The following is a 46079-nucleotide window of genomic DNA, read 5'->3' as shown; positions in this document are numbered from 1 at the left end:
TAAATTGCATTTCGCTAAATATCTTTTCTTGTACCCTTTTTTATCTGGTTTCTACAGTTATTTTAACACTTTTACCTCATTATCTGGTTCTTTTTTTATTTTGCTTTCCTCTGTTTCCCCTTTTACTCTGCCCCGTAACTCATTTTCCTCTTCACCTACACTTACTCTTACTATTGACCAATAATTTCAAATACCATAATATAAATTTTTACTTTCTTGTCTAATCCGGATCATTCCTTTTTTTGCCAGAACTTTTGACCCCCAATTAGATACTTTTTGCCAATTGCATCCAACTGCATCTGATATTTGACGAGCATTTTCCGCATGTTCATAATCTAACTCTGATATGTAACCTAAGATTTTTATCTCAACTTCCACATAATTTCCTTTTGTAACAGGAATATCTTTATGGATTATTTCAGTTAAAACTGTGTCGTCATCAAAGCATCTCTTTACTCTAGCTTGACTCACTTCATTTTCTTCATAAATTCTTCCACAAGTTTCACATTTATAGCTTTTTAATTTGTCTTTTATAAAATAACCATCATACTCGCTTAAAACAGAATCATAGATAAATCTGACTGATGTATACTCATCCTTATCAGATGCAAACTTGATTGAATTTTCTTGACATATATCATAATCAATACAATATAACGAGTAATTACCACCATATTTAGATGAACGTCCTTCTTCTAAATAATGAGTCAAAAAATATTCACAAAAAATATTCATATAATCCTTACGAACTGGATCAATTAAAATATGACTTGCAGGTCTACTTGAATTTTTTTGTTTTTCAGCTAGTGCTTTTTGTAGTATATCACTCCACATATCCATGTAAAATCCTGAAAGTAATTGAGTTTTTATTGCGCCAGAAAATTGTTTGAAATAAGTTTTCCTGGTTGCTCGAATTCCATAATTTAATTCCTGCATCCCTATTTTCTTGATATTCTTTGATGCTGTCGTTTGAATCCAAGCATTCTGAAGTATTAACCCAATACTCCTTGGAACTCCCATAGCCTCTGTTGATATCCTCTCAGTAACTGAATCTTTTGACCCTTCAAATACATCATTAAATGATAAGCCTTGACAAAAAAGAGACAGCCTTTTTTCAATCAACTGTTCCATATATAATTGCATACGTTTTAGCGTTGGTGTCAATCCACCAAATCGTTCAACAAATTCATTCAGATCTAAAGGTATCGGATATATATCTCGTCCAATTCTTATTTTATCACCAAAAGAAAATCTGTCAGTAATAACACCAATTTTAAAAAACATATTGACCTTAGAACCTAAGAACTTTTTAATTAGTACAGATAATATTCTTTGTTCTGTATCATTCAAGTCCGAAAACTCATCTAAAAAAACATATATATCATCAATACCTGCTTTGTTACGTATTTCATTTATTTTATTCAAGAAACTTTGTATATCTAGACCTCTTATTTGTTTGTAAGTCATAGAACTTGAATTTTCGATTTCATTCGAACTATTTGCATTAATTTCAGCCCCAGATAGATTTAATTTACCTTGAAAATTTTCACCTACTTTATTCTTATATTCATCATTAATATCCAATTTCCTTGAATTTTGAATAGCTAATCCATTTAATAAGGCATCTTCAATGAACGTAAGATCATCAAACGCTTGGTTTTCTTTTCTAAATTTATTGAGAAATTTCTCATCAAACATTAACCTTAATTGCGCCTTTAAAGATTGAATTATTTGACGTACCATGTGAATTTCAATAGACACTAATTCTGAATTATCACTAAATATCTCATTGCAATTACTAAGATCAATATATATTGGTAATATTTTTTTATCAACGAAATACTCACTCTCCCCTTTCACCTTAGAGGATATTGTTTTTAAACATTCGTAGTATCCCCTCAATAATAACGCAGTTTTCCCCGTTCCTCTCCTTCCTACAGCATAATTATCTTGGCGTTGCAATAACAAACTAAGATTTCCAAACATATCAATATAATAACTATCCAAATCTTTCAATTGGGTGATTTCATTAATATTGATATAGTCTGCTCTCAGAATACTTTCAAATGCTGATCTTACATTTCCGATTTGATTATTTGTTAACATCATCTTTTTCTCCATAACTGTACATTTTCTTTAATTTACATTTGAATATAAAAATCCAACTTCCAAGTCTTTTGCTAAAACGTTCATTTCCTTTACCCCACCACGGTAACCGAAAACATATTTCATCTTAACCAACCACAAAAGCACATCCACATATCCGCCTCCAATCCCCGAAACCCTTTGTTTTACAGCCTTTCCTCTCCAACAAAGCCACAGTCTCCACATGCGTCGTCTGCGGAAACATATCCACCGGCTGCACAACCTCCACGCCATACCCCCGCTCATTCAACACCGCGCAATCCCGTGCCAAGGTCGCCGGATCGCACGAAACATACACAATCCGCTTCGGATTCATCCTGACCAACGAATCAATCGTCGCCCCGTCCAGTCCCTTGCGCGGCGGGTCTACGATCGCCACATCCGGCTGAATCCTCCGCTCCAACAACTGCGCCGTGCACACTCCCGCATCGCCGCAGATAAACTCCGCGTTGGCGATCCCGTTGCGGACCGCGTTCCTCTTCGCATCCTCCACCGCCGAAGGAACAATCTCGATGCCGATCACCCGCTTCGCCTTCCGGGCCGCACTCAATCCAATCGTGCCTGTGCCGCAATACACGTCGATCACCGTTTCCTCCCCGGTTAAACCAGCCAGCTCGATCGCCTTCGTATACAACACTTCCGTCTGGACCGGATTAATCTGATAAAACGACTTCGCCGAAATCTGGAATCGCAGCCCCAACAACTCTTCCTCAATCGAAGCCGATCCCCACAACACGATCTCCCGATCCCCCAGAATCACATTATCCTCACGCTCGTTCACATTCAGGATGATGCTGCGAATCTGCGGATACGCCACAGTCAAACGCTCTATCAGTTCGTCTTTCCCTTTCAGTCTTTCCGATTTCGCGATTAACACAACCATGACCTGCCCCGTCTTAAACGCATGTTTGATCAACAAATGCCGCAACTGCGCCGGATCGCCCGCTTCCTCAATCCAGGACCGCAGCGATCTCAAAATCTGATTCTCCAGTTCGCTGTGCAGGCAGCATTCGTCAAAATCCACAATATCATGCGAATGACTCCGGTAATAGCCGCAGATCACTTTTCCATCCCGATTGACCCCCACCGGCACCTGCACCTTATTCCGATAGTTCCAGGGAAATTCCATCGACAACACCGGCTGAACCTCCACGTCCAGATGTCCGATCCGCTGGAAACAATCCGCAACCCGATGGCGCTTAAACTCCGCCTGCAGCTCAGCCCCCATTATCTGCAGCTGACAGCCTCCGCACTGACGCGCAACGGGGCAGCGCGGCTCGACACGCTGCGGACTCTCTGATAAACGCCGGATCACCCGGCCATAACCCACGTTCTTCTTCATGGCCGTCACACCGATCTCCGCACTTTCCCCCTTCAATAAATCCTTCACGAAGAAACACAATCCTTCATGACGAACTACCCCCAGTCCATCAAACGTATAGTCGACAGCTACTCCTGTAAACACATCATTCTTCTTTAACGCCATTCTCCGTTCCCCTTTCTGAATCATAATTTCAGCTCATCGCAACGATGAAACAACCAAACCTCAAGCCCTAAATCCGATCCAAAAACGAAAAAGGGCTTCCGCCCTTTATTCCTTCGTGTCGTCCTGCGCTTCCGTATCCTCGCCGCCAACGACCTCGTCATCGTCATCCTTCGCCACCTGAGGATTCCGCTTTTCCGCCAGTTCCTCGCGCAGCTGCTGGGCCAGATCGGCATCCAGCGGTTTTGATACGATCTGCGTCGCAGCCTGTTCCATACTGGAGTTTTTCGCGCGGATCACATACACATAATCCTCGGACCCCGATTTATCAACATTGTTGTAGACATGCACTTCCAGGTCATACATCTTCTTGCCATTCGACGCCGTAAAGTAAGTTCCTTCATTCAGCACCGCCGTCACATCATTGTACGCCGTTTCCGACAAAGCACTCGCTTCCTCGTCGCTGATCGAATCCACGGTATCAACATACACCCGCAGCGTCGCCGTCGTCAGTTCCACCGTGACCTTCTCCACCTGGTTTTCACCCTTGATCCGACTTTCGATTTCCGACAGCTGATCCTTGGTGATCGCCGGATCCAGATCGCCCTTGAACCGATCGCCGTTGATCGGCTTCCCCGTATCCATGGACGCGCTGATCAAAATCCATCCCAGAATCGCGCATGGAATCGCGATCAGTACCAAGCCCACAATCAAAATCATTGTGGATTTATCATTCTTCTTCGTTTTATGTTTCTTTGCCGGCGCCGCGGCCGGTTTCTTCTTCACTGTTTTCTTTTGTTCAGACAAAGTCCTTCACTCCTTATCTTTTACTATTTTACAGGAAAAGAAGGGATTTGACCAGTCATTTCCTGAACCCTGCGTTTTTTGTAAGAAAAAGGACACCGAAAGCGTCAGTAACGCCTGGATGTCCCCCTTCAATCAGATTCTTTTCTTCAATTCCTCGACGATCAGCTTGTTGGTCATCGCCGGATTGGCCTGGCCTTTGGACTTTTTCATGACCTGACCGACCAGGAAGCCGACGGCGCGGTCCTTCCCGTTTTTATAGTCTGTGATCGACTGCGGCTGTTCATCCAAAACCTGATTGATCAGCGCGATCAGCGCGGAGGAATCGGACAGCTGTTTCATGCCTTTTTCCTGAGCGACCTGCTTCGGATCCTTCCCCTGAAGCACTTCCTCAAAGACGATCTTCGCCTGCTTGCCGGAGATTTCTCCGCCGACGATCATGTTGACCAGCTCAGCCATCGCCTGCGGCGCAACTGGGTTTTCAGCCAGCTTCGTGTTCAGCTTCGTCAATCCGGCCGGCAGCTCGACGATCACCCAGTTGGCAGCGATCTTGGCGTGCTGCGTGTGCTTCATGACCTGATCGTAATAATCGGCCAACTCCTTATTTGCGACTAACAGCGCGATATCATTTTCCGGCAGCCCCAGCTCGGCATACCGGGCCTGGCGAACTTCCGGCATTTCCGGCATCGCGGCCTGCAGCTGACGAATCCACTCCGGATCGAGCTGGATCGGGAAAATATTCGGTTCCGGGAAATATTTGTAATCCACAGCACCTTCCTTTTTCCGCATTGAGATCGTCGTGCGCGACGCCTCGTCGAAACGGCGGGTTTCCTGAACGACCTGACCGCCTTCGTTTAAGATCTGTGTCTGACGTTCAATTTCATACTCGACCGCTTTCTGGACGTTGCTGATGGAATTGAGGTTTTTAATTTCCGTCTTAACGCCGAATTTCTCAGTTCCGACCGGACGCAGCGAGATGTTGACGTCGCAGCGCATCGAGCCTTCTTCCATCTTGACGTCGGAAACGCCCAGATAATACAGTGTCTGTCTGAGCTTTTCGACATATGCCATCGCTTCTCTGCCGCTGCGGATATCCGGTTCCGATACGATTTCCACCAGCGGTGTACCGGCGCGGTTGAAATCGATCAGTGTACCGGCGTCATAGTGGAACTGCTTCGCTGTATCTTCTTCCATGTGCAGCCGTTCAATCCGGATGATCTTCGGCCCGTTTTCCGTTTCAATCTCGACATGGCCGCGACGGCCGATCGGGTAGAACTGCTGGGTGATCTGGAAGCCTTTCGGCAGGTCGGTATAGTAATAGTTTTTCCGGTCGAACCGCACCAGCGGATCGATCTCCATGTTCAGCGCCGTACAGGCCTGCACCGCCATCGCGACGGCCTGCTTGTTCAGACACGGCATCGTGCCGGGATGGCCTAAATCAATCTCGTTAACGCAGGTGTTGGCCGGAGCGCCGAACAATACCGGAGCGCCGGAGAACATCTTGGTTTTGGTCTTTAACTCACAATGTATTTCAATTCCGATAATGACTTCGTATTCCATTATTCAATTTCCTCCGCTGTGGCGTCCTTCAGGCCGGTGATGTCTTCCATCGCCGCCGCAAAGTCGAACAGGCTCTGTTCATCCCAGGCCTTCGCCGTCATGTTTAAGCCGACCGGCAGTCCCTCGATCAAGCCCATCGGCACCGTACAGCTTGGATAACCGGTAAAGTTGCCGATGACCATGTGATTCTCCGCGATCAGATAACCGTCGGACAATTCGTCCCGGGAGTGGTCGTCCAGCTTCGGCGCGACATCGCTGCTGGCGGGGGCGATCAGAATATCATAATCCTTCATGACCTCCGCGACATTCTCGACGATCAGGCGGCGTACCCGCTGCGCCTGGCGGAACAGCTTTTCCTGATTTTCGACAAACAGACCGTAGCTGCCGATGACAAACCGCTTGCGAATCAAGGAGCCAAAGCCCTTGGTGCGCGACTGAATCATGATTTCTTCCATGCTGCTGCCCGGCTGCTGAACGCCGAACCGGATGCCGTCCAGGTTGGAGTGATTGGCCGTCGCTTCGCAGTTGGCGATTAAGTAGTAGGCCGGCAGGATCGCTTTCAACAGATCCTCGCGCAGACTGACTTCTTCCACTACCGCGCCCTTCGCTTTTAAAGCTTCGACGGTCTTTTCAAACAGGGCTTTCACTTCCGGATTAGCCAGCGCGTCGATCACGTTTTTAAATACCGCGACGCGGCGCCCCTTAATCTCGCTGTTCAGCGCTGCCGCGTAGTCCGGCACCGGTCTGTCAGCCGAGGTCATGTCGCGATCATCCCGGCCGGCCAGCACTTTTAAGGCCTCGGCCGCATCCAGCGCGCTGCGCGTGAAATAGCCGACGTGATCGAGCGAAGAGGAATAAGGAATGATGCCGTAGCGGGAAATCCGGCCATAGGTCGGCTTCATGCCCAGAACACCGCAGAACGACGCAGGCTTGCGCACAGAATCCCCAGTATCGGAGCCGACCGCAAACGGAACGACACCCGCCGCGACTAACGCTGCGCTGCCGCCGGAGGAGCCGCCCGCCATGCGGGTACGGTCATATGGATTATACACCGGGCCGGTCGCCGCCGTTAAATTAGTGCCGCCCATCGCCAGCTCGTCCATCGACGCTTTGGCGATCACCACAGCGCCGGCTGCCTTCAGCTTGTCGACGATGTGCGCGTTATACACCGGAACATAGTTATCCAGAATCTTGCTGGAAGCGGTCGTGCGGACGCCGCGGGTACAGACGTTATCCTTTAAGACCACCGGCATGCCGTAAAACGGTCCGTCCGGAATTGTATTCAGCGCCGCCAGCTGATCTTCAACGTCGACAAACGTCACCACCGCATTGAGCCGCGGCTGGGAAGCCTGTGCTTTGGCCACAGCCGCTTCCACCCGTTCGCGGGCGGTCGTCGTCGCTTTTAATTCACTCATCGTTGCCATTTTACTTCACCACCTTCGGAACCACAATGTGGCATTCTCTGACTTTCGGCGCGTTGGCCAGCGCGTCTTCACGACTGATCACATGATCGACGACATCCTCGCGCAGATAACTCGTCGGTGTTTCAAACGGGTAGACCATCGGTTCCACCCCCGTCGTGTCGATGCTCTCCAGCAGTCTCAGCTGTTTATTCAGCGTTTCGAATTCGGCCGCGATATCGGCGGCTTCCGCGTCGCTGAGATCGAACATCAACCGGTGCGCTAATTCTTTAAAATAAGCGGGATCTTTGATTTCTTCCATCCTTCTTCTCCTTCTTTGCTTCTTCTTTTAGTTGTTTCTTCTTTTCAAGTGCTTCTTCTTCTCAAGTGCTTCTTCTTTTAGTTGCTTCTTCTTTTCCGTTGTTTCTTCTTTTCAAGTACTTCTTTTCTTGCGATCAGGACGTTCCGGCTTTGCTTTCCCTAAGCTGGCTTGTCAATGGCTGCACTCTCAAAGCGGTGGTCAGCTAATATCCAGCACCGTGGTTTTCATCGTGCCTTTTTCGCGGTGCAGAATCATCACGGTTTCTTCCAGCTGCTTGATCTCGATGATCAGCTCCATATCCGTGCTGGAGAAATTGGCCGACAGCTCGTTAAGCAGCTGCATCAGCGAGTAGATCTCCGTGTAGCTCTTGGCCTGAACGGTCACGGTGATCTTGAGATAGTCCGCCGTGTCGTTGGTGTAGCGGGCCTTACCGATGATATTGACATTTTCCGGCATGAAATCCTTGACGCCGGCCTTGACCGTGCTGAATTGGGACGACAACACGCCGTCCAGCGCTGTCGCCTGATCGCTCGGGATCAGCACCCATTGTTCCTCAATCGGCGTGAACTGGCCGCTGCGGCTGGTAAACAGCCCCTGACCGATGAATGCTCCCGGGACGCTGGAACTGGTTGAATTTGAACTGTAAAACGTGATATAGATCGGCAGATCAGCGTCGACTTCGGCTTTGTTGCGGAAGTAGCGTTCCAGTTTGCGGCCGATCGTGCTGGCGTAGGTATACAGCTTGTCCTGCGGGATTTCCACGGTGCTGTCGCCGCTGGTCACAGAGCTGTTCATCAGAATACCGACCGAAATACCGTTGAGCGTTTTCTGGTCTTCCTTCGCGATGAAATCAATCTCAACGATGCCATAAACGATGTAGGGGCGTTCCAGAATAATCGCATCGCTGATCTCAAAGTTGCCGCTGGGATTGAGTCCATAGGAGTGATCGCTGCTTTCGTAGCGCTGCAGCTCCTGGATATCCTCATATTTCAAGATCTGTCCGGCCTGCAGATAATTGTCCTTGACCGGAAAGTGCTGCTTGCTTAATTCGATCAGCTCTTTCGGCATCTGCATCAAATCAAAGCGGCTGTTCGTGTTGCCCCGCCAATACCGGCCTTCGGACAGTTCGTGAGGCAGCAGCGTCTGGTAATCGTCCGAGGAATAGCTGCTGATCACCGTGCCGTCGCCGGTTTCCTCCGGCGCTTTCGGGGAGCAGCCGGCCAGGCTCAGCGTCAGGCAGAGAACCAGCGGAATCAGGCCCCAGCGGTTATTCCGCATGGCGGTTGACCTCTTCCATGAATTCGCTTTCCGTCATCGTCGCGACCCCCAGGCTCTGGGCTTTCGTCAGCTTGGAGCCGGCGTTTTCACCATAGATCACAAAATCAGTGCGCTTGGAAACGCTGCCGGACACCGTAGCTCCCAGATGCTCGAGCAGCGCCTGAGCTTCCGGCCGGGTCATCGTCGCCAGGGTGCCGGTCAGTACGACCGTCTTGCCAGTGAAGATCGTTTCCACCTGTTCCTCTTTCAGACAAATCATATTCAAACCGTGGCCGATCAGTGCTTCGATCAAATGCTGGTTGGCTTCATCATGGAAGAAGTCCAGCACAGTCTGAGCGGTGATCGCGCCGATGTCCTTGATTTCTTCCAGTTCTTCATAGGTTGCCTGCATCAGGGCCTGCATCGTTTCAAACCGGTAGGCCAGAATCTTCGCGGCCTTCTCGCCGATCTGGCGGATGCCTAAACCGTACAACAGCTTCTCCAGTGAATTCTGCTTCGAGTTCTCAATCGCCTCCAGCAGGTTATCGGCGCTCTTCTTCCCCATTTTCGGGGTTTCGAGAATTTCGTCGTAATGATCCTTCAGGTTGTAAATATCCTCGACGGTGTTCAGCCATCCCTGGGAATGAAACAGCTCCACGCGTTTGACGCCCAGTCCGTCGATATTCATCGCGTCGCGGCTGCAGAAGTGAGCGATCGACTCGACAACCCGCGCCGGACAGTCGTTGTTGATGCAGAAGTGATGGGCTTCGTCAGGATAACGGACAAGCGGCATCCCGCAGACCGGACAAACCTTTGGAAAAACATACGGCACTTGCGAGCCGTCGCGTTTTTCCGGCACGCTCGCGACAATTTCCGGGATAATATCGCCGGCCTTGTGGACAACAACGTAATCGCCGATCCGGATATCCTTATCCCTAATCATATCTTCGTCGTGCAGCTGCGCGAACCCAACACTTGTCCCTGCCAGACGCACCGGCGTCAGCTGTGCGTTCGGCGTGATCTTGCCAGTCCGGCCAACTGTGACGAAGATGTTTTCCAGCCGCGTCACCGCTTCCTCTGCCGGGAATTTATACGCGATCGCCCACTTTGGGGTTTTCGCCGTAAAGCCTAACTGCTGCTGCTTTTCATAATCGTTCACCTTGATGACGATGCCGTCGATCTCATACGGCAGATCGCTGCGCATTAACGTCAGATCCTCGACAAACTGCCACACTTCCTCCATATTGCGGCACAGCCGGTTCAGCGGATTGATCCGGAAGCCCAGGCTGTGGATGAAATCGAGCGATTGTGAGTGCTGATGATGTCCCAGCTGCGGCCCCTGCGGGACATGGTACCACAAAGCGTCCAGACCGCGGGAAGCCGCAACTTTTGAGTCCAGCTGCCGGATCGAGCCGGCTGCCGCGTTGCGTGGATTGGCAAATTCTTCCTCGCCGTTTTCCCGGCGCTTCTGGTTTAAGCGTTCAAAGCTGGCCTTCGGCATGTAAACCTCGCCGCGGACTTCCAGCTCGCCTTCATAATCAATTTCCATTGGAATCGACTTGATCGTGCGGACGTTATGTGTCACGTCCTCGCCCACGACCCCATCGCCGCGGGTCACGGCATACTGAAACCGGCCGCCCTGGTAATTCAGCGACATCGCCAGACCGTCGATTTTGCATTCGCAGCAATATTCCACCGGACCGACTTCGGCTTCCGCTTTGCGGGCAAATTCAAAAAGTTCTTCCTTGTTGAAGACGTCGCCTAACGAAAGCATCGGACGTTTATGCGTAATCTTATTAAATTCTTCCAACACCTGACCGCCGACACGCTGGGTTGGGGAGTTGGGATCGAACAGTTCGGGATGCTGCTGTTCAAGGGTAATCAGCTCCCGCATCAGTTGGTCGTACTCCGCATCGCTGACGGTCGGATGGTCCAGCACATGATATTCGTAGTTATATTGATTCAGCTGCCTGCGCAGCGCGAGAATGCGATCTTCGCTCATCACTGTACCTCCTGAAATATCCAGTTTATTATAGCATAAGAACAAATGTTTTCTTCATCATCTTTACCAAGTTTACGCAATCTAATCGTTCCCAGGCCGCTTCTTTTCACTTTCCTTTTACATCCCGCTTCCTCGCAGCGGGCTCCCGCGATCAAACCTGTAGGGCTTAACGAATTTGACTGATCAAATCTGCGACTGCGCGCTGCGCTCCTCAATGCCTGTTTCCCAGAGCCTCTGGTTCATGATAGAAGCTCAGAAAAAGCTTGGAGCCAAAGACCGCATGAAATACCCTCCGGTTTCCCTGATTCCGGGAGCGCGGAGGGTCTTCTGTTTTTTCTGCATTCAATCCGACTTTTGCGTTCAATCCGGCTTCTAACACGGCTTACGCCGCCTTGGAATATCCATGGAATTCTCGCTTTTCCCCGAATCTGCGACTCAGGCCTTCGCTCAGACTTCCGCATCGGTTTCTACCTCAGGCCTTCGCTCAGACTTCGCTTTGGTTCTGCCGCAGGCCTTACAGCTGCCGATTCAGCCTGACACGAGGAAAGGATTATTCAACTTCCTCAGCTTTCTGAATCGACGGATGAGTCGCCATGATCTTACGCACGCCGAATGGGAAGGCAAATGCGATTTTCAGCATGCCTTCGCTGTATTCCAGCACGACGCCCTCGCCGAAAGCGGCATGGCGGACGTGATCGCCCTTCTTCCACTTCGTCCGCGGCTTGGAGGCGATTCTTTCCTCAAACGGCGCTTCGTCCTCAAACAGCGCGGAGTGCAGCTTGATTTCCTTCGGCTTGCCGGTATCGAAGGTCGCGCCGATGTGTTCGATATATTGCGGATCGATTTCCTTGATAAACCGCGACGGCACTTTAATCCGGCTTAAAATGTAGCTGAAGCCTGAGCTTTCCGTCAGATACAGCTTGTTCTGGGCACGCGTGAAGGCGACGTACGCCAGCCGGCGTTCTTCCTCCAGCCCTTTCAGCTGGCTTTCCTGCATCGCGCGGTCGTTCGGGAAAATCCCTTCGCTCATCCCGTAGACAAAGACCGTATCGAATTCCAGTCCCTTCGCCGCGTGAACCGTCATCAGCTGGACGTGATCGCCGCCGTCCTCCGCGCCTTTATCGCCATACAGCGAAACCAGCTGCAGGTATTCTTCCAGCGAACTGTCCGGGTAATTGACCGTATAGCTTTCAATATCGGTGATCAGTTCCTTCAGGTTTTCCAGCCGCTCATTTTCCTTATCCGCTTCCAGCATCGAGCGGTAGCCGCTGTCCAGCAGGATCATTTCCAGCAGCCGGCTGATCGGTGTCGAAGGCGCCAGATTCTTCCACTTTTCCACCATTTTAACAAAGTTGTCGATGGTTGTCTGAGCCTTGCCGCTGACAACCTTTTCATCGCGGATAACCTCGTACATCGTCTTGCCCGTTTCCCGAGCCCGTTGCACGATCGTGTCCATCGTCTTGTTGCCCAGCCCCCGCCGCGGAACGTTGATGATCCGCATCAGCGCCAGATCGTCGCTGCCGCACACCATCCGCAGATAGCACAGGGCGTCCTTGATTTCCGCCCGTTCGTAGAACTTGATGCCGCCGTAGATCACATACGGAATCCGCTGTTCGATCATCGCTTTTTCAAGCGCGCGGGAGAGGTAGTTGGAACGGTAGAGAATCGCGCAGTCGCGGTAGCGCTGGCCTTGCTTGTGCAGCTCGTTGATCTTGCAGGCGATCCAGGTCGCTTCATATTCTTCCCCGGCACTGGAATAGTGCGTGATCGCGCCATTGTCCGGACGGCTTGTGAACAGATCCTTTTCCACACGGTTGCGGTTGTTGTGAATCAGCGCGTTGGCGCCGTTCAGGATGCTTGGGGTCGAACGGTAGTTTTCATTCAGAACGATGGTTTCGCATGGCTGGTAATCTTTTTCAAAATTCATGATGATGTTGACGTCCGCCCCGCGCCAGGTGTAAATCGTCTGATCCGGATCACCGACGACATAGACAGAGTTGTCGTTGCCGGCCAAGAGCTGGATCAGATCGTACTGGATCTTGTCGATATCCTGGAACTCGTCGACGTGGATATAATGGAAACGCTGCACCCACTTGGCCTGAATTTCCGCAAACTGGCGGAACATCCGCACGGTATACAGAAGCAGATCGTCGAAGTCCAGCGCGTAGATCGCCTGCTGACGGTTGACGTAATATTCATAAACCTTCGCTTTGTCGTTTTCCCCGCGCAGATCGCCGGCGAACACATAGGCCCGCTCCGGGCTGATCTCAGCGGCTTTGTTATTGGCGATGTAGTCCAGCAACGAACCGAAGGTATAGGTCTGCTTATCCAGACCGAATTCCTTGTAGGCTTCCTTCAGAATGCTGCGCTGATCGTCGGCGTCCATGACCGTAAAGTTGCGGGGCATGCCCATCGCCGGGATATCCTCGCGCAAAATCCGCACGCACAGCGAGTGAATGGTTGAAATGAACACGGCGTTGCCTTGTTCCGGAAGCATCTGCCGGATCCGCTCCTTCATTTCGTTGGCGGCCTTGTTGGTGAAGGTGATCGCCAGAATTTTATTCGGCCAGACATGACACTGCTCGATCAAATGCGCGATCCGCATCGTCAGCACGCGCGTCTTGCCGCTGCCGGCCCCCGCGATAATCCGGACATACTGGCTGGACGTCAGCACGGCCTTTTTCTGATTTTCATTCAGCATATCAATTAAAACCATTGTTCGCCACCTCTGCTTTTCTCTTCTTTAAGCTGATTTTCACGGACTTGGATCATGAAATCGTTCCTTATTTTAAGCCACGAGATTCAATTTTCCTCAAAGCCTCGATTCAACTCCCCGTAAAATCCCTGAATTTCAAATTGTTGATTCAGACTTTCTATATTATACATGAAACGCGAGTCATTTCTATCCCCGAGCTGCGGGTTTCAGAATTTTCATTTTCCCGGCGGAATGGGTTCCGGCTAAAAGGCGTCGCCTCTAAGGCTTTCCCAGATTGCCGCAACATTCTAAGCCTTCATCGCTTCGCCGGAAAGGAAAAGGAAGGTCAACGCGATCCTTCCTTCTGACGCAGCATCAATGTCCAGCGGCCGATCGGCACAAAGCCCAGCCGGCTGTAAATTCTTCCCGCTTCCTCGTTTTCGAAGAACAGGCATGGTTTTTTACCTTCACTTAGCAACTGTCCGCACAGCGCCGTCATCACCGCGCTGGCTAACCCCTGACGCCGCCAGTCCGCGCGTGTCGCCACGCCGCCAATCATCGCCGCTTCTGCGGTTTCCGCTGTGCTGTTGGCCTGGCAGATCACCTGGCCGCCCCGCTCAATCAGGAAATGGCGGCCTTCCCGCGTTTCAATCCGGTGTGCGATCATCGCCGCTTCGTTGTCCGTCTGGAACACCTCTTCCAGCAGCCCTTTTATCCGCTGGGCATCCTGCGGCTGGGCCTGGCGGATCTGCGGATCCGATACCGGTTCCGCTGTCAGCGCGTCCAATTCGCAAAACAAGCATTCCTCACGGCTGAAGGCATCCAGCGCCAGCCCATCCAGCACCTCTTTACGCCCTTGAATCGCCTGAATTTCATATTCTTGAACCAGCCGTTCGACAAACTGCGAGTCGACGCGATTTTCTTCGCTGGCGATCACCAGGTTATGATAATACACCAGATAAATGCCATGTACAAATTCATCTTTATCAATAAAAACAGTTTGAAACCCCTGATTGAATCCATAGTTCTCAATGTCCCCGATCAAAAACAAATTCAGCGACGGGCTTTGCCTCAGATAATCCAGACATTCCTGCCGATGTTTTTCACTGCAGCGAATCATCATCGCAATCACCTCGATGCTTTTTATTTTATCAAACTCTGACACGGAGGTGAACTATTTTTTCAACTTTCTTAATTTTTCCAGCATTCTCCGCGATTCCCTTCAAGCCATGCTATAATGTACAAATAAGGAGAATCAAAAGGATGAAACGAATTGCAAATCAATGGAAAGATTACGAATGCTGCGACGCGGGCGACGGTGAAAAGCTCGAGCGCTGGCAGAATATCATACTGCGCCGGCCAGATCCCCAAGCGGTCTGGAAGCGCACGGAGCACGCCGGATGGAATCGCGTGCATGCGCATTATCACCGTTCAAACCGGGGCGGAGGAAGCTGGGAATTCAAACAGGCCGTCCCGCAAACCTGGACGGTATCCTATAAAGAGCTGACCTTTAAGGTTTCCCCGACCGGCTTCAAGCATACCGGACTGTTCCCGGAACAGGCGGTCAACTGGGATTGGATGCAGAGTAAAATCCGCAAAGCCAAAGCCGCCGGCCGGCCGGTCCGGATCCTGAACCTGTTCGCCTACACCGGCGGAGCGACGATGGCGTGCGCCAGCGCCGGGGCCGATGAAGTCGTGCATGTCGATGCCAGCAAGGGCATGGTTCAATGGGCCAAGGAAAACATGGCGCTGTCCCATCTGGAAAACCGTACAATCCGCTTTATCGTTGACGACGTCCTGAAATTTGTCGCGCGCGAAAAGCGCCGCGGTCATACCTATCAGGGCATTCTGATGGATCCGCCGTCCTATGGCCGGGGGCCGAATGGCGAAGTGTGGAAGCTGGAGGATCAGATCAACGAATTAGTGAACGCCTGCCTGGAGATTCTGGACAACGACGCGCTGTTTCTGCTCGTCAATTCCTATACGACCGGTTTTTCCTCCATCGTTCTGGAAAATATTCTGCGCACAACCGTGCTGCGCTGTCATCCGAATGGTTATGTGTTCGCCGGGGAAGTCGGGCTGCCGATCACTCAGGATCACATGATCCTGCCGTGCGGAATTTACGGCGCGTGGAGCGACGAAGACGATGAAGTTCAAAATTCTTTATGAGGATAATCACCTGCTGGTCGTCGTCAAGCCCGTCAACATGGCAGTGCAGGCCGACGACAGCCGGGATCCGGATCTCTTAACGCTATTAAAGCAGGACTTAAAAGAGCGGTATCAGAAACCGGGCAACGTCTACCTCGGTTTAGTTCATCGGCTGGATCGCCCGGTCGGCGGGGTCATGGTGTTTGCCAAAACCTCCAAAGCTGCTTCGCGGCTCAGCGATCAGGTCCGCACCCGCGGCTTGAAGAAAACCTACCAAGCCGTTTTATGCGGGCGTCCTCACGCCGCTTCAGCGACGTTGAAAGACTGGCTGATTAAAAATGAAAAGACCAATACTGTGCGCACGGCCGCCCCCAACACGCCGAAAGCCAAAGAAGCGATTCTAAGCTATCAAATTCAGGGTGAAAAAGATGGACTGACGCTGGCTGAGATCCAGTTGGAAACCGGCCGGCCGCATCAGATCCGCGTGCAGTTTGCCAGCCGCCGCACCCCCTTGTGGGGCGATCAGCGCTACAATCCGCAGGCTCGTCCCGGGCAGCAGATCGCGCTGTGGGCGGTATCGCTGACGCTGCGTCATCCGGTAACACAGGAAACGATGACGTTTACCTGTCCTCCGCCAAACAGCGTTCCATGGAATTTATTTTATCCGTCCTGAAATGAATGAAAGGAGTTTTTGATCATGGCAACAAAACCACCCGTGAAAAAGCGCAGGGTTAAGCGCAGACGGCGCAGACGGATCCGCAAATCCGTACTTTACGGCTTGATCGGCATCGCCGCGGCGATCGTGCTGGTCTTCTCTCTCACGACCATTCCGAAAATTACAACCGATAACAAGCTGAAAAGCCTGGGCTATTCCAAAGAAAGCATCGCGATGATCAAGCGGCAGAAGCTGACCAAAACGATTCTCAATGATAAGCTGTATTCCGACAATCTCAACGCCGCGCTGGCATCTGAAAACTTTAACAAGGATTATCTGCGGCTGTATCTGGTGACCGATTCGCTGAGCGAGGACGACACGCGGCTTTACGACCGCCTACGGGCCCGGAATTATCCCGAGGACTCCTGTCTGAAATTGTTTGAGAAGTTGAATTTCTGGGAGATCACGCCGTTATTGGTGTTTGATTATGTCAGCGATGTCGACGCTTATATCCAGGACTGCACCGATCATCGCGACGTCAACAGCGAGAATCATTTTGAGCTGAGCGGCAATTACGTCCACTGGTATGACAGCACGTCGGCTTCCGACGCGAAGGATGTCAGCATGATCGTGAACAAGCGCTATTACCTCGGTGAAAACTACGCTCCGGATGATCTTGCGCCGTTAAGCCTGACCTATGCCGCGAAGGATTGTTACCTGCGCCAGGAAGCAGCGGACGCTCTGGCCGCGATGTGCGACGAGCTGAACGGCGGCGGCAAGCCGAAGATGTATGCCTCCTCCTCTTACCGCGATTACCAGTATCAGGTCGATCTGTACAACGGCTACGTCAATTCCAAAGGTCAGGAGTGGGCGGATTCAATTTCAGCCCGCCCGGGTTTCTCCGAGCATCAGACTGGATTGACCGTCGACATGGCTGCCACCGGCGCGCAGCTGTCCAAATTTGCCGATACCGAGGCGTTCCAATGGATGCAGCAGAACGCGCACCGCTTCGGCTGGATCCTGCGTTATCCGGAAGGAAAGGAAACGATCACCGGTTACAACTATGAAGCCTGGCATTATCGCTACCTGGGCGTCGAATTGGCGACCAAGGTGCATGATTCCGGTCTGACCTATGACGAATATTACGAATTGTATCTGCGTTAAACGCTTTCTAATCAACGATCCGGCTTTCTCTGCCGGATCTTTTTTGTATAACCTGTTCTGTTTGACCTGTTCTGTTTGACCTGTTCTGTTTGACCTGTCCTGTTTGACCTGTCCTGTTCCGCAGGACTGGGGTGCGCCTTCAGCCACTTAGCAGCTTCTTCCTAATTGAAAGAAGCTTATTTTCGGATTAATCCCGAAAAAAAGCCTGACATTCCATAATGTCAGGCCAATTCCCTTATTATAATTCAGTTTATACTTCTACAATCCCCAACGACGCCAGCACGATCGCCAGCACCAACACCGTGATAATCAGGCGGTTGGAATTCATCCATTTCTTTCCCAGCATCCAGTAGCACAATACTGCGAACAACGCCGGCATCAACCCCGGCATAATTGAATCCATGTATTTCTGAAGCGGGAATTCCTGCAGCAGCATTTCTCCGGTCTTCGGATCTGTGCCCAGACTGACCGTCAGCGTTTTCAGCGGAAATTTCACCATCGTGGCGATCATGCCGCCGACCACGGTCAACCCCAGCACCGACGCTGAAGCTGTGATCGTTTCTTTAATCCCGGAAAGCGTATTGACGATTTTAGCCCCCTGTTGATAACCGATGTCGTACAACTTGAACCGCAGCAGCAGGACGCCGATCAGCCAGATTTCCCAGATCATGATGCCGACGACGCTGCCTTCCTTGGCCATGGTCGCCGCGATCGAGCCGAACACCGCGCCCGGAATCATGCTGAAAATCGTATCCCCAACACCGGCGAACGGTCCCATCAGCGCAGTCTTCATCGAAGACGCGACGTCGATACCCGCGCCGTTTTCCTGCATTTCTTCCTCAATCGCAACGTTCATTCCGACGATGATATCCCCCATGGCCGGCGTGGTGTTGAAGAAGACAGAATGCGCCTGCAGCGCTTTTTTCTTCAGCGCCGGCTGGTCCCCATACAGCTTTTCAATCAGCGGAAGCATGGTTGTCAAATAGCCCAATCCTTGCATGCGTTCGTAGTTCCATCCAATCTGAGAATTCCAGATCCAGCGGAGATTGATGCGGCGAAGCTCTTGTTTGTTCAGGCGTTTCGTCTGTGTCATAGCTTTGAGTCCCCCTCTTCTTTATCCCTTATGTTGCTTTCATTATAGACCTATTCAACTTAATTTCCAATCAACGATTCATATTTTGTAGAATTTTCAGAATTTTTTATCCGATCTGATTCTCGTTTTCCGCTGCCTTTAAAGAATGAAAATTGAACCGCCGCTATAAAGAAAGATCCCCGCTGCAGGATCTTTCACTCCATTGAAATTTATTGTCCGTCATCAGGATGCGTCAGCTTGCCTAAAGCAGCTGGATCTGCGAGGTCTCCGGATTTTTCTTCACCTGCGCCGCATACGCCTTGGCCTGTTCGATCAAATTGTTAATGCCGGTGCTGCGGTAGACGCCTTTCTGAATCAGAATCACGTCGTAAATAACAAACGGATCGACCCAGTTCAGCTGCACCAGTCCCATCTGCCGCACTTTCGGCACGCAAACATAAGGAATCAGGCAGATCCGATTATCATCCTTGGCGGTGTTGATAACGGCATGGATACTGCCTAAAAATAACTCCGAGGCCGGGCGTGCGCCATTTTGGGTCAGACACCGGCGGAACTCGTCGGTGAAACAGCAGTCCTCATAGGTATAGGAGAAATTCTCCCGGTTCAAATCGCCAAGATGCACTTCCTCCTGCTGCGCCAGCCGGTGATTCGGCGACGTCATTAAACACAGCCGTTCCTGAAACAGCGGAACGATCTGCTGCCCTTCGCTTTCCTGAGTATTGAGCATCTGAACAAACCCGATGTCCACCTCGTTCTGATTCAGCCATTCCGGCACCCGTGCGCAGCAGATCGCGTTGACCTGCAGCGTCAGCTCCGGCTGCGTCTTTTCCACCGCCGCGAAGAAATCGCCGAATGCGAAACCGACCATCAGCTCGCCCCCTGCGACCCGGATCGTGCCGATCGCTGATTTCGTCTGATCAAATTCATACTGCAATTTGAAATACACACTGAGCATCTCATCAGCGTAGCGCATAAACCGCTTCCCATCATAGGTCAGCTCAATTTTTCCATTGCGGTATTCCACCAACTGAACCTGCAATTCATCCTCTAACGAACGAATGTGCTTGGCCAGGGTTGAGGGCGCATAGCTCAATTTCTCCGAGGTCTTCATGTAGTTTTTTTCCTGGGCTAAGGTCCGAAATGTGATCAGCTGTTTAATATCCATCGTTGCTCTCCTTCACTGCAAAAGCATCCATGGTCAAAATGGATGCTTTTTTTAATCATTGGTTATCTGGAGGACTACTTCGCGTCAGCGACGACCGTTTCGCCTGCCAGCTTACCGAAGACAACCGTATCAACAACCGCGTTGCCGCCTAAACGGTTAGCACCGTGGATGCCGCCGGTGATTTCGCCTGCTGCATACAGACCGGAAATCGGCTGGCCTGCTTCGTTCAGAACACGGGTTTCTGTGTCGATCGTCACGCCGCCCATCGTATGATGGACGCAAGCCTGACGAGCTGTCGCAACCCATGGTCCGTTCTCGAGCTTTGTGGAGTACAGCGTTCTGCCGAATTCGTCAGTTCCGCCATCCGCAGCCGCGTTGAAGCTGTCAACAGTCTCTTTTAACGTCGCGGCGTCAATGCCCATCTGAGAAGCCAGATCTTCCAATGTATCCGCAACTAAAATATACCCGTTTTCTTTCAAATAATCAAACGTAAATCCGTCGGCTGAACGCCAGTTCGGGTCGGTAATGTCAACATAGCCCGCACCGTCGCCGGATTCCAGCATGTAGAACATCGAATCGGTCTGCGCCATAACAGCCAGACAGATCTCGTCACGACGGCCGTCTTCACGAACGAAACGCTTGCCTTCTTTGTTGATGAAGATAATCTGATCGGTGCCGTTGACGTCACGCGGCGGATATTTCGTCAGCTGGCCATCTTTTACGTTGCCCAGGTACAGCAGCTGAATCTGTTCCATATCGGTTAAGGAAGCGCCGACTTCCAGAGCCATCGAGATGCCGTCGCCCTGCGAGCAGCTGAAACGGTTGGTCGTCATGACCTTGCTCAAATCGTTCCACTTGCCGGAGGTGTTGTATTCCTGAACCATCTTGCTGTTGGCTGCGAAACCGCCGGTTGCCAGAACGACGCCCATGTTCGCGCTGACGGTGAATTCATTGCCCGCTTTGTCCTTGCAGACAACGCCAGTCACTTTTCCTGCATCATCCTGAACCAGTTTTTCAGCGGTGCTGCTGGTCAGAACGGTAATCTTTTCATCTTTCAAAATGTTTTCAACATACGTGGAGATAAAGCCGGTGCCCATCTGCATCGTGCTCGTATGTGTTCTCTGCCACAAGCTGCCTGCGCCCTGGCCGATGATATCGCTGAATTCCATACCCAGTGATTCGATCCATTCCAGACCTTCATAGGAATCGTAGCACAGAACCTTGACTAAATCGAGATCGCCGACTTTATCGCCGTTGATCCATGTCTGCAGCGCATACCATTCTTTCGTATCGAACAGATCGGTACGGCCGCTGGCCTTGTATTCATCCCACTGCGCCTGAACTTCTTTCTGCAAAGCAGCATGCGCATCGTTGATCGGATCTTCCGCCAGAGCTTTTTCAACGGTCGTCTTCACAGCGTCCGTCATCGTTACCTTGTTCTGCAAAGGTTCATCCGGTGTGTTGTAAATCGCGCCGCAGACTAAGGTATCGCCGCCGACTTCACCGTTCTTTTCAACGATGATAACGTTAGCGCCCTTCTGAGAAGCCGCGATCGCCGCCGCCAGGCCTGCTCCGCCGCCGCCAACAACGACAACGTCTGCGCTCTGATCCTGCTGTGCTTCAGAAGCGACTTCCTTCATCCAGTTCGCCGGATCCGCGCCTGCCTGCGTCAGGCAGTCTTTCACAGCGTTGATGACCGCCGCGGAAGTGATCGTCGCGCCCGCTACGGTATCGACGTCCAAACTCTGATTGGCTACAATTTCTTCCGGAATCAAGACTGTCGGTGCTTTCCCGCCTTCATCCAATTCCGTTCCCGCCGCGTTTTTCAAAACGCCGCCGATCCCCGGTGTTTCTGAATCCTTTGTTACCTTAACGGAAACAATGGCGTCCTCGCTGACTTCAACGGTGACTTCAACGGCATCGTTCATTCCCTGCGATGTCGCGGTGTACGTCCCAGCCTTCATGCCTGTCGCGGCCGCCGGCTCATCCTTCTTCGGAGTTGAGCATCCGGCCATTGAACAGATCATGAGGAAACTGGTCAGGTAAAGCATTGCTTTTTTCATTCTTCATTTTCCTCCTTAAATCTTGTTAAAATTATATCATGTTATTTTTTTATCAACACACACTAAAAGGAAATGGGTTCTCGCTTTTTTCGTGACTGCTCCCCATCTCCTTTCACCGCAGCAGGCTGACCGGCAGCCTCAAACCAAAAACGCCGGTATTTCCGGCGTCTTTCTGTTTTATGATTTCCTTTATTTTTGCAGCGATCCTGATCAGAACCAGCCCGCGCTATTCCCGCGATTCCGACCGTTTCGGATTTGTCGGTCGCTGCGTCGATTTCGCTGAAGCTTTGCGAAATCCCCGGGTCAGCGCCAGCGCGTAATACAGAATGCGTTCCAGAACATAAAGCACAAGGACAACCTTTACGGCTGCAATCGAAAAAGCCATGCTGGAAGTCTGAACGGAAGTTGGGCGGTAGACGACGTCATAGGTAATCGGCCCTTCACTTTCCAACATGTCAAACGTGACCAGTCCGGTGTTCTTTGCAGCGTAAGGAATAATCGTGGCGATCACTTCGCCCTCCTTGATCGCATCAACCTCATAGCCGTAATAATACGTCCGCGGGACGGTGAGCCACTGGCCGCTTGGCCCCGATTTTACAACAAACTTGAAATGCCCATACTCGCTTTCATCAACGTTCTTATCATTGATCAGCCGCTTCATACTGCTGTCGATAAACGATTCGCTTGGCGACACCGCCCATTTCACCCATTCGCGGTAATCCTTGTAATCGACGTCCACGTCATACGGCAGATAATCCGCGCTGCTTAACTGCTGGACATTGTAGACCGCAGTTTCCTGGGTTTCTCCATAAACATTCAGCTGCGCTTCCTCCACCGTCATGGAATCCGGATAGCCGTAGATCTGATCATAATTCACCTTCAGCATAGAATAGGTTGGAATCAAGATCACGATTACGCTGACTGTTTTCAGCAGGATCCTGAATTCCACCCGCTTAAAATTCCGGATGAAAACAGACCAGTAATACCCGCCGGCCAGCGCCAGCATCGGAATGCAGACCGGCAGCAGCCGCTGCACAAACTGCATGAAGCTGAAAAACGGAAACAGCTGCCAGGGAAACAGCTTCGTCATCATCAACATCGACGCATAGCCGATAATCCAACAGTGAAATATAAACGGGTTGCGCTTGCGCTTCTCCTTTACCGCGAAGCCGATCAGCGGCATGAAGATCAGAAACGGCCCCGGAGAATTATTCAGATACACCGTAGTATCGACGGTGAAGTTGAAGATTTCCGACAGATCGACAGCGGAAGCCGCCAGTCCGCCGCCCAGATTAAACGTATGCGAGACGACCATATCCACCGCACCCATCTGTTCCAGCATCGGAGCGATGAAGAACCAGGCGCAGGCCAGCGCCGCCAGAATCGCCTGCAGGATATTCAGGATCCGGATTTTTTCCCGCCACAGCTTCTTCATGTTGATCAAAGCGAAGACCGCGAATACAATGCACATTAAGATAAAGCTGATGTTGTGCGAAAGCACCAAGCCGCAATACCCCACCGCCAGACAGATCCAGCGCCGGCTGTCCTTGTACATCGTCTGATAGATTCCCGCCAGACAGATCGGAATGAAGACCAGCGCCAGCAGCTCGCCCAGTCCGCCCCGCCGCAGAATATCGGTAATGCTGTGAGTGTTCAGCATGAACAGCAGCATCGCCAGAATCGCCGCGTAACCGCTGCGCTTGCTTACCTTATAGCTGCACAGACCGATCATCATCGTCGCAATCCAGACTAACCCGAACACATACTTCTTATACACCAGCACCGGAAGCATGCCGTCCGTCAACAGCGCGGCCGGCCAGTACAGAAAGAGGTTGCAGTAAAAGATCGGCGTCGGATATCCGAAATTGTAATTCTGATTCCAGAACAGATAGGGGTATTCGACGTTGTTCTGCTGGGCCTCCATCAGGCTGATAATCCGGTTGATGTGGAAACCGGTATCGGCGCCCAGATGAACCTGACCGTTGTTAAAGGGAAAGCAGAAGAACGAAGCGATCAAGAATGAAACGAGCGCGATGATCAGAATTGTACCGGCCCACATCAGGATCGGTTTCTCTTTTTTTAGTTGAATCACGTGATTAATCATGGCTTTATATTTCATCATATTTCTTTTAAGTATCCTTTTTTAGTGACTATCTTCTTATTGTACTCAAATTTTCAGTAATTAAAATAGTAAAAAAGTAAAATTAAACATTTTATCATAATATCACTATCTTATTTCTGTTATCTACTCTGTTATCTACGCTTATTAATTCTGATCTTCACGCTTGAATGCTTGCCTGTTTCAGAAGCCAATGGAATAGGTCGGGAGAGTGCGCAGAGCGAAAAACAAAAAAATTCCTGATCAAACTGATCAGAAATCGTTTTTGTTTCTTTTTGCATTGAACTCATACTTTGCCCAGGAAATCCAGCAGCTCCGCTTTCCGCGTTTCACAATCGACCTTGCCCAGTTCAAATAACTGCTTCAAAGCTTCCGCATCGCCGGAGAACCGCTTCACGCCCAGATTCTTGGAAGGTCTTAACAACAACGCTCTGCCTTCCTTCTGTAAATCACCAACCAGATTCATTTCTTCATAATATACATCGCTGCGGATTTTCAGCGCGTCGATCAACGCCTGATTATGATACGCCAGCTTCGAGCTGTTCAGCAGCATCTTACTGCTCGGCTTGCGCACATAGCCCTCATCCTTGGTCACGATCACCAGATGCTTATCGCAGCCATACCCCAGTGAACGCTTGATCGGCACCATCGTCGTGACGCCGCCGTCGATATACAATCCATCGCGATAAGGCACCGGCGAGCCGGCCAGCGGTAAGGTGCAAGCCCCTTTTAACAGCCGCAGATCGTCGTCCAGTTCCTGTTTCCTGACCCACTCCACTTTGGAAGTATTTAAATTGAACAGGCCGATCTCAATCTCCATCGGCGACTTTCGCAGTGCGTCCAGTTTATAATGGATCGTGTCCTTCAGCAGCCGGTCAAACATGAAGTCATAGCCAACGTAATGCCGTTCCTTGAATAATGGATTCAGTCCTACATTCCGTTTGTCCGGCATGTAGATAACACCGACATCATACAGATACTGCTTATTCCGCATCGCAAAGCTGCACAGGTTCATCGCGCCGGCCGAAATGCCCACGCCGTAGTCAAATTCGATGCCCTGGTCGATCAGCCATGTCAAAACCCCAGCCGTATAGGCGCCGCGCATGCCGCCGCCTTCTAAAACCAGTCCGGTTTTTCCCATAAATTCACCTCAATCATCCAGTCATTTATTGTAACAAAAAAAACTGAATTTACCACTACAAAATCATGGTTTCGTCGCTTCTTGAACCATTTTTACGAATTCTTCCGTCCTTTTGGCTGATAAAATCCGATGCGGACAGTCCTTGCCGGAGAAATCATGATGCTGCCTGATATCTTCAATTCGCAGATCATACACCTTCATCAGTTCGGCGCACAGTGCGGCCGCGTTTTCCATTGTCTTTTCAAAATCATTGCCTTCGTTGACGCACAGCTCGATACCGATGCCCGTCATATTGCCGCCGTTTTCCGTCATTTTATCGCCCGCATGCCAGCCGACTTCCTCATCCGGCAGGGAATGATAGATGGAATGATCGTCAACCGTATAATGCCAGGAATTGATATCCGTTTCATTCGTCTTTAAATATTCGTTATGATGCCAGGCGTCCGCGCTGGCTGCTTCGTTGTCTGTCTCGTGAATGACGATCCAGTGGATCTCACGTTGGATCCCAGGCCGGTTCTGATGTCCCTCGGGAATGTAATCATGCACGACTTCAATCCCATTGACTGTCTGCAGCTGCACGCCTTCGGTATGATAGATCCGATTTTCCCGCACCGGCCACAGCCACAACAAAAGCAGCGCGACGACGATCAGCCCTGCCAGCACGCCCAAAATCGCCAGCTTGCGGCGGACCGACGCTTTCAGGCGGTAACGTTTATGTGCCCGTTTCTGTTTCCCTGACGAAGAACGCGAGGAAACCGCCCGTTGACGCGCGGCGGTTTTTCCTTGTTGAGTATTCATAAAACATCCCCAATCTGCGAAATAAACTTAATTTTATTTTAACATGTTCCTCCGCCGAACACTGAAGGAAATTCTTAATTCTTTCTAAAGCATGCTATAATCAAAAACAAAGGCAGGAAGTGAATATGAAGAAAGTTATTTTTATCAGCGCTACGATGGGCTGCGAAAAAACCACGATCCGCCGCTTCTGCAGCGAACCGCTTACCCGCAGCGTCTGGCTGGACGGGGATTGGTGCTGGATGATGCCGTTTCAGGTTAATGATCAAACCAAAGCGATGGTTCTGGACAATATTACCTATTTATTGAATCAGTTCCTCGCCCAGCCGGACTTCGATTATATTTTGTTCAGCTGGGTGATGGACGACCCCGAAACCGTGCGTTCGATTTTAAAACGGCTTCACGGCGAGTTTACTTTCAATCATTTTACCTTATCGCCTTCCCCTGCTCAGCTGCGCCGCCAGCTGCAGTCTGACATCGACCGGGGCCTGCGAACACCGGACTGTCTTGAGCGCAGCTTGGCCCGGCTTCCTCATTATGACGACATTGACTCAGAAAAAATAGAAACAACCGGACGCGAACCCCGGTCCATTGCCCGGGAAATTCTATTTCGGCTGCGTTGACTCCCTTCAATTTCATCTAAAAAAAACCTCTTACCCGCGTAAGAAGTTTTTATTTTTGCAATGACTTTCATGAGGATATTTCCGCAGATTTCAGAAAAACATGTGTTCCACAAAGATCCGCAGCCCGATCAGAATCAAAATCACACCGCCCAGCACCCGGGCTTTTTCTTTGACCATCGAACCGAAACGTTTCCCCATTGCCGCACCGATCAGGCTCAGTCCGAAAGTGATACCGCAGATCAACAGACAGGCAGTAAAAATATTGACGTGAATGACCGCGAAGCTGATTCCCACTGCCAGAGCGTCGATACTGGTGGCAACTGCCTGCATCAAGATCGTCGGCAGCGTCAGCGTTTTATTCCCGCAGTTTTCACATTCCGATTCCCGGCTTTCCTGCCACGCTTCTTTAATCATATTCAGCCCGATCACGCCCAGCAGAATCAGCGCGATCCAATGGTCGATCGAGCTGATCGCGTCGCTGAACATCCGGCCGCAGAAATAGCCGATCAGCGGCATGATTCCCTGGAACAAGCCGAACGCCCCGGAAGTGATCAGCGCTTCTTTGCGGTGAAAGTTTTCATAACATAAGCCGTCGGTGATCGACACCGCAAATGCGTCCATCGCCAAACCGACCGCTAACATGACTAACGTGACCGCATCCATAACATTTGCATCCATACATTTCCCTCTTTCTTCCTAAAAAAAGACCCAGGCATAAGCTCGTTAAAGCCTATGCTTGAGTCTTGTTCATTAAGCCAAACCAGGCGGCAAACCGCCATTGTGTTGATTTGACACGCAGGTTTCCCCACGCAAACTACTCCCTCAAGAAGTATGTTCAATATACCAAAAATAGGATGAAGATGCAAGCCTTTCCGCCTGTTTTTCCGACCGCTTTCGACAAAGCGGCGCAGGTGTTGGAATTTATTTAAAATTTCCGATCCACAGCGGACTGCCGATCGCTTTCAAATGATCCTGAAACTCGTTTGTTCCATAAAGAACGTCGCGCTGATTCACCAATTCAATTTTGTTTTCAATAATCCAGTTTTTATATTCCTCGCTCGTGCATGCCTGCAGCTCTTTGCATCGATGAAGATTACAGGTCGATTCTTCCATGATGTGATCGTCGCAATAGCCTGGATGCCAGCCATACATGAAAACTTCCTCGGCGTCTGTCCACCGCAGCGCCATCATTTTTTCCAGCGGCTGATAATCTTTGAAATCTTCCAGCTTATAGCTGGAGTTTGTTGCCAGGCCGTAAGAATAATAACGCAATGCCTTATATTTCGGATCACATTCCGTCGGATGGCGATGATCCGGCGCGGAGGAAAAAATATTATAGGCGATTCCGTATTTTTCCACGACCGCTTTAAATGCTTTTTCAAGCGGCAGCTCGCTGTTTTTCACGCTGGCGACATCGGGATATTTACCCAGAATGCGGTAACACAGCTCCATCTGCGCGTTAAATTCCTTATACGCGTCTTCATAGGTTGCTTCCCGCATTAACTCCGGATGCCGGTGTCCCCATTTAAACCGGCCTTTTTCATTGACTAAAGAAGGGACTTCCTCCGGCGGCAGGATCGGACTTTCCCACAGATGCCGATGCCAGCCGATCGACAGCCACGGCTTATCTTTCAGCCAGGTTAACGCGGCGACGGTATCCGGCGAATCGAACATCACGTCCGCGGAGGACGCAATCCCGCATTCAAATGCCTTAAACGCACCCATGTCATAGGCTGGCGTATAGCCGACGTCGTCGACTCTGAAAACCAATCTTTTTCTCATTGACACAATCCTCATCTTTCTGCGTTCATTATACAAAATCTTTAATTGTCTTCGATCGCAAAAAAAGTTCTTATATCAGTAGAAAAGATGACATTTAACGATTCTGCACAGCTGTTGTGCGATCCATATCGTCTGGGAAATGCGCCGTTTTCCCTGTTCATTTAAGAAACAGCCCGGATAACCGGGCTGCCTGTTTTTGCGGGAAATGGATATTGTGATCTTCGTCGCGGGGCTAACGGGTGAAGGACTTTGCCAAATCCTCAGCCCTGATCCGTTTTGCCTGCCGCCATAACCGCGGCTGAATCTGAGGATAGGTCAACTCATCGGGCAGCCCGCTGAACCAGCGGACTTCCGCCATTTCAAATGCGGGAAGCGGTCCCGGTTCGCCTGAGGTCGCATAATAAAGCATCCCGCTGGTGGACCGCTCATCCTGGCTGACGGTGTAAATGCAGCATGGCTGAAGCGCCGCTTTGGTGATGCCGGTTTCCTCCCACAGCTCGCGTTCAGCCGCCTGACGCGGAGTTTCATCCGGTTCAATATGGCCGCCTGGAATTTCCCAGGTAGCCCGCCGGGCATGCCGCGCCCACAGCACCTGATCACCGTCAAACAAAACGATGACGACATACTTCAGGGGAATCGCTTCGGTATGGGGATGAAAGCTGACCTGCACGCTGTTCATTCTCTGCGCCTTCTTTCTGCTCATTTCTGGATTTCAGTATTCTTTCCGGCATGCCATCCGTCAGCATCCGATGCCGATTCACCTACATCATCGGTGCGAACAGATTCAGGATGGCCCGGACCAGCCGCACTACCGCCGGCGTATCCCGGCAATCCTTCAGCGTGACTTCGCGGCAATCCTTCAGGGTGTCGATATAGTCCTGCTTCATATCTTTGATGATCGAACTCTTATAGGTCAGCACCCCGCACTCAAAATGCAGATAGTAGCTGCGGTAATCCATGTTGGTCGTGCCGCACAGCCCGATCTCATCGTCGCTGACAAAGGATTTTGAATGAATAAAGCCCGGCGTGTACTCGTAAATCTTCACGCCCGCTTTTAACAACGGCTCATAGTTGGCGCGCGTGACCATAAACACCAGCTTTTTATCCGGTACGTGCGGCACCGTGATGCGCACATCGACGCCGGCCTTGGCTGCGGTTTCCAGAGCCCGCTGCATCTCATAGCCAATGATTAAATACGGCGTATGAATGTAGACGTAATGCCGGGCCTGATTGATGATGTTGAAATGAATCGTCGCCCCGACTTCTTCCTCGTCCGTCGGACTGTCGGAAAACGGCTGGATGTAACCGTCGCTCTGCGGTTGTTCCTCCGGCTTGTAGACCGGCCAGTAATCGTCGTAGTTACTCGGGGCCATGTCTTTATAAACAAAGTTCCAGAACTGCAAGAACATGACGGTCAGACTCCACACGGCCTCGCCCTTCAGCATCACCGCCGTGTCTTTCCAATGGCCGTATTTCTCATACGCATTGATGTATTCGTCGGCCAGATTGATTCCGCCGACAAAGCCGATTTTTCCGTCGATCACACAGATCTTGCGGTGATCGCGGTTATTCATCTGGATTACCAGCCGGGCTTTTAACGGATTGAACACGGCGCAGCGGATTCCCAGCTTTTCCAAGATTTTACGGTAATTGGCCGGCAGCGTGTAAACGCAGCCGGCGTCATCGTACATCACCCGCACATCGACGCCCTGCTTCACCTTTTCGATCAAGATTTCCAAAATGGAATCCCACATGATTCCGTTGTCGATGATGAAATATTCCAGAAAGATATACCGCTCGGCTTTCTTCAATTCCTGAAGCATGTGCCAGAACTTCACCTCGCCGGTCGGACAATAGGTCGCTTCCGTATTCTTATAGACCGGATAGTAAGCGTTGTTGAGCACGTACCGGAACTGCTTGACGACCTGTTCATTCTGATCCTCAATTTCAGTCAGGATTTTTTCATTGCGCGGCAGCACCGGATGCGTCCTGGCCGCTTCCGCCATCGCTTCCCGACGCAGTGCCTTCGGCATTTTCCGTCCCCCGAACATCAGATAAAACAACCCGCCGAACAGCGGGAAGACGAGCACCAGAATGATCCAGGCCAGTTTATACGACGGATTTTCCTGTTTATTCACGATGTAAATAATTAAAAAGAAGTTGATGAACCGAAGCAGGTCGCTGACCAGCTTGAACCCGGACAAACTCACCATCACGCCGATGATTAAGCCCAGCTGAAGCAGAATTAAAACGGCCACGATGAAAAGCCGGTTCGCCATGATATTCAATATTTTTTTCATCGCTTTTCCTTCTTTCCCAAACGCAGCGCATCCCACTGTTCCCAAACGCGCACGCCTGTTATATCAATAAACGTTTTCACCTCGGCAATCCGCTGCGGCATCAGCGCAAACTGTTCCGGAGCATGAGCGTCCAGCCCGTAGACCGCCGTGCAGCCAAAGCTTCCGGCAATCTCCCAGAACCGCGCCCATGGATAGGGGTAGCGCCAGCCTTCGCGATAGGCCAGTTTGCCATGCTTCATACCCTTGAGATTGATTTCCAACGGTACCCCGGCCTTCACTGCCGCCGCGCAGAGAATTTGCGCCGCTTCGTCGCATGCCAATGACCAGTGATCGCGGCTCAGCATAAAGTATTCCGGATGCGCGACATAATCCGCCAGACCTTCCTCTAACGCCATCGCGATCCGCCGCGCATAAAGCAATACGCTTTCATCCGCTGCCGCCTCGCAGAAATCCATGCCGCCGGGGGTCAGGTAGTGGTTGCCAATGATCATATAGTCCGTTTCCTCCCGAAGCGTTTGCAGCTCCGGACGCAGCGATGGGAAATATTCAAACTCAAAACCGGTAAGAATTGTAATCTGATTCCGGTATTTCTCTTTCAGGTTTGCGATTGAGTTTAGATAGCCGGCTTTTTCTTCAATGTTCATGCGGTCGCGCTGATCCCTTAAACAAGCAAAGGGACAATGATCGCTGAAGCCTAAAACCTTCAATCCGGCTTTGATCGCCGCCTGAACATACGCTTCATCCGTGCCAACGGCGTGATGGCAGCGGGCGGTATGAGTATGGAGATTAAAATCCGGCATGCTTTCACCCCTCAATACGTCCTATTATAGCGAAATCCGCGCTACTTTGCACGAAAGACTTTCTTAAGATCCGCTTGAAAACAAGCGTTGAAAAAGCTTGGAAAACCTGCCTGGACTAAAGTGTGGCGGCCTGGCGTCCATTCTGCTTCAGCTTCACAAAGCGAACAAGCAGGATGATATGAAAAGAACCGGCAGCGCCGGTTACAGGTGATATTCAAAAATACATTTCTGAACGTCGCCATACTGATACAGATAATGCGCCTTCGGCACATCGACAATCGCTTTTAATTCCCCGCCCAGCTCTTCCAGCGTCCGCCGTGAGGGCAGATTGTCCGGATTGCAGGTGATGATCAGCGAATCCATGCCGTATTTCTGCTTCGCCAGCTGAAACAACAGCCGGCAGGCTTTGAGCGCGTAATGATGCCCGCGGTACATCGGATACACGGTATACCCGATCTGACCGGCATAATACAGTTCCTCATTCATCCCCATCCGCAGATCGCAGCGTCCCACAGCAGTGTGCTTCCCATGTTCGCGGATCTCAAAAACGATTGACGGCACATCGCCGCGTCCCGCCTCTTGTTTGATTTCCATAACCTTGACCAGATCAATTTCCTGATCCGTCAGCACCTCTCTGCGAAACAACCAGTCCATAACCTTCATCCGCCTATCCTGTCGCCGCTTCGTCCAGCAGCGCCTGAATCTGCGCCCGCGTCAATGCGCCTTCCAGTTTCTTCTGCGCGCCCAGATAAAAGGTCGGGACATAATAATAATCGTATTGCTCCGCCAGCTGCGGATTCTCGCCTTCGTCAATCTTTGTAATCCGGATATTCCGATAACGCGGATCTTCAAGCAAAGCGTCGAGATCCTTTTGCGCCTGACGGCAATACGGGCAATTTTTTAAAATAAACATTGTGATTTCCTGCATGGTTTCACCTTCTTATCATCAGTTTACCAGAATCAGGAAAAAGTGACAATGCCTTTGCCTGGAAGAAGTCCCGACAAGTTTCGATCCATTCCGCGATTTCTTTCAATTCTTTTACGAATTGGCGGCAATGAAAGTTCATCGTTCAGAATATGATAGAATAAAATTAATATCAATGGAGAAATACAAAACGCGAAAGGAGGCTTTCAAACATGCTGAAGAAAACAGGGGTGCTGACTTTATGTGTCCTGCTTCTGAGCGGCTGCGCCAAGCGGGTTGAAAATCCCGGCCCGCCGCAGATTACGATTTTAGAAGACGCCGTCATCGAGGTCAATCAGCCTGATTTTTCAGAAGATGTGCTGCGCGCTTATTTCAAGGCTGTCGACAGTCAGGGCAACGAACTGCCTCAGGAAAACGTCGTCTTTCTGAACAACGCCAACAATGCCCTGCTCGGGACTTCCTATATCAAGGTCAAAGCCGTGGATAAAAACGGTTATTACGACGTGAAAACCCTGAAGGTCACCACCGTCGATCACACCGCGCCAACCTGTGTGCTGCCTGTACAGCCGCCGGTCTTTTTAGCGGGAGAAACGCCCGAACTGACGGCGAAGACCGCCGGGATTCAGCTGCGTGATAATTTCAACCGTGAATCCACGCTCGCCAAAAACTTCCGCTGGCTGATCAGCGACGTTGATTATGCTGTGCCGGGAACGTATTCCCTGCCGGCCCGGTTTCAGGATTCCTCCGGCAATGCCGTTGAAATCACGCTTGAGGTGAAAGTCAGCGACGATCCGGTGGAAAAAGCACAGGCTTGCCTGGAATTGATTTTAGAGCTGTGCCAGGGATCCTCCAATTATTTCATCCTCGACACGGCCGACGCCGAGCAGCAGACTGCTATTGTAAATTATGCGCAGATCATGGATTTCTTCTTCACCGCCGCGGGCCGACAGGCCATGGAAGCTTCCGCTTTTGGGAAGCGGATCGTTACCGAAGGCGGCCAGACCCGCTGGGTTGCCAATACCGCTGCCGCTTCGTGGCAATATCGTAAAACGGAATTCACGCTGCAGGATGCGGATGACGAACAGCTGATCTTCGACGCAAAGACAAGCTGGCAGGTTCAGGATCAGATAGTTGAGGAAACGAGTGAGTTTATTCTCGTGAAGCAGCAGGGCGTCTGGAAAATCGACAGCTTTGTCAATCCACTGGACGGACCGCCGGCAAATTCGAAAGTCACGCCGTCCGCTTCTCCCCAGACTTCGCCTCAGCCCGCCAATACTCCGCAAGCTTCACCCTCGTCCCAACCCCCGGCAAGCGCCAGGCCGAAAAACGGATAAACACGAAACCAGGAACTTTGATCTGCGGCTTTAACATTGGCTGGCTGCGGTTCAGGCCGGACGATCCGTTTATTCTTTTTGGCAATTCTGTTCAAAATAAAACAACGTCTGGAAGAATTCCCGTGAATCCTTTTCCGCAGACGTTGTTTTTTTGATTCTTCACTCAGTCATCAGGCTGGACTTCCTCCCCCTGCCGCCAAGCTTGCTTAATCCGCCATCAGGTTGTTGCCGGACAACAACGGCGTCGCCAGCGCCAGACAGGCCAGTCCGATCACACCGTTGACAATCAGCCCCGCCAGCTGAATCATAAACGCCGGCACTCCCGGAATCATCACCAGCGTTACGACCGTGATGCCGTAAGGAATCGCCAGAATCAGACAGAAAACCATCTTGATCATCTGTTCCATAAGCGGCGTCGAGCGGCTTTTCATCAAGCGCAGACAAACCAGCGAGGCACTGAGAAACAGCCACCCAAAACCGGTCATCATCAACGCCGCCGGCACGAGTTCCGCCCAGCTGCTGCCCAGCACAAACGGACAGAGAACCAACGAAGCGAACACCACCGCCACAATGTGCAGCATCGAGGGTACCATCAGGGCCGCCAGCTTTTTCATCGGCCGGTCCGGGATCAGATATAAATAGAACACCCGCAAATCCTGGGCGATCCGGTCGGTCGTCGCACTGGTGAACAGGACGATCAGAACGAAGAACTGATAAAAACCGAATCCTTGTCCATTCATCCAGACAATCCCCAGATAAATCACGATCAGCAGCACTTCCTGCAGCGATAGCAACCGCCGCGTCTTGCGCAGGATCAGAAGATTCTTGGAAACCAGCGCCGCCGCTCCGCTGCCAAAGCGCGCCTGCTTCACTGAAACAACCTTTTCGTGGGTTTGGCTCTGGGCGCGCCGTGCGCGGGCATTCTGCCGCAGCTCGCTGATCCATTCCGCATCCATGATCGCCTGTTCGTAGAAATCACCCTTAACGTTCAGAATCAGCGCGGTAATCCCGGCGCAGACAAGCAGCGTCGCCGCAAACCCGATCAGACAGGCCGTCATATCCTGGCTCACCAGACCGATTAACGCCATTTTGCACCAGCCGAACACCGGTACCCAGTTAAACAACGGATCGGCTACAAACCGGGTGATCGTACTCTGAATTCCGCCGTCAACACCGACGTTGCGGATGGCGATCAGACCGATAAACCCCAGCAGCACCGCCAGAAATCCATATTTTATCCACTTCGCCTGCGGCTTCACCAATTCCAGAAAATAAAACCAGGTAAATAAGGCAAACGCAAAGTAAAACATCAACAGGCTGCTCAGGATTAACGAAAGCACTAGCGGAACGGTCAGAATCACAGTGGAGCTCATCATCATTAAGATATACGCCACGGCGATCAGCGCATAGATCAGACTGCCTTCGACCGTTTCAATCAATAAGTAAGCCAGCGTCTGTTTTCGCGTAAACGGGCCTGCGAAAATAAACTGAGCATCATCGCGCGTCACGATCGCAGAGCGTTTCTGCAAGATCATAACCGTCATTAAAAACAGCACATAACCGCAAAACAACATCATCCACCCCTGCACCGACTGGACGTTCATCATCGCCGACATCATTTCCCGGTTTGACACTGCCGAATAAATGGAAAAACCGAAGAAAGCCAGGACGAACAGCGTTACGATCGCTGAAACAGGCTTGGAAAACAGCCGGCGGAGCTGCGCTTTGAGCTTGACAAAAAACAGATAGCTGAGCGCGTTCATCCCTGTTCTCCCTGCGTGCAGGCAAAGAAGATTTCCTTCAGCGACTGATCGCCCAGATCCTCGCGCCGGACTTCCCGCACAATTTTTCCATGATGCAGAATATACGCGTCATCCCACAGCGACTCGAACATGTCGATGATATGCGTGGAAATCAGAATGCTTTTGCCTGCGCCGCGCAGCTCTTTCAGCAGCTGCAGCACCGTTTCGATCGCCGCCGGATCGAGTCCGATCATCGGTTCGTCGATCAGGATCGAATCCGGATCCGCCAATAACGCCAACACCATTGACAGCTTCTGCGACATCCCTTTGGATAATTCGCGGGCCGTTTTTTTCGCCTTGTCCGCCAGCTCCAGCCGTTCCAGCAGCGCCTGTGCCCGAGCTTCTCCCGCTTCGGCCTGATAAGCCCGGCTGATAAACTGGATATGTTCCCGAATCGTCAGCTGCTCGTACAGCACCGGCGTTTCCGGAATGTAGCCGAAGCGCCGTTTCGCATCAATCGACGAATTCGGAAAACCGTCGATCAGAATTTTACCGTCAAATTTAAGCAGACCTGCGATACTTTTAATCGTCGTGGATTTACCTGCCCCATTGGGGCCCAGAAGAATCGTAATCCGGCCGTTGTGCGCCGTCAGCGACAGATCGTCAACCGCTTTAAACGAACCGTACTTTTTTGTTACGTGATAGACTTCAATCATTGAAATCGCCCTCCCATTTTTATGTTTCTTATTTTATCATATTTTTCTTATTTTATTTATTACAAATCCCTGACATTTTCTATTGCCATCCTCCTTACCTCTAACTTACGCCCGGACGCCAGGGACGGGTCAAGGGGTTTCGCTTTCTTTTCCAGTCCATGATTGAATTATCGCTTTACTTTTAAAATCAAAGACGCTTTTCCAGATCAGCCGAGATTCTTTTTTTGTTTCCAGCAGATCAGTTTCAGCCCCAGTCCGGCGCCGGCCTGCAGCATCATCAGAATCCACAGTCCAGCTGGCATCGGCTTGCGCGCACAGGCGATCATCACCAGATACAGCGCCGATAAAAGCAGAAGCAAATGTGCGAAAGCCGTCCGGGTAATAATCTGTTTCCGCAGCCGGTCGTCAAGCTTCTCCTGCAGCGACGCCTGACGTTTCAGCAGCTGTATCCGAACCCGATAGCCTGAAGCGCACAACATCGTCATCATAAAACCGATCAGTCCGATTACAAAGATCAGCGCGATCCCATTCCCTCGAAGTCCGGAGAACAAAAGTCCGATCAGCAAGCCGCCCAGAATCAGACTGATCCTGCTCATCTGCCGGGCGATCGGCGCATAGGATTCCAATTTTGTCGCCGCATCCGTATGAATCGGCGCCCGCTTTTCGTCCGTCCAGAACAAGACAATCGAATCCTGGCGAAACGCCGGATGCCAGCCGGAAGCTTCCATCCATGCCAGATATTCCTGCCGTTCAGCCGGATCAGAAGGCAGGTAATCAAATTCATACTGTCTGAACTGCGGTTCACCCTGAACCAACACCCAGCATAAACCACCCCAGGCTGCCTTCTCAAACAGCCAGCCTTCCTGCGCCAGCTTCTGCAGCCGCAGCTTTTCCTGCTCTTCCTCAAATACAAGCCCCTGAGCTAATATGATTTTCTTCTTCATCAGTTACATTCCTTTCTCCTGCATTCTTTTCCGGGCCGCCGCAACAATCGTTTCCCGCCGGGTCAATTCATGACGCAATAAGGTCTTTCCTTTATCGGTCAGCACATAGGACTTCTTTCCTTCCTTTGCGGCTGTCTGCGCGATCAGCTCGTTGACGCACATCTTTTTAAGCAGCGTATACAACGTGCCGGGCCCGATCATTCCCGGAACCCCTGTCATCTGTTCAATATACTTCATAATCGCATAGCCATGCAGCGGTTCGATCAGCGCTAATAAGATGTAAAACGCCGCGTCGGTCAGCTGTTCTGTTTCAAAGGTATCTTGTTTTGGCATTCCTATTCCTCACAGTCTATTCACGATATATCCATTTAAGATATATCTATTATAGATATAATATCATTCCCTGTCAATATCATCGCGGAATGATTATTTCCTCAGACGCTGCTCTTCAGGAAACTAAAAATTTCAAACCTGACTTCATTTGCATTTCCTGTCTGCCTTAACTTATTGCCTCAAAAGCACAAAAAAAACCTGCCCGCGCAGGTTTTTCTGCCAGAATAAAATTCAGACCATTTTTCTATCTGAAGCAACGCCAGGATTCTGCCAAAAAGGCCGGATCGGAAAGGAAAGCCGGGATATCCGCGGCTTAGTCCTGACTGCCCGCAATCCAGCCCTCCAATGTCGCAGTCTTGATGTTTCCCGGACGTTTCACGTCGCCGATTTTCCAGGTATGACACGTAATTCCATAAAAGCGGTCAGCTTCCTCGCTTAACGGTTGAATGCCCGTGCAGACGATCAGCACCCCGGCTGGAATCGTCAGGCGCACGCCGGCTTTTTCCACAACAACATGATCCGGATTTACCTGCAAGCAGCGGGTTTCCCGATGGATCGTCAGATTGTCACAACGGCTTATATGCTCGTCCAGCGCTAAACCGACAAGCTGATTTTCCCCGCGGTGAAGCTGACTTCCCTGTTCGATCAGGGCAACCGGGCATCCAGCCTCCGCAAACTTCAGCGCCAGCTCGCAGCCGATCGCCCCGCCGCCTAAAATCACTACGGATTTTCCTTCAGGAAGCGGACTTGTATACGCCTGTGCAGGCGTCAGCCCCCGCTCAATCCCGGGAATCGGCGGAATTACCGGCTCCCCGCCCAGTGCCAGAATTAAATGATCGGGGTTCAGGGCTTGGACGCTTTCCGGGGTCGCCTTCGTATTCAGCCTGACGTTTACCTCTGACTTCCCGACTTGTTCTATCAGATAATCCCGGTAGCGCCGCAGATCCATTTTATATTTTGCCTGATCCAGAACAGTCAGCGCGCCGCCCAGACAGGACTTCTGTTCCAGCAGCGTGACCTGATGTCCCCGCTGCGCCGCCGTCAGCGCCGCCTTCATCCCGGCCGGACCGCCGCCGATCACGACGACATGCCTGCGTCTTTTAACCGACGGCTGTTCCATGGACATCCAGCTGCCGTTCATATAGGCGGGATTCACGGAACAGCCATGATCGCGCCGGTCGGTCGTCCAATGCATGCAGCTGCCGCAGCGCAGGCAGGGCACGATATCCGCTTCCCGCCCCACTTCCGCTTTGTGAATCCAGTCTTCGTCCGCCAGCAATGACCGTCCCAGAACCACAAGATCGGCGTCCTGTTCCTCAATCACCGCGGCAGCTTCCTGCGGCGTCATGATCGCCCCGACTACCGCAACCGGGATCGCAAGTGTCTGCTTAATTGCGCGGGCCAGCTGGCGGTTGACGCCATGCGGCTCCAGCGCAGACGTCGCCATGTGGATGTTGCCTTGTTTGTCCATATCCTGTCCGGCTGACACATTGACCATATCCAGATACGGCTCGGCCTGCTTCAGAAAGGTCAGCACCTCATCCAGTCCGATTCCCCCCTCGATCCATTCCTTCGCGCTGATCCGAAGATCCACCGGATAATCCGGGCCGACTGCTTCGCGCACTGCCTTGATTATCGCCAGCGGAAACGTCATCCGATTTTCAAGACATCCGCCATAGCTGTCCGTCCGATGATTCAGCGCCGGTGAAAGAAACTGTGCCGGCAGCCAGCCATGCGCAAAATGAAGCATGACCATATCGAAGCCCAATTCTTTAGCGTCGCGGCAGGTTTGCGCGAATGCGGCCGCCGTCTGATCCATCTCTGCCGGCGTCATGGCCTTCACCCGATTGCCATAGGCGTTAATTCCATCTGTCGATCCCCACAGCACATCTTCTGGATGCGCTCCGCGTCCAACGCCGCCCATATGCATGACCTCCAGCGACACCGCTGATCCCCCCTGCCGCATAAAGTTCAGCCATTGGCGCGTTTTCTGAATCTGGGCTTTGGAAAACAGATACTCCGAATCAAACCAGGCGTTGGGCAGATTTACTCCACCGCAGCCCGCAATCAGAATCGCTGCTCCGCAGCGGACGCGTTTGTCATTGAGCGCCTCGTTCATCGGCGCGGAAATGATCCGGTTGGCAATCATCAGGGAATTGATTTTTAACGGCTGAAACAAACTCGCAAACTTCATGAAACTCACTCCTTTTTATTGATACAAGCATGAAGCGTGCCATTCACGCCTGTTTCTAAAAATAAATTCATTTTTATTCAGAATTCCTGCGGTTCATCCAAGTCTCCATGCGTTTTTTCTGCTCTTTTTTCCCCGGAAAATCAAATATTGAAGCGGTCCGGCCGTTAATTCCTGTTCCCTGCTTTCGCGTAGTTTCCCACCGGTTCACAGTGTCGAACACTTTTCGACACTCCTCTGAAAAGCGTATAAAAAAACCTGATCTTTTGATCAGGCATGCGGTTCCGAGCGCATCAGTTTATCAAAGATCAGATAGGCCGCAAAATAGAACGCCGCCAACATAAAGGAAAACAGCACGGTAAATTTATCAATGTTCTGCAGCAATGTCGCTAACAAGACCTTCGGCTGCAGCACATCCCAGGTATTCAGCCGCAGAAACCGGCCGATGTAGACGCCATAACCACATAACAGACTGATCACGCTCATCCAGCAGAAGTTAAACACTTTATTTTTGCGCCATTTGACGCTCTGATGGATCAACGATGTGGAAAACAGACCGTCGACTAACGCCATCAAAATTCCGCCGACAATATAAATCAAGCGAACCCAGCCCGTTAAACTTTGCAGATAAACGCCGTTGCCGCCAATCAGCTGCGAGCCTTGAAGATGGATCAGATCCGTGACCATGTAACAGGCGTTGGGCAGAAACAACAGCCAGCCTAATGCCAGCGTCAGAGAAAACGGCCCCCAGTGTCTGCGCCAGCTGGTCAGCAGATAAGCCGGCACCGCCAGCGCTATCGGCATGAACGCCAGCCCCAGATTCCAGAACAACCATCGTAAATGAAGCTGAATCCCGGCTTTCCGCAAGCCCAGGCCCGCCAGAATATAAAGCAGATGAAGGGCCAGGATCAATCCCAAAAGCATCATATTGCGTTTTTGTCTGCGTTTCATTGTGATCACACTCCTGACATCGACCGTATTATACCCAATTTTTATGCGCTTTTCTTTAAGTTTTTCTTACGTCTTCCTGAATGTTGTTTTCACAAGCGCTTACTTTCGCTCAACCTCAGGCGTAAAGAAAAAACGAATAAAAAAGAAAAGGATCGCGAAGATCCTATTTCAGTTTTTCAAACATTTTTTTATAGATGCCCTTCAGCTCTTTTTTCTGGCTGTCGGTCATGTTGCCCTGGCTCGGGCTGAACGAATCGACGGTGCTCAGATGATCGCCCACAATCTTTCCGTTTTTCACGACAAAGACCTGCGGTACATACAATGCCGGCTCACCATCATCGTCCGTTTTCAGAAAATCCTTCACCAGATCAATAAATTCGTTGTAGCTTTCCTCCGTGTTGCCGTCGTCCGTGCCCATATCGACGTAATAAATCGTCAGGCCCAGTTCTTTGGCAACCTCGTTCATTACCGGGACCGCCTGCGTACACCAGGCGCAGCTTGTATACCCATAATACAGGATACCGCTTCCGCCTTCTTTATAAATACGGTTGGCTTCCTTGAGCGTTACCCGCTTGAACTGATGCTCGGCCACATTGAAGCCCTGATATCCGCTCATATCGACGTCCACCATCTTCAAATCGTCTAAATAATGCACCGGCGTATTATCCTTCTGACTGCAGGCACCAAGCGCCAACAGGCAGCAGCCTAACAGAACTAAACCTTTCAGGATCTGTTTTTTCATATTCTGCCTCCTTGCCATAACAGTATTAGTATAAATCAAAATCGCCCGTTTGGCTAGAATTCAATCGTTGAATCTTCTTCCAGCCCCTGCGGCGTCAATCGCAGAATCCGCTCCGTCACCTCGGCTAAAAAGCGGCGGTCATGACTGACGGCGAGGATGCAGCCGGGAAACGACGCCAGCTGTGCGCGGATCTGGCCGGCGGATAACGGCGAACAATTCCGCGTCGGCTCGTCCAGAAGCAGCACGTCGTTGTGATCGACAACCAGCTTCACCAACAGGATCTTGGCTTTCTGGCCGCTGGAGAAAGTCCCCATCGGCTGCCGCATCTCCTCCGGCGTAAATTTCAGGGAACCTAAATGATTCTGAATCCGCGTGCGGAATGCCTGATCCTGACCTTCGCTTAAAAAGTCAACCGGATTTCTATCCATCGGCAGCTGTTCCTCGTAATTCTGCGGCATGTAGCCGACACGCAAATCTCTCCGATCCTTCAGCTGTTTCCAGATCAGCCGCAGCAGCGTCGTTTTCCCACAGCCGTTGGGTCCGATAATTGCGACCTTCTGCGGCCCGACAATCTGAAGGTTGATATCCTTCGCGCAAAGATGCATCCCTGCCCAGAGCTGCGGCTGATGGAAATCCAGAATCTGTTTGCGGGAATTGGCAATCCTGACTTCCGGATCAAAAAACAATTCAATCTGTTCCTCACCTTCAAACTTATGCGTCAGCGGTTTGTCTTCCAGCCGTTCTCCTAACGCCTTAACCGACCGCATCTTGCGCTTGAGCATCTTGGCGGCATGCGGCTGTTGCCGGGAGACGGAATTCAGCGCATGATCGACGCTTTGGTATAGCCGCCGGTAACGCTCCATCTGCGCCGCATATTCCTGATGTTCCTTGACGGACAGCTGATTCTGCCGGTTTGCCAGGGCTTCGCGCTGCCGCACGTAATCAGCATAGCCCAGATGCACAAACGTATGCCGGGCCTGGGTCTTGCGGACGATCTGTTCCAGATGCAGAATGCCGTTGGCGCAATGTTCCAATAGCGTTTCATCATGGGAAACAAACAGAATGCCGGCCGGGCTGTCCAAAATAAAGCGTTCTAAAATTGCCAGCGTTTCCAGATCGAGATCGTTGGTCGGCTCGTCCATTAAAATCAGATCTGGTTCGTTTAACATCAGTTTGACCAGCTGCAGCTTGACCTTTTCCCCACCGCTCAGCTGACCCATTTTTCTTTCCAGCAAATCAGCGCTGGCCCCGACGTCTTCCAGCCGCACGTACAGCTCGCCGATCTTCTCATAATCGGGAATTTCCGAAGGGGCTTCGCTCATACAAAAATCCAGGCCTGACGTTTCATGCCACCGTGCGTCCAGCGCCTGAGGAAGATAGCCGATCACCGCCCCGCGGCGGTCAATCGTCCCTTCCATCACGGTATATTCTGAAATCAAGTCTGGATTGTAAATTGCTTTAAACAACGTGCTTTTGCCATTCCCCTCTTCACCGATCACCGCCAGTTTATCGCCTGCGACGCAAGTAAAGCTTAAATGATCGATCAGAATTCTATCTTTGAGGGTCTTAATTGTAAGTTGATTTACAGTTAACATCCGCACCACCTCCTTAGGAAGCGGTAAACGGTAAAAAAAGAGAACGACAAAAAACAAGATTTCAGAAATTCAATTTTCTTCGTCTTATTTTCTGTACATCCTCTCACCTCGCATCATCTTGGTCTATGATATCAAGCCTCTTCGTTTTCGTCAATCTTTGTGACGATAATTTCGTCATAGAGGCTTTCAATTTTTTCACGCGTCGCCATGCCTTTGGAAAAGGCGGTCGCGATGCCGCAGCAGTTCGCATATTTAAAGGTTGTAATAATATCGCGGGAACGCAGGTAATTCATCACGAAGCCGGCGATCATACTGTCGGCCGCGCCGACGGAATTGACAACCTCAGCGTCAATCGAATTGGCATGGTATACACCGTCCTGATTGATCAGCAGCGAGCCGTCCTTCCCCATCATCAAGATGACGTTCTCCGCGCCCAGCTTTGCGCACTGCCGTCCGGCATGGATCAGCTGTTTCTGATCGGCAATCACCTCGTCAAACATCGTTTCCAGATCCTCGATATTCGGCCGGACCAGAAACGGCTTGTATTTCAACAACCGCAGAAGCAGCTCATGATTGACGTCAAGGACAAACTTCACGTCGTTTTCAATGCACAGCTGAATCATTTTTTCCGTCAGATCAACCAGATTATCCGGACAGTTGCCCGACAGCACAAAAATATCGCTGCGGTTAAGCCGTTCCACCCGTCTTAACATCATCCGCATATCTTCTTCGGTAATGCTCGGACCTTTGGCGTTCAGCTCCGTTTCCAACAGATCGCCTTTGACTTTCACGTTAATCCGGGTATGGCCTTCAATGAAGGTGAACACCGGTTCGATATACTCATATTTCTGAAGCAGGCTGATGAAGAAATCCTTAGTAAAGCCGCCGACAAAGCCCAGCGCCCGGGACGGAATCATCAGATTATTTAAAACGATAGAAACATTGATGCCCTTGCCTCCGGCCTCGTAGTATTCCAGCGAACTGCGGTTGGTTTTCCCCAGCTCGACTTTATCGAATTCCATATAGTAGTCCAGCGACGGATTCAACGTACATGTATAAATCATAAAAAAGCCCCTTTCTCATGAATTTATTTTAGCACATTCTGAATCAGGAAACGGCAGAATTCTGACTGAATTTTCCCATAAATCTCGAATCTTCCCGTTTTCCGATATTCTGATAAGCAATTCGAAAGAAAAGAGCTCTGTCAGGGAATACAGAACTCTTTGTCCCGCAAGGTCCGCCGCAGGGATTCGGCAGACTGCGTGAGAACAGCCGCTCAGGGATTAGCGCCTGTCCTCAATTATTTTTTAAATTTAAGAAGAGGAAAAATGTTTAAAGCGTTTATAAACTTTTGCGATCCTCCTTTCTGTATTTCAGTATAGAAAACCGATGTGGTGATAAAATGGAGTTTGTGTGAAGAAATGATGAATTTGATCATTTTCAGCTTTACGCCCGTCTGGTTATTTGGTTCCTATTCTAAAGCCCGTTGTTATAATAGAAAAAATCCTGTTCAGGGGAGGGAACAGGATTCTTCGGAAGGCGGGAGGGGAAGCCCGCCTCCGCATATTATTTTTATGAATAAGAGGGGAAAATATTTATTTTGTAAAGGGAATTTTATCTTTATGCTTTTTTCTGATGAAGTTTAACTTGGATGCCTCCTTCCTTGTATGCTTGTATTATAGGGCAAGATTATGGGATAAGAATCAAAAGCAGGTGAAGGTTCCGTGAACTTCCTGAAGAATTTCTTAAGGCTTATCCTCTATTCAGCCACAGCTGGATTTTATCCAGGCAGCGATCCAGTATCACATCGTTCCAGATTCCGGCGCCGCCGTGATCGGCATTCTTCACTTTGATAAAGTCAGCCTCGTGTCCCTCCTTCAATAAGGCTTCCATCAATTCCACACTCTGCGCCATGGGTACATTGCGGTCTTTATCGCCGTGGACAATCAGAAACGGCGGCAGCGGAGCCTTGCCGATATAGGTTGTGACGGAGGCCTGACGGGCCTTCTGCGGATGGTCTTTAACCGCAATCCCGCCCAGCAGCTTTCCGGCAATGGAATCCGCGCCGGCATGTTCCCTGGCTGACAGTTGATCCGCCATGCTGAGCAGATTGACCGGACCGTAGAAGTCGATCACGCCTTTCATTGCGGGCAGAAACGCTTCGCCGTTTTCCAGGGGAAACGCCCCGGCAGCCTCGCTGACTGCCGTCAGGGCCGCTAAATGTCCGCCCGAGGAACCGCCCCATAAAATCAGCTGATCGGGATCGCCGTGAAGGCCTGGCGCCTGCGCGCGGACATATTGAATCGCTCGTTTGACATCCATCAGCTGCGCGGGGAAAGGCTCGCATTCGCTGCCGCGATATTCGATCATCGCCACGATAAAGCCGTGGACGGCAATCTTTCCCAGACTGCAAATGTTGGATTCCACATTCTGCCAACGCCAACCTGAACCCTGGATAAACAGAAGAATGGGAAAGCGCTGCCCTTCTATCATTTCCTCAGCGACAAATGACGGCTGTAAGAACCGGATGTGGAGTCCCCGATCTTTTGCCCTGGCATATTCCTGAAGCGGCAAAGCGTGGACGCTTCGTTGATGAAGATCAATTTCAATCTCTGTCATGTGCGGCGTGGTGAGTTCAGAGGCAGGAAATTCTTCATAAGTATAAAATTTTGCTTCCATAATTCTATATCCGGCGGATCCTGATGCCATTAACGAAGGAATCCGTCGCTCTCCTTTTCTTCATTATACCGCCGTCTTCCTTGCAGGAAAAGAAAACCCGCCAGGGGAAGGCGGGCTTTCTCCGGCAACCAAGGAGGGGAGCCTTGATCACCTGATTATTATTAAGGTTGAGAGGGGAAAAACATCTTGTCCTGAAGGGATTTTCTGTTGGTCTTATCCTTTGGACAATTTTATTATAAGAAAAAATTATGGGAAAAGTATGGCATTGACATGTGAACTTCATCAAATTTTCCATATTCGAATTTCCCGGATAGAATCTGAGTTCTCTGATAATTGTTCATCTACAATACTGGTTCTATAAATTTTGGTGTTGGTGGAAACCAACGCCTTTTTTTCTTGAGCATAAAAAAA

At 50.8% G+C, this 46079-nt stretch carries 38 protein-coding genes; 5 read left to right on the top strand and 33 right to left on the bottom strand.

Annotation, left to right across the window (positions count from 1 at the left end; translation table 11 throughout):
• Positions 1-186: 186 nt before the first annotated feature.
• From I2G61_RS12900 to I2G61_RS12855, 10 genes are all read right to left on the bottom strand, one after another.
• Complete coding sequence (locus I2G61_RS12900) at positions 187-2106, bottom strand: hypothetical protein (protein WP_139248627.1); 1920 nt, start codon at positions 2104-2106, stop codon at positions 187-189.
• Between the two features lie 127 nt (positions 2107-2233).
• Positions 2234-3655, bottom strand: a complete 1422-nt coding sequence (rlmD, locus tag I2G61_RS12895; RefSeq protein ID WP_229100759.1) for a 23S rRNA (uracil(1939)-C(5))-methyltransferase RlmD — start codon at positions 3653-3655, stop codon at positions 2234-2236.
• Positions 3656-3736: 81 nt separating this feature from the next.
• Positions 3737-4435: a hypothetical protein gene (locus I2G61_RS12890; RefSeq protein WP_195395894.1), complete on the bottom strand. Its 699-nt coding sequence runs from the start codon at positions 4433-4435 to the stop codon at positions 3737-3739.
• A gap of 132 nt (positions 4436-4567) precedes the next feature.
• The gene (gene gatB / locus I2G61_RS12885; protein ID WP_195548319.1) at positions 4568-5992 is read right to left on the bottom strand and encodes an Asp-tRNA(Asn)/Glu-tRNA(Gln) amidotransferase subunit GatB; all 1425 of its coding nucleotides are present in this window, start codon (positions 5990-5992) and stop codon (positions 4568-4570) included.
• Positions 5992-7416 (bottom strand): amidase family protein, encoded by a 1425-nt coding sequence (locus tag I2G61_RS12880; protein WP_195548318.1) that lies wholly within the window; start codon positions 7414-7416, stop codon positions 5992-5994. Before I2G61_RS12880 ends, gatB begins: the two co-directional genes overlap by 1 nt.
• 1 nt (position 7417) lies before the next feature.
• Positions 7418-7714 (bottom strand): Asp-tRNA(Asn)/Glu-tRNA(Gln) amidotransferase subunit GatC, encoded by a 297-nt coding sequence (gene gatC, locus I2G61_RS12875; RefSeq protein ID WP_195395897.1) that lies wholly within the window; start codon positions 7712-7714, stop codon positions 7418-7420.
• Positions 7715-7912: 198 nt separating this feature from the next.
• Positions 7913-8992, bottom strand: a complete 1080-nt coding sequence (locus I2G61_RS12870) for a CamS family sex pheromone protein (protein WP_195395898.1) — start codon at positions 8990-8992, stop codon at positions 7913-7915.
• The gene (gene ligA / locus I2G61_RS12865) at positions 8982-10973 is read right to left on the bottom strand and encodes an NAD-dependent DNA ligase LigA (RefSeq protein ID WP_195395899.1); all 1992 of its coding nucleotides are present in this window, start codon (positions 10971-10973) and stop codon (positions 8982-8984) included. The genes I2G61_RS12870 and ligA overlap by 11 nt, the downstream gene beginning before the upstream one ends.
• 550 nt (positions 10974-11523) lie before the next feature.
• Positions 11524-13689: an ATP-dependent helicase gene (locus I2G61_RS12860; RefSeq protein ID WP_195395900.1), complete on the bottom strand. Its 2166-nt coding sequence runs from the start codon at positions 13687-13689 to the stop codon at positions 11524-11526.
• A 325-nt stretch (positions 13690-14014) separates the two neighbouring features.
• Positions 14015-14791: a GNAT family N-acetyltransferase gene (locus tag I2G61_RS12855; RefSeq protein ID WP_195395901.1), complete on the bottom strand. Its 777-nt coding sequence runs from the start codon at positions 14789-14791 to the stop codon at positions 14015-14017.
• 140 nt (positions 14792-14931) lie between these two features.
• Here I2G61_RS12855 and I2G61_RS12850 point away from each other — a divergent pair, with 140 nt between their 5' ends.
• The 3 genes from I2G61_RS12850 to I2G61_RS12840 are packed head-to-tail and all read left to right on the top strand — an operon-like array spanning position 14932 to position 17635.
• Positions 14932-15837, top strand: a complete 906-nt coding sequence (locus I2G61_RS12850) for a class I SAM-dependent methyltransferase (protein WP_195395902.1) — start codon at positions 14932-14934, stop codon at positions 15835-15837.
• Positions 15815-16489: an RluA family pseudouridine synthase gene (locus I2G61_RS12845; protein WP_195395903.1), complete on the top strand. Its 675-nt coding sequence runs from the start codon at positions 15815-15817 to the stop codon at positions 16487-16489. The genes I2G61_RS12850 and I2G61_RS12845 overlap by 23 nt, the downstream gene beginning before the upstream one ends.
• A gap of 24 nt (positions 16490-16513) precedes the next feature.
• On the top strand, positions 16514-17635 hold the full coding sequence (locus I2G61_RS12840; RefSeq protein ID WP_195548317.1) for a M15 family metallopeptidase: 1122 nt from the start codon (positions 16514-16516) through the stop codon (positions 17633-17635).
• A gap of 250 nt (positions 17636-17885) precedes the next feature.
• On the opposite strand, the gene I2G61_RS12835 is transcribed toward I2G61_RS12840, so the two are convergent.
• The 6 genes from I2G61_RS12835 to I2G61_RS12810 form a co-directional block, all read right to left on the bottom strand.
• Positions 17886-18728: a PTS system mannose/fructose/sorbose family transporter subunit IID gene (locus I2G61_RS12835; RefSeq protein WP_072684865.1), complete on the bottom strand. Its 843-nt coding sequence runs from the start codon at positions 18726-18728 to the stop codon at positions 17886-17888.
• A gap of 241 nt (positions 18729-18969) precedes the next feature.
• Entirely contained in the window at positions 18970-19893 is a 924-nt protein-coding gene (locus I2G61_RS12830) for a LysR family transcriptional regulator (RefSeq protein ID WP_072684864.1), read from the bottom strand.
• A 74-nt stretch (positions 19894-19967) separates the two neighbouring features.
• Complete coding sequence (locus tag I2G61_RS12825) at positions 19968-21956, bottom strand: FAD-dependent oxidoreductase (protein ID WP_072684863.1); 1989 nt, start codon at positions 21954-21956, stop codon at positions 19968-19970.
• A 226-nt stretch (positions 21957-22182) separates the two neighbouring features.
• Positions 22183-24078 (bottom strand): DUF6541 family protein, encoded by a 1896-nt coding sequence (locus I2G61_RS12820; RefSeq protein WP_195548316.1) that lies wholly within the window; start codon positions 24076-24078, stop codon positions 22183-22185.
• 283 nt (positions 24079-24361) lie between these two features.
• A complete protein-coding gene (locus I2G61_RS12815; protein WP_072684861.1) occupies positions 24362-25216 on the bottom strand; it encodes a patatin family protein in 855 nt (284 codons plus the stop codon).
• A 63-nt stretch (positions 25217-25279) separates the two neighbouring features.
• Positions 25280-26014 (bottom strand): N-acetylmuramoyl-L-alanine amidase family protein, encoded by a 735-nt coding sequence (locus I2G61_RS12810; protein WP_072684860.1) that lies wholly within the window; start codon positions 26012-26014, stop codon positions 25280-25282.
• A gap of 125 nt (positions 26015-26139) precedes the next feature.
• On the opposite strand from I2G61_RS12810, the gene I2G61_RS12805 reads away from it, so the two are divergent.
• Entirely contained in the window at positions 26140-26634 is a 495-nt protein-coding gene (locus I2G61_RS12805) for a hypothetical protein (protein WP_072684859.1), read from the top strand.
• Between the two features lie 90 nt (positions 26635-26724).
• Here the strand turns inward: I2G61_RS12805 and I2G61_RS12800 are convergent, their stop codons facing one another.
• The 7 genes from I2G61_RS12800 to I2G61_RS12770 all read right to left on the bottom strand — a co-directional run bounded on the left by I2G61_RS12800 (position 26725) and on the right by I2G61_RS12770 (position 32444).
• Positions 26725-27312, bottom strand: a complete 588-nt coding sequence (locus tag I2G61_RS12800) for a manganese efflux pump MntP family protein (RefSeq protein WP_006061254.1) — start codon at positions 27310-27312, stop codon at positions 26725-26727.
• Between the two features lie 243 nt (positions 27313-27555).
• Positions 27556-28416: a ChbG/HpnK family deacetylase gene (locus tag I2G61_RS12795; protein WP_072684858.1), complete on the bottom strand. Its 861-nt coding sequence runs from the start codon at positions 28414-28416 to the stop codon at positions 27556-27558.
• A gap of 232 nt (positions 28417-28648) precedes the next feature.
• The gene (locus I2G61_RS12790) at positions 28649-29095 is read right to left on the bottom strand and encodes an NUDIX domain-containing protein (protein WP_072684857.1); all 447 of its coding nucleotides are present in this window, start codon (positions 29093-29095) and stop codon (positions 28649-28651) included.
• Positions 29096-29177: 82 nt separating this feature from the next.
• A complete protein-coding gene (gene cls / locus I2G61_RS12785; protein WP_072684856.1) occupies positions 29178-30716 on the bottom strand; it encodes a cardiolipin synthase in 1539 nt (512 codons plus the stop codon).
• Positions 30713-31516: a histidinol-phosphatase gene (locus I2G61_RS12780; protein WP_072684855.1), complete on the bottom strand. Its 804-nt coding sequence runs from the start codon at positions 31514-31516 to the stop codon at positions 30713-30715. The genes cls and I2G61_RS12780 overlap by 4 nt, the downstream gene beginning before the upstream one ends.
• A gap of 201 nt (positions 31517-31717) precedes the next feature.
• The gene (locus I2G61_RS12775; RefSeq protein WP_072684854.1) at positions 31718-32170 is read right to left on the bottom strand and encodes a GNAT family N-acetyltransferase; all 453 of its coding nucleotides are present in this window, start codon (positions 32168-32170) and stop codon (positions 31718-31720) included.
• A 13-nt stretch (positions 32171-32183) separates the two neighbouring features.
• Entirely contained in the window at positions 32184-32444 is a 261-nt protein-coding gene (locus tag I2G61_RS12770; protein WP_072684853.1) for a thioredoxin family protein, read from the bottom strand.
• A gap of 209 nt (positions 32445-32653) precedes the next feature.
• Between I2G61_RS12770 and I2G61_RS12765 the strand changes: the two genes are divergently transcribed.
• Entirely contained in the window at positions 32654-33775 is a 1122-nt protein-coding gene (locus tag I2G61_RS12765) for a hypothetical protein (protein WP_072684852.1), read from the top strand.
• A 206-nt stretch (positions 33776-33981) separates the two neighbouring features.
• Here the strand turns inward: I2G61_RS12765 and I2G61_RS12760 are convergent, their stop codons facing one another.
• From I2G61_RS12760 to I2G61_RS12715, 10 genes are all read right to left on the bottom strand, one after another.
• Complete coding sequence (locus tag I2G61_RS12760; RefSeq protein ID WP_072684851.1) at positions 33982-35538, bottom strand: putative ABC exporter domain-containing protein; 1557 nt, start codon at positions 35536-35538, stop codon at positions 33982-33984.
• Entirely contained in the window at positions 35535-36233 is a 699-nt protein-coding gene (locus I2G61_RS12755; RefSeq protein WP_072684850.1) for an ABC transporter ATP-binding protein, read from the bottom strand. The genes I2G61_RS12760 and I2G61_RS12755 overlap by 4 nt, the downstream gene beginning before the upstream one ends.
• A gap of 206 nt (positions 36234-36439) precedes the next feature.
• The gene (locus tag I2G61_RS12750) at positions 36440-37177 is read right to left on the bottom strand and encodes a DUF2812 domain-containing protein (protein ID WP_072684849.1); all 738 of its coding nucleotides are present in this window, start codon (positions 37175-37177) and stop codon (positions 36440-36442) included.
• A 3-nt stretch (positions 37178-37180) separates the two neighbouring features.
• Entirely contained in the window at positions 37181-37510 is a 330-nt protein-coding gene (locus tag I2G61_RS12745; RefSeq protein ID WP_072684848.1) for a PadR family transcriptional regulator, read from the bottom strand.
• A gap of 313 nt (positions 37511-37823) precedes the next feature.
• A complete protein-coding gene (locus I2G61_RS12740; protein WP_072684847.1) occupies positions 37824-39704 on the bottom strand; it encodes an FAD-dependent oxidoreductase in 1881 nt (626 codons plus the stop codon).
• Between the two features lie 267 nt (positions 39705-39971).
• Positions 39972-40652, bottom strand: coding sequence for a DUF1361 domain-containing protein (locus I2G61_RS12735; RefSeq protein WP_072684846.1), 681 nt, complete (start codon positions 40650-40652; stop codon positions 39972-39974).
• Positions 40653-40815: 163 nt separating this feature from the next.
• Entirely contained in the window at positions 40816-41394 is a 579-nt protein-coding gene (locus tag I2G61_RS12730; RefSeq protein WP_072684845.1) for a hypothetical protein, read from the bottom strand.
• Between the two features lie 53 nt (positions 41395-41447).
• Positions 41448-42989 carry an ATP-binding cassette domain-containing protein gene (locus tag I2G61_RS12725; RefSeq protein ID WP_072684844.1) on the bottom strand — a complete coding sequence of 514 codons (1542 nt, stop codon included), beginning with the start codon at positions 42987-42989 and terminating at the stop codon, positions 41448-41450.
• 131 nt (positions 42990-43120) lie between these two features.
• Positions 43121-44053, bottom strand: coding sequence for a 1-phosphofructokinase family hexose kinase (locus I2G61_RS12720; RefSeq protein WP_072684843.1), 933 nt, complete (start codon positions 44051-44053; stop codon positions 43121-43123).
• Positions 44054-44741: 688 nt separating this feature from the next.
• A complete protein-coding gene (locus I2G61_RS12715; RefSeq protein WP_072684842.1) occupies positions 44742-45668 on the bottom strand; it encodes an alpha/beta hydrolase in 927 nt (308 codons plus the stop codon).
• Between the last annotated feature and the right edge of the window lie 411 nt (positions 45669-46079).

Source organism: Holdemania sp. 1001095H_141210_F2 (assembly GCF_015558105.1).
Lineage (GTDB): Bacteria > Bacillota_I > Bacilli_A > Erysipelotrichales > Erysipelotrichaceae > Holdemania.
The sequence above is the reverse complement of the archived record's forward strand: the minus strand, read 5'-3'. Positions and strand labels throughout refer to the sequence as shown.

What these genes read in the sequence shown, in the direction of transcription:
- I2G61_RS12900 (WP_139248627.1), bottom strand. Translation starts at nt 2,106, where the DNA reads ATGTTAACAAATAATCAAATCGGAAATGTAAGATCAGCATTTGAAAGT.
- rlmD (WP_229100759.1), bottom strand. Translation starts at nt 3,655, where the DNA reads ATGATTCAGAAAGGGGAACGGAGAATGGCGTTAAAGAAGAATGATGTG.
- gatB (WP_195548319.1), bottom strand. Translation starts at nt 5,992, where the DNA reads ATGGAATACGAAGTCATTATCGGAATTGAAATACATTGTGAGTTAAAG.
- I2G61_RS12880 (WP_195548318.1), bottom strand. Translation starts at nt 7,416, where the DNA reads ATGGCAACGATGAGTGAATTAAAAGCGACGACGACCGCCCGCGAACGG.
- gatC (WP_195395897.1), bottom strand. Translation starts at nt 7,714, where the DNA reads ATGGAAGAAATCAAAGATCCCGCTTATTTTAAAGAATTAGCGCACCGG.
- I2G61_RS12870 (WP_195395898.1), bottom strand. Translation starts at nt 8,992, where the DNA reads ATGCGGAATAACCGCTGGGGCCTGATTCCGCTGGTTCTCTGCCTGACG.
- ligA (WP_195395899.1), bottom strand. Translation starts at nt 10,973, where the DNA reads ATGAGCGAAGATCGCATTCTCGCGCTGCGCAGGCAGCTGAATCAATAT.
- I2G61_RS12860 (WP_195395900.1), bottom strand. Translation starts at nt 13,689, where the DNA reads ATGGTTTTAATTGATATGCTGAATGAAAATCAGAAAAAGGCCGTGCTG.
- I2G61_RS12855 (WP_195395901.1), bottom strand. Translation starts at nt 14,791, where the DNA reads ATGATGATTCGCTGCAGTGAAAAACATCGGCAGGAATGTCTGGATTAT.
- I2G61_RS12850 (WP_195395902.1), top strand. Translation starts at nt 14,932, where the DNA reads ATGAAACGAATTGCAAATCAATGGAAAGATTACGAATGCTGCGACGCG.
- I2G61_RS12845 (WP_195395903.1), top strand. Translation starts at nt 15,815, where the DNA reads ATGAAGTTCAAAATTCTTTATGAGGATAATCACCTGCTGGTCGTCGTC.
- I2G61_RS12840 (WP_195548317.1), top strand. Translation starts at nt 16,514, where the DNA reads ATGGCAACAAAACCACCCGTGAAAAAGCGCAGGGTTAAGCGCAGACGG.
- I2G61_RS12835 (WP_072684865.1), bottom strand. Translation starts at nt 18,728, where the DNA reads ATGACACAGACGAAACGCCTGAACAAACAAGAGCTTCGCCGCATCAAT.
- I2G61_RS12830 (WP_072684864.1), bottom strand. Translation starts at nt 19,893, where the DNA reads ATGGATATTAAACAGCTGATCACATTTCGGACCTTAGCCCAGGAAAAA.
- I2G61_RS12825 (WP_072684863.1), bottom strand. Translation starts at nt 21,956, where the DNA reads ATGAAAAAAGCAATGCTTTACCTGACCAGTTTCCTCATGATCTGTTCA.
- I2G61_RS12820 (WP_195548316.1), bottom strand. Translation starts at nt 24,078, where the DNA reads ATGATGAAATATAAAGCCATGATTAATCACGTGATTCAACTAAAAAAA.
- I2G61_RS12815 (WP_072684861.1), bottom strand. Translation starts at nt 25,216, where the DNA reads ATGGGAAAAACCGGACTGGTTTTAGAAGGCGGCGGCATGCGCGGCGCC.
- I2G61_RS12810 (WP_072684860.1), bottom strand. Translation starts at nt 26,014, where the DNA reads ATGAATACTCAACAAGGAAAAACCGCCGCGCGTCAACGGGCGGTTTCC.
- I2G61_RS12805 (WP_072684859.1), top strand. Translation starts at nt 26,140, where the DNA reads ATGAAGAAAGTTATTTTTATCAGCGCTACGATGGGCTGCGAAAAAACC.
- I2G61_RS12800 (WP_006061254.1), bottom strand. Translation starts at nt 27,312, where the DNA reads ATGGATGCAAATGTTATGGATGCGGTCACGTTAGTCATGTTAGCGGTC.
- I2G61_RS12795 (WP_072684858.1), bottom strand. Translation starts at nt 28,416, where the DNA reads ATGAGAAAAAGATTGGTTTTCAGAGTCGACGACGTCGGCTATACGCCA.
- I2G61_RS12790 (WP_072684857.1), bottom strand. Translation starts at nt 29,095, where the DNA reads ATGAACAGCGTGCAGGTCAGCTTTCATCCCCATACCGAAGCGATTCCC.
- cls (WP_072684856.1), bottom strand. Translation starts at nt 30,716, where the DNA reads ATGAAAAAAATATTGAATATCATGGCGAACCGGCTTTTCATCGTGGCC.
- I2G61_RS12780 (WP_072684855.1), bottom strand. Translation starts at nt 31,516, where the DNA reads ATGCCGGATTTTAATCTCCATACTCATACCGCCCGCTGCCATCACGCC.
- I2G61_RS12775 (WP_072684854.1), bottom strand. Translation starts at nt 32,170, where the DNA reads ATGGACTGGTTGTTTCGCAGAGAGGTGCTGACGGATCAGGAAATTGAT.
- I2G61_RS12770 (WP_072684853.1), bottom strand. Translation starts at nt 32,444, where the DNA reads ATGCAGGAAATCACAATGTTTATTTTAAAAAATTGCCCGTATTGCCGT.
- I2G61_RS12765 (WP_072684852.1), top strand. Translation starts at nt 32,654, where the DNA reads ATGCTGAAGAAAACAGGGGTGCTGACTTTATGTGTCCTGCTTCTGAGC.
- I2G61_RS12760 (WP_072684851.1), bottom strand. Translation starts at nt 35,538, where the DNA reads ATGAACGCGCTCAGCTATCTGTTTTTTGTCAAGCTCAAAGCGCAGCTC.
- I2G61_RS12755 (WP_072684850.1), bottom strand. Translation starts at nt 36,233, where the DNA reads ATGATTGAAGTCTATCACGTAACAAAAAAGTACGGTTCGTTTAAAGCG.
- I2G61_RS12750 (WP_072684849.1), bottom strand. Translation starts at nt 37,177, where the DNA reads ATGAAGAAGAAAATCATATTAGCTCAGGGGCTTGTATTTGAGGAAGAG.
- I2G61_RS12745 (WP_072684848.1), bottom strand. Translation starts at nt 37,510, where the DNA reads ATGCCAAAACAAGATACCTTTGAAACAGAACAGCTGACCGACGCGGCG.
- I2G61_RS12740 (WP_072684847.1), bottom strand. Translation starts at nt 39,704, where the DNA reads ATGAAGTTTGCGAGTTTGTTTCAGCCGTTAAAAATCAATTCCCTGATG.
- I2G61_RS12735 (WP_072684846.1), bottom strand. Translation starts at nt 40,652, where the DNA reads ATGAAACGCAGACAAAAACGCAATATGATGCTTTTGGGATTGATCCTG.
- I2G61_RS12730 (WP_072684845.1), bottom strand. Translation starts at nt 41,394, where the DNA reads ATGAAAAAACAGATCCTGAAAGGTTTAGTTCTGTTAGGCTGCTGCCTG.
- I2G61_RS12725 (WP_072684844.1), bottom strand. Translation starts at nt 42,989, where the DNA reads ATGTTAACTGTAAATCAACTTACAATTAAGACCCTCAAAGATAGAATT.
- I2G61_RS12720 (WP_072684843.1), bottom strand. Translation starts at nt 44,053, where the DNA reads ATGATTTATACATGTACGTTGAATCCGTCGCTGGACTACTATATGGAA.
- I2G61_RS12715 (WP_072684842.1), bottom strand. Translation starts at nt 45,668, where the DNA reads ATGGAAGCAAAATTTTATACTTATGAAGAATTTCCTGCCTCTGAACTC.